The 54,780-nt window shown below is 63.4% G+C and carries 53 protein-coding genes (2 of these 53 only partly in view); 24 read left to right on the forward strand and 29 right to left on the reverse strand.

The features are described from left to right. The 3 genes in view from ACF8MI_RS13715 to ACF8MI_RS13725 are tightly spaced (at most 60 nt apart) and all read left to right on the forward strand, a layout consistent with a single transcriptional unit that may run on beyond the window. Window positions 1-1,481: the 3' portion of a pitrilysin family protein gene (locus ACF8MI_RS13715; RefSeq protein WP_060498071.1), read on the forward strand. The gene continues 10 nt to the left of window position 1, outside the view; the window shows 1,481 of its 1,491 coding nt (coding positions 11-1,491); the start codon falls outside the window, past its left edge; it ends in the stop codon at window positions 1,479-1,481. Further along, complete coding sequence (gene rsmD / locus ACF8MI_RS13720) at window positions 1,481-2,095, forward strand: 16S rRNA (guanine(966)-N(2))-methyltransferase RsmD (RefSeq protein WP_060498072.1); 615 nt, start codon at window positions 1,481-1,483, stop codon at window positions 2,093-2,095. The genes ACF8MI_RS13715 and rsmD overlap by 1 nt, the downstream gene beginning before the upstream one ends. A 60-nt stretch (window positions 2,096-2,155) precedes the next feature. After that, window positions 2,156-3,148 (forward strand): hydrolase, encoded by a 993-nt coding sequence (locus ACF8MI_RS13725; protein ID WP_200928878.1) that lies wholly within the window; start codon window positions 2,156-2,158, stop codon window positions 3,146-3,148. A 12-nt stretch (window positions 3,149-3,160) separates the two neighbouring features. Here ACF8MI_RS13725 and ACF8MI_RS13730 read toward each other — a convergent pair whose 3' ends face one another. Beyond that, on the reverse strand, window positions 3,161-4,015 hold the full coding sequence (locus ACF8MI_RS13730; protein WP_060498074.1) for a sulfurtransferase: 855 nt from the start codon (window positions 4,013-4,015) through the stop codon (window positions 3,161-3,163). A 35-nt stretch (window positions 4,016-4,050) separates the two neighbouring features. Then, window positions 4,051-4,716 carry a TetR/AcrR family transcriptional regulator gene (locus ACF8MI_RS13735; RefSeq protein WP_060498075.1) on the reverse strand — a complete coding sequence of 222 codons (666 nt, stop codon included), beginning with the start codon at window positions 4,714-4,716 and terminating at the stop codon, window positions 4,051-4,053. Window positions 4,717-4,867: 151 nt separating this feature from the next. Here ACF8MI_RS13735 and ACF8MI_RS13740 point away from each other — a divergent pair, with 151 nt between their 5' ends. The 5 genes from ACF8MI_RS13740 (at window position 4,868) to ACF8MI_RS13760 (ending at window position 9,365) form a co-directional block, all read left to right on the forward strand. Further along, window positions 4,868-6,298, forward strand: a complete 1,431-nt coding sequence (locus ACF8MI_RS13740) for a coniferyl aldehyde dehydrogenase (RefSeq protein ID WP_060498076.1) — start codon at window positions 4,868-4,870, stop codon at window positions 6,296-6,298. Window positions 6,299-6,308: 10 nt separating this feature from the next. Continuing rightward, complete coding sequence (locus tag ACF8MI_RS13745; RefSeq protein WP_060498077.1) at window positions 6,309-6,794, forward strand: hypothetical protein; 486 nt, start codon at window positions 6,309-6,311, stop codon at window positions 6,792-6,794. A 20-nt stretch (window positions 6,795-6,814) separates the two neighbouring features. Next, window positions 6,815-8,413 carry a GMC family oxidoreductase gene (locus ACF8MI_RS13750; RefSeq protein ID WP_200928879.1) on the forward strand — a complete coding sequence of 533 codons (1,599 nt, stop codon included), beginning with the start codon at window positions 6,815-6,817 and terminating at the stop codon, window positions 8,411-8,413. A 112-nt stretch (window positions 8,414-8,525) separates the two neighbouring features. Then, entirely contained in the window at window positions 8,526-9,005 is a 480-nt protein-coding gene (coaD, locus tag ACF8MI_RS13755; protein ID WP_014861498.1) for a pantetheine-phosphate adenylyltransferase, read from the forward strand. A gap of 108 nt (window positions 9,006-9,113) precedes the next feature. Continuing rightward, the gene (locus ACF8MI_RS13760) at window positions 9,114-9,365 is read left to right on the forward strand and encodes a YfhL family 4Fe-4S dicluster ferredoxin (protein WP_016489663.1); all 252 of its coding nucleotides are present in this window, start codon (window positions 9,114-9,116) and stop codon (window positions 9,363-9,365) included. Window positions 9,366-9,396: 31 nt separating this feature from the next. Here the strand turns inward: ACF8MI_RS13760 and mutM are convergent, their stop codons facing one another. Both mutM and ACF8MI_RS13770 read right to left on the reverse strand, forming a co-directional pair. After that, window positions 9,397-10,209, reverse strand: coding sequence for a bifunctional DNA-formamidopyrimidine glycosylase/DNA-(apurinic or apyrimidinic site) lyase (gene mutM / locus ACF8MI_RS13765; protein ID WP_025340985.1), 813 nt, complete (start codon window positions 10,207-10,209; stop codon window positions 9,397-9,399). A 3-nt stretch (window positions 10,210-10,212) separates the two neighbouring features. Continuing rightward, on the reverse strand, window positions 10,213-11,031 hold the full coding sequence (locus tag ACF8MI_RS13770) for an HDOD domain-containing protein (protein WP_177337088.1): 819 nt from the start codon (window positions 11,029-11,031) through the stop codon (window positions 10,213-10,215). Window positions 11,032-11,209: 178 nt separating this feature from the next. Between ACF8MI_RS13770 and ACF8MI_RS13775 the strand changes: the two genes are divergently transcribed. Then, complete coding sequence (locus ACF8MI_RS13775; protein ID WP_060498080.1) at window positions 11,210-12,406, forward strand: class I SAM-dependent rRNA methyltransferase; 1,197 nt, start codon at window positions 11,210-11,212, stop codon at window positions 12,404-12,406. Between the two features lie 39 nt (window positions 12,407-12,445). Here ACF8MI_RS13775 and ACF8MI_RS13780 read toward each other — a convergent pair whose 3' ends face one another. Beyond that, a complete protein-coding gene (locus ACF8MI_RS13780; RefSeq protein ID WP_156866842.1) occupies window positions 12,446-13,102 on the reverse strand; it encodes a magnesium transporter in 657 nt (218 codons plus the stop codon). Between the two features lie 477 nt (window positions 13,103-13,579). Between ACF8MI_RS13780 and ilvD the strand changes: the two genes are divergently transcribed. Together ilvD and ACF8MI_RS13790 are read left to right on the forward strand one after the other, a co-directional pair. After that, a complete protein-coding gene (gene ilvD, locus ACF8MI_RS13785; RefSeq protein WP_060544907.1) occupies window positions 13,580-15,421 on the forward strand; it encodes a dihydroxy-acid dehydratase in 1,842 nt (613 codons plus the stop codon). 182 nt (window positions 15,422-15,603) lie between these two features. Further along, window positions 15,604-15,882, forward strand: coding sequence for a hypothetical protein (locus ACF8MI_RS13790; protein WP_060498082.1), 279 nt, complete (start codon window positions 15,604-15,606; stop codon window positions 15,880-15,882). A 2-nt stretch (window positions 15,883-15,884) separates the two neighbouring features. On the opposite strand, the gene ACF8MI_RS13795 is transcribed toward ACF8MI_RS13790, so the two are convergent. Continuing rightward, window positions 15,885-16,940: a phosphorylcholine phosphatase gene (locus ACF8MI_RS13795; protein WP_104833786.1), complete on the reverse strand. Its 1,056-nt coding sequence runs from the start codon at window positions 16,938-16,940 to the stop codon at window positions 15,885-15,887. 244 nt (window positions 16,941-17,184) lie between these two features. On the opposite strand from ACF8MI_RS13795, the gene ACF8MI_RS13800 reads away from it, so the two are divergent. Then, on the forward strand, window positions 17,185-18,576 hold the full coding sequence (locus ACF8MI_RS13800) for an L-cystine transporter (protein WP_060498084.1): 1,392 nt from the start codon (window positions 17,185-17,187) through the stop codon (window positions 18,574-18,576). 133 nt (window positions 18,577-18,709) lie between these two features. Then, the gene (locus tag ACF8MI_RS13805; RefSeq protein ID WP_104833785.1) at window positions 18,710-18,931 is read left to right on the forward strand and encodes a hypothetical protein; all 222 of its coding nucleotides are present in this window, start codon (window positions 18,710-18,712) and stop codon (window positions 18,929-18,931) included. A 60-nt stretch (window positions 18,932-18,991) separates the two neighbouring features. Here the strand turns inward: ACF8MI_RS13805 and ACF8MI_RS13810 are convergent, their stop codons facing one another. Beyond that, complete coding sequence (locus ACF8MI_RS13810) at window positions 18,992-19,507, reverse strand: dihydrofolate reductase (RefSeq protein WP_060498085.1); 516 nt, start codon at window positions 19,505-19,507, stop codon at window positions 18,992-18,994. A gap of 54 nt (window positions 19,508-19,561) precedes the next feature. Here ACF8MI_RS13810 and ACF8MI_RS13815 point away from each other — a divergent pair, with 54 nt between their 5' ends. Both ACF8MI_RS13815 and ACF8MI_RS13820 read left to right on the forward strand, forming a co-directional pair. Continuing rightward, entirely contained in the window at window positions 19,562-20,953 is a 1,392-nt protein-coding gene (locus ACF8MI_RS13815) for a DUF2868 domain-containing protein (RefSeq protein WP_104833784.1), read from the forward strand. Beyond that, complete coding sequence (locus ACF8MI_RS13820) at window positions 20,946-22,310, forward strand: GTPase/DUF3482 domain-containing protein (protein WP_200928881.1); 1,365 nt, start codon at window positions 20,946-20,948, stop codon at window positions 22,308-22,310. Before ACF8MI_RS13815 ends, ACF8MI_RS13820 begins: the two co-directional genes overlap by 8 nt. Before the next feature lie 125 nt (window positions 22,311-22,435). Here ACF8MI_RS13820 and ACF8MI_RS13825 read toward each other — a convergent pair whose 3' ends face one another. From ACF8MI_RS13825 to ACF8MI_RS13845, 5 genes are all read right to left on the reverse strand, one after another. Then, window positions 22,436-23,461 carry a putative 2-aminoethylphosphonate ABC transporter substrate-binding protein gene (locus tag ACF8MI_RS13825; protein WP_060498088.1) on the reverse strand — a complete coding sequence of 342 codons (1,026 nt, stop codon included), beginning with the start codon at window positions 23,459-23,461 and terminating at the stop codon, window positions 22,436-22,438. Window positions 23,462-23,479: 18 nt separating this feature from the next. After that, the gene (locus ACF8MI_RS13830; protein WP_060498089.1) at window positions 23,480-25,204 is read right to left on the reverse strand and encodes a putative 2-aminoethylphosphonate ABC transporter permease subunit; all 1,725 of its coding nucleotides are present in this window, start codon (window positions 25,202-25,204) and stop codon (window positions 23,480-23,482) included. A gap of 1 nt (window position 25,205) precedes the next feature. Then, entirely contained in the window at window positions 25,206-26,264 is a 1,059-nt protein-coding gene (locus ACF8MI_RS13835) for a putative 2-aminoethylphosphonate ABC transporter ATP-binding protein (protein ID WP_200928882.1), read from the reverse strand. A gap of 157 nt (window positions 26,265-26,421) precedes the next feature. Next, a complete protein-coding gene (locus tag ACF8MI_RS13840) occupies window positions 26,422-27,291 on the reverse strand; it encodes a LysR family transcriptional regulator (protein ID WP_060498091.1) in 870 nt (289 codons plus the stop codon). A gap of 9 nt (window positions 27,292-27,300) precedes the next feature. After that, window positions 27,301-29,553 (reverse strand): heavy metal translocating P-type ATPase, encoded by a 2,253-nt coding sequence (locus ACF8MI_RS13845; RefSeq protein ID WP_200928883.1) that lies wholly within the window; start codon window positions 29,551-29,553, stop codon window positions 27,301-27,303. Window positions 29,554-29,636: 83 nt separating this feature from the next. On the opposite strand from ACF8MI_RS13845, the gene cadR reads away from it, so the two are divergent. Next, on the forward strand, window positions 29,637-30,080 hold the full coding sequence (gene cadR / locus ACF8MI_RS13850; protein ID WP_104833780.1) for a cadmium resistance transcriptional regulator CadR: 444 nt from the start codon (window positions 29,637-29,639) through the stop codon (window positions 30,078-30,080). Between the two features lie 119 nt (window positions 30,081-30,199). On the opposite strand, the gene ACF8MI_RS13855 is transcribed toward cadR, so the two are convergent. The 3 genes from ACF8MI_RS13855 to ACF8MI_RS13865 are packed head-to-tail and all read right to left on the reverse strand — an operon-like array spanning window position 30,200 to window position 32,828. Then, on the reverse strand, window positions 30,200-31,171 hold the full coding sequence (locus ACF8MI_RS13855; RefSeq protein WP_200928884.1) for a thymidylate synthase: 972 nt from the start codon (window positions 31,169-31,171) through the stop codon (window positions 30,200-30,202). A gap of 51 nt (window positions 31,172-31,222) precedes the next feature. Continuing rightward, window positions 31,223-32,029: a prolipoprotein diacylglyceryl transferase gene (lgt, locus tag ACF8MI_RS13860; protein ID WP_060498094.1), complete on the reverse strand. Its 807-nt coding sequence runs from the start codon at window positions 32,027-32,029 to the stop codon at window positions 31,223-31,225. Between the two features lie 16 nt (window positions 32,030-32,045). After that, window positions 32,046-32,828: a sulfite exporter TauE/SafE family protein gene (locus ACF8MI_RS13865; RefSeq protein WP_104833779.1), complete on the reverse strand. Its 783-nt coding sequence runs from the start codon at window positions 32,826-32,828 to the stop codon at window positions 32,046-32,048. A gap of 129 nt (window positions 32,829-32,957) precedes the next feature. On the opposite strand from ACF8MI_RS13865, the gene ACF8MI_RS13870 reads away from it, so the two are divergent. Beyond that, window positions 32,958-33,704 (forward strand): NRDE family protein, encoded by a 747-nt coding sequence (locus ACF8MI_RS13870; RefSeq protein ID WP_060498099.1) that lies wholly within the window; start codon window positions 32,958-32,960, stop codon window positions 33,702-33,704. A gap of 72 nt (window positions 33,705-33,776) precedes the next feature. Here ACF8MI_RS13870 and ptsP read toward each other — a convergent pair whose 3' ends face one another. After that, window positions 33,777-36,056, reverse strand: a complete 2,280-nt coding sequence (gene ptsP / locus ACF8MI_RS13875; protein WP_200928885.1) for a phosphoenolpyruvate--protein phosphotransferase — start codon at window positions 36,054-36,056, stop codon at window positions 33,777-33,779. A gap of 22 nt (window positions 36,057-36,078) precedes the next feature. Then, complete coding sequence (locus ACF8MI_RS13880) at window positions 36,079-36,558, reverse strand: RNA pyrophosphohydrolase (protein ID WP_003249017.1); 480 nt, start codon at window positions 36,556-36,558, stop codon at window positions 36,079-36,081. 141 nt (window positions 36,559-36,699) lie between these two features. Here ACF8MI_RS13880 and ACF8MI_RS13885 point away from each other — a divergent pair, with 141 nt between their 5' ends. Beyond that, the gene (locus ACF8MI_RS13885; RefSeq protein WP_060498101.1) at window positions 36,700-37,356 is read left to right on the forward strand and encodes an HAD family phosphatase; all 657 of its coding nucleotides are present in this window, start codon (window positions 36,700-36,702) and stop codon (window positions 37,354-37,356) included. A gap of 66 nt (window positions 37,357-37,422) precedes the next feature. Here ACF8MI_RS13885 and ACF8MI_RS13890 read toward each other — a convergent pair whose 3' ends face one another. Continuing rightward, window positions 37,423-37,848: a DUF2269 domain-containing protein gene (locus ACF8MI_RS13890; protein ID WP_060498102.1), complete on the reverse strand. Its 426-nt coding sequence runs from the start codon at window positions 37,846-37,848 to the stop codon at window positions 37,423-37,425. Between the two features lie 38 nt (window positions 37,849-37,886). Then, window positions 37,887-39,401, reverse strand: a complete 1,515-nt coding sequence (gene ilvA / locus ACF8MI_RS13895; RefSeq protein WP_016712558.1) for a threonine ammonia-lyase, biosynthetic — start codon at window positions 39,399-39,401, stop codon at window positions 37,887-37,889. Window positions 39,402-39,536: 135 nt separating this feature from the next. Here ilvA and rpiA point away from each other — a divergent pair, with 135 nt between their 5' ends. Next, a complete protein-coding gene (gene rpiA / locus ACF8MI_RS13900) occupies window positions 39,537-40,211 on the forward strand; it encodes a ribose-5-phosphate isomerase RpiA (RefSeq protein WP_060498103.1) in 675 nt (224 codons plus the stop codon). A gap of 104 nt (window positions 40,212-40,315) precedes the next feature. Here the strand turns inward: rpiA and ACF8MI_RS13905 are convergent, their stop codons facing one another. The 4 genes from ACF8MI_RS13905 to ACF8MI_RS13920 all read right to left on the reverse strand — a co-directional run bounded on the left by ACF8MI_RS13905 (window position 40,316) and on the right by ACF8MI_RS13920 (window position 44,496). Beyond that, window positions 40,316-41,218, reverse strand: coding sequence for an SdiA-regulated domain-containing protein (locus ACF8MI_RS13905; protein ID WP_200928886.1), 903 nt, complete (start codon window positions 41,216-41,218; stop codon window positions 40,316-40,318). A gap of 89 nt (window positions 41,219-41,307) precedes the next feature. After that, window positions 41,308-42,225, reverse strand: coding sequence for an SdiA-regulated domain-containing protein (locus ACF8MI_RS13910; RefSeq protein WP_164525184.1), 918 nt, complete (start codon window positions 42,223-42,225; stop codon window positions 41,308-41,310). A gap of 182 nt (window positions 42,226-42,407) precedes the next feature. Next, window positions 42,408-43,073, reverse strand: a complete 666-nt coding sequence (locus ACF8MI_RS13915; RefSeq protein ID WP_060498106.1) for a fumarylacetoacetate hydrolase family protein — start codon at window positions 43,071-43,073, stop codon at window positions 42,408-42,410. Window positions 43,074-43,098: 25 nt separating this feature from the next. Next, on the reverse strand, window positions 43,099-44,496 hold the full coding sequence (locus tag ACF8MI_RS13920) for an FAD-binding oxidoreductase (RefSeq protein ID WP_104833775.1): 1,398 nt from the start codon (window positions 44,494-44,496) through the stop codon (window positions 43,099-43,101). Window positions 44,497-44,667: 171 nt separating this feature from the next. Between ACF8MI_RS13920 and serA the strand changes: the two genes are divergently transcribed. Then, entirely contained in the window at window positions 44,668-45,897 is a 1,230-nt protein-coding gene (serA, locus tag ACF8MI_RS13925) for a phosphoglycerate dehydrogenase (RefSeq protein ID WP_016712564.1), read from the forward strand. A 43-nt stretch (window positions 45,898-45,940) separates the two neighbouring features. On the opposite strand, the gene ACF8MI_RS13930 is transcribed toward serA, so the two are convergent. Beyond that, window positions 45,941-46,417: a DUF4399 domain-containing protein gene (locus ACF8MI_RS13930; protein WP_200928887.1), complete on the reverse strand. Its 477-nt coding sequence runs from the start codon at window positions 46,415-46,417 to the stop codon at window positions 45,941-45,943. A 223-nt stretch (window positions 46,418-46,640) separates the two neighbouring features. On the opposite strand from ACF8MI_RS13930, the gene ACF8MI_RS13935 reads away from it, so the two are divergent. Beyond that, window positions 46,641-47,129: a transporter substrate-binding domain-containing protein gene (locus ACF8MI_RS13935; protein ID WP_060498109.1), complete on the forward strand. Its 489-nt coding sequence runs from the start codon at window positions 46,641-46,643 to the stop codon at window positions 47,127-47,129. 61 nt (window positions 47,130-47,190) lie between these two features. On the opposite strand, the gene ACF8MI_RS13940 is transcribed toward ACF8MI_RS13935, so the two are convergent. Both ACF8MI_RS13940 and ACF8MI_RS13945 read right to left on the reverse strand, forming a co-directional pair. Next, entirely contained in the window at window positions 47,191-47,694 is a 504-nt protein-coding gene (locus ACF8MI_RS13940; RefSeq protein ID WP_060498110.1) for a DUF523 domain-containing protein, read from the reverse strand. Next, entirely contained in the window at window positions 47,681-48,313 is a 633-nt protein-coding gene (locus ACF8MI_RS13945; RefSeq protein ID WP_060498125.1) for a 2OG-Fe(II) oxygenase, read from the reverse strand. The genes ACF8MI_RS13940 and ACF8MI_RS13945 overlap by 14 nt, the downstream gene beginning before the upstream one ends. 113 nt (window positions 48,314-48,426) lie before the next feature. Between ACF8MI_RS13945 and ACF8MI_RS13950 the strand changes: the two genes are divergently transcribed. Then, the gene (locus ACF8MI_RS13950; protein WP_060498111.1) at window positions 48,427-49,179 is read left to right on the forward strand and encodes a DUF2059 domain-containing protein; all 753 of its coding nucleotides are present in this window, start codon (window positions 48,427-48,429) and stop codon (window positions 49,177-49,179) included. Here the strand turns inward: ACF8MI_RS13950 and ACF8MI_RS13955 are convergent, their stop codons facing one another. Further along, on the reverse strand, window positions 49,180-50,106 hold the full coding sequence (locus tag ACF8MI_RS13955) for an alpha/beta hydrolase (RefSeq protein ID WP_060498112.1): 927 nt from the start codon (window positions 50,104-50,106) through the stop codon (window positions 49,180-49,182). A gap of 250 nt (window positions 50,107-50,356) precedes the next feature. Here ACF8MI_RS13955 and ACF8MI_RS13960 point away from each other — a divergent pair, with 250 nt between their 5' ends. Next, window positions 50,357-50,926 carry a DUF6436 domain-containing protein gene (locus tag ACF8MI_RS13960; RefSeq protein ID WP_060498113.1) on the forward strand — a complete coding sequence of 190 codons (570 nt, stop codon included), beginning with the start codon at window positions 50,357-50,359 and terminating at the stop codon, window positions 50,924-50,926. Here ACF8MI_RS13960 and ACF8MI_RS13965 read toward each other — a convergent pair. After that, window positions 50,905-51,471 carry a sugar O-acetyltransferase gene (locus tag ACF8MI_RS13965; RefSeq protein WP_060498114.1) on the reverse strand — a complete coding sequence of 189 codons (567 nt, stop codon included), beginning with the start codon at window positions 51,469-51,471 and terminating at the stop codon, window positions 50,905-50,907. The two genes, ACF8MI_RS13960 and ACF8MI_RS13965, sit on opposite strands and share 22 nt — an antisense overlap. Before the next feature lie 86 nt (window positions 51,472-51,557). Between ACF8MI_RS13965 and ACF8MI_RS13970 the strand changes: the two genes are divergently transcribed. After that, window positions 51,558-53,984: a penicillin acylase family protein gene (locus ACF8MI_RS13970; RefSeq protein WP_233458201.1), complete on the forward strand. Its 2,427-nt coding sequence runs from the start codon at window positions 51,558-51,560 to the stop codon at window positions 53,982-53,984. 112 nt (window positions 53,985-54,096) lie between these two features. On the opposite strand, the gene ACF8MI_RS13975 is transcribed toward ACF8MI_RS13970, so the two are convergent. After that, window positions 54,097-54,780 carry the 3' portion of a MetQ/NlpA family ABC transporter substrate-binding protein gene (locus tag ACF8MI_RS13975; RefSeq protein ID WP_060498115.1) on the reverse strand. The gene runs 102 nt beyond the window's last position, so only the last 684 of its 786 coding nucleotides appear in the window; its start codon lies off the right edge, out of view; the stop codon is at window positions 54,097-54,099.

Consider the following 54,780-nt stretch of genomic DNA (forward strand, 5'->3'; position numbering starts at 1 on the left):
GCCGCGCACCACGCCCAACCCTGCTGGCCACGGGCATCCGCGCCCTGGCGCTGGCGACCGTGCTGGCCGCCCCGGCCATGGCCGACAACGCCGCCAAGGCCGACAGCAGCGCCGCTCGCCCAGCCAACACCTTGCAATCCTTGGCCGAACTGGATGGCAAGGCACCGAGCCGGCGCCAGTTGAACATTCAGCACTGGAACACCGCCGAAGGCGCCCGTGTGCTGTTCGTAGAAGCCCGCGAACTGCCCATGTTCGACCTGCGCGTCACCTTCGCCGCCGGCAGCAGCCAGGACGGCGTTACGCCAGGTGTGGCCGCGCTGACCAACGCCATGCTCAACGAGGGCGTGGCCGGAAAAGACGTGACCGCCATCGCCGAAGGTTTCGAGGGCCTGGGGGCGGACTTTGGCAACGGCTCCTACCGCGACATGGCGGTGGCCTCGCTGCGCAGCCTCAGCGCCAAGGACAAGCGCGAACCGGCCCTCAAGCTGTTTACCGAGGTGGCCGGCAAGCCGACCTTCCCCGAAGACGCCCTCAAGCGCATCAAGAACCAGATGTTGGCCGGCTTCGAATACGAAAAGCAGAACCCCGGCAAGATCGCGGGCAAGGCGCTGTTCGGCAAGCTTTACGGCGACCACCCTTACGCCCACCCCAGCGACGGTACCGCCGAAAGCATCGAGGGCATCACCCTGGCACAGCTGCGCGCCTTCCATGCCAAAGCCTATACCGGCGGCAACGCGGTCATCGCGCTGGTCGGCGACCTGAGCCGCGCCGAAGCCGAAGCCATTGCGGCCCAGGTATCTGCCGGCCTGCCGAAGGGCCCGGCACTGGCCGCGCCAGCCCAGCCCACTGACGCCAAGGCTGGCCTGACTCACATCGACTTCCCCTCCAAGCAAACCCACCTGATGCTGGCCGAACTGGGCATCGACCGCCAGGACCCAGACTGGCCAGCCCTGTCGCTGGGCAACCAGATCCTCGGCGGCGGTGCGTTCGGCACCCGCCTGATGAGCGAGGTACGTGAAAAGCGCGGCCTGACCTACGGCGTGTACTCGGTGTTCAGCCCGATGCAGGTGCGCGGCCCCTTCATGATCAACCTGCAAACCCGCGCCGAGCAGAGCGAAGGCACGTTGAAGCTGGTGCAGGACATTCTTGCCGACTACCTCAAACAGGGCCCTACCCAGCAAGAGCTGGACGATGCCAAGCGTGAACTGGCCGGCAGCTTCCCGCTGTCCAATGCCAGCAACGCCAGCATCGTCGGCCAACTGGGCGCCATCGGCTTCTACAACCTGCCGCTGACCTGGCTGGAGGACTTCATGCAGCAGTCCCAGGCCCTCACCGTCGAACAGGTCAAGGCGGCCATGAACAAACACCTGTCAGCCGATAAACTGGTGATCGTCACCGTTGGCCCGAAAGTGCCACAAAAACCGCTGCCAGCCCCCACTGACAAGCCCTCCGAGCAGCCGCTCGGGGTACCGGAGCACTAATGCCAAGATCCACCCCTCCCGCCCGCCCGCAATCGGGCCAAAGCAAGGGCCAGGGCCACCTGCGCATCATCGCCGGCGAATGGCGCAGCCGCCGACTGGCGGTGCCGGAAGGCGAAGGCCTGCGGCCAACGCCCGACCGCGTGCGGGAAACCGTGTTCAACTGGCTGGCACCTTACATCGAGGGCGCCCGCGTGCTGGACGCCTTCACCGGTAGCGGCGCCCTGGTGCTCGAAGCCCTGTCGCGCGGGGCCGAAGACGCCGTGGCGCTGGACAGCAACCCGGCGGCCATCGCTAACCTGAAAAACAACCTCGAAATCCTGCGCTGCCCACGTGGGCAGATCCTGCAAACTGATGCCCTGCGCTACCTGCAAGGCCCGGCCAAGCAGCAGTTCGATGTGGTGTTCCTCGACCCGCCATTCCACCAGGACCTGCTGGCCAACACCTGCAACCTGCTGGAGCAGAACCAGTGGCTGCGCGAACAGGCATGGGTCTACACCGAAAGCGAAGCCGCGCCTTCAACCTTGCAATTGCCAGGCAACTGGCGCCTGCACCGCGAGAAGAAAACCGGTCAAGTGCACTACGCGCTCTGGCAAAGGGCCACAACCGACCAATAGCGCAGGTACTGTGGCGCTTTTTCGTGGCAATCTAGGCAGGCACATCACGAGTCGCCCAGTATGCCCAGCCAAAGCGCCACATTTCGCCCGGCCACCGGCCTTTCCAACCCCCACCTGCAAACCCTGTGGGGGCCCCTGTGGCGCAAGCTGCCTGAACTGCAGCGCAACCGCGAGCGGCTGTGGCTGGCCGACGGCGACTTCATCGACCTCGACTGGCATGGCCCCCATGAACCCCATGCGCCACTGGTGCTTGTGCTGCATGGGCTGACCGGCTCGTCGCATTCACCCTATGTGAAAGGCTTGCAGCAAGCGCTGCAAGGGCGCGGTTGGGCCAGCGTGGCAGCGAACTGGCGCGGTTGCTCGGGCGAACCCAACCTGTTACCACGCAGCTACCACTCCGGCGCCAGTGAAGACCTGGCAGAAATTGTCAGCCACCTGCGCGCCCAACGCCCCTTGGCGCCACTGTATGCAGTGGGTTACTCGCTGGGTGGCAATGTACTGTTGAAATACCTGGGCGAAAGCGGGGTTGCCAGCCAACTGGAAGCAGCGGTTGCAGTGTCGGTGCCCTTTCGTCTGGACCACTGTGCCGACCGTATCGGCCAAGGGTTCTCCAAGGTGTATCAGGCGCACTTCATGCGCGAAATGCTGGCGTATGTGCAGCTCAAACAGCAGCACTTCCACGCGCAGGGTCAGCATGATCGGCTGGCGGCGCTGGAGCGACTGGGGCAACTGACCAACTTGCGCACCTTCTGGGACTTCGACGGCAAAGTCACAGCACCGCTTAACGGTTTTCGCGATGCGCACGACTACTATCGCCGCTCATCCAGCCACTTCTTCCTCGGCCAGAACCGCACGCCAACGCTGATCATCCATTCCAGCGATGACCCGTTCGTGTCCGGCCATAGCCTGCCAGCGGCCCGTGAGCTGGCGCCACACACCCGCTTCGAACTGCACAGCCGCGGTGGTCATGTGGGCTTTGTCGATGGCAGCCTGCGAAATCCGGGGTACTACCTGGAGCGGCGGATTCCGCAGTGGCTGGTGGACGGTCAATAAAGCGTTTACCGATTACTCGCCTGTGGCTACGCCATGCTCCGGGTCATTGATCCACTCGCTCCAGGACCCGGCATACAGCTTGCCCAACGGGTACCCCGCCAGCGCCAGCGCAAACAGGTTGTGGCAAGCCGTCACCCCAGACCCACAGTAAGACACGAGCTGCTCCGGCGCGCGCCCGGCTAGCTTTTCGGCAAAGCGCTGCTTGAGCTGGTCCGCCGGCAAAAAGCGCCCATCAGCCCCCATGTTGTCGGTAAACGCTGCGCACTGGGCCCCGGGAATATGCCCCGCCACCGGATCGATCGGCTCCACTTCACCGCGAAAACGCGGCAAGGCACGCGCATCGATCAAGGTCAGGTCACTGCTACCCAGGCGCTTGCCCAGGTGGTCGGCATCGATCAGCAGCCTGGCGTCCGGCTCACCCTTGAAGTTGCCCTCGCGTTTGGGCGGTGGGTCCAGGCTCAGCGGCAGGTGCGCGGCATGCCAGGCCTTCAGGCCACCGTCGAGAATCGCCACACCGCTGCGCTTGCCCAGCCAGACCAACAGCCACCAGGCACGGGCGGCAAAGGCACCGGGGCCGTCGTCGTACAACACCACCTCACTGTCGTTGTCCAGGCCCCACTCACGCAGGCGCGCGACCAGCCGCTGCGCATCGGGCAATGGGTGGCGCCCGGTGCGCCCCTTGCTCACCGGCCCACTGAGGTCGCGGTCAAGGTCGGCAAAATGCGCCCCGGCGATATGCCCCTGGGCATAACTGCGTTGGCCATAGTCCACATCCTCAAGGGCAAAGCGGCAGTCGAGAATCACCAGCTTGGGCGCGTCCAGGCGCTCGGCCAACTGCTGCGGGGTGATCAATTGCGCAAGGGGCATGACAATCTCCTGATCAATGGCACTTGGGCCCTGGGCTAAAGCTCCAGGGCCTGGTTGAACGGTACATGGAATTCCTGGCACAAGGCGTCCACGGCAGCGCGGGCGTTGTCGGTCACGTAGCCGAGCTCCAGCACCAGCACCTGATAGACGCCGCGCTTGAACGCTTCTTCACCCAAATGCGCGGAATGTTCACGTGTGGTACTGAGAAAGCGCACCCACGATGTCAGCACGATCCAGGCATTGATGGTCAGCGATTCGATCTGTGCCGGCGCCATGGCCAGAATGCCCGCCTCGACAAAGCCACGGTAGATCGCCTGGCCCTGGCGCAGGCAGCGCTCGGAAAAACGCCGATAACGGGCGGCCAGTTCGGCATCGCTGTCCAGCAGGTGCTCCAGGTCGCGGTGCAGGAAGCGGTAGTTCCACATGGCAGCCAGCAAGGCCTTGAGGTAGAAGCGTTTGTCCTCCACGGTGGCCGTGCGGCCTTGTGGCGGGCGCAGGAAGCTGTCCACCAACTCTTCATACTGGCTGAACAACAGGGCGATGATCGCCTGCTTGTTGGGGAAGTGGTAATACAGGTTGCCGGGCGAGATTTCCATGTGCGCGGCAATGTGGTTGGTACTGACGCTGCGTTCGCCCTGCTGGTTGAACAGCTCCAGGCTGTTCTGCACGATGCGCTCTCGGGTCTTCATGCGCGGGGCCATGCTCAGCTCCCAGTCTGCGGGCCTACTTCAAAGGGCCATCTTACGGCGTATTGCAGGTGGAATGCACCGTTCGAATGTGTGGAAAAATTCGCACCATCGTGCAAATTAGAGTATAGGCTCTAGAGATTCCCTGCCCGGACTCGACACCGCCATGAACTCGCCCAGTGCCTTGCCCCCTGTGCAATCCGACCTCGACCTTGCGGCGATGTTCGCTGCCCAGCGCCAGGCCTTTGCCGGCAACCCCCTGCCACCGGCTGCCCAGCGGCTGCAATGGCTGAAAAGCCTGCGCGAAGCCTTGCAGGCCCACCAGGCTGGGTTGATCGAGGCCATCAGCGAGGACTTTTCCGGGCGTAGCGCCGACGAGACTTTGTTGGCCGAGTTGCTGCCCTCGATACAGGGCCTGCGCCACGCCGAAAAACACCTGCAACGCTGGATGCGCGCCAGCCGGCGACGCGTTGGCCTGGCCTTCCAGCCAGCCAGCGCGCAGGTGCGATACCAACCGCTGGGGGTGGTCGGCATCATCGTGCCGTGGAACTACCCGCTGTTCCTCGCCATCGGCCCGCTGACGTGCGCACTGGCTGCCGGTAACCGGGTCATGCTCAAGCTCAGCGAAGCCACACCCGCCAGTGGCCAGGCTTTGAAGCAAGTCCTGGAACGGGTATTCCCCTGCGACCTGGTCAGCGTGGTACTCGGCGAGGTCGAGGTGGGCCAGGCCTTCGCCCGCCTGCCCTTCGACCACCTGCTGTTCACCGGCGCCACCAGCGTGGGCCGCCAGGTGATGCTGGCTGCGGCGCAGAACCTGACGCCGGTCACCCTGGAACTGGGCGGCAAGTCGCCCGCCATCGTGTCGGCCGACGTGCCCCTGGACACCGCCGCCGAGCGCATCGCCTTTGGCAAAACCCTCAACGCCGGCCAGACCTGCGTCGCCCCCGACTATGTGCTGGTGCCACGTGATCGCCTGGCGGCCTTCAGCGACGCCTACCAGCGCGCCGTTCAGCGCCTGTACCCGCGCGTCGCCGACAACCCTGACTACACCGCCATCATCAACCCGCGCCAGCTGCAGCGCTTGCAGCACCTGCTGGAGGATGCCCGCGCAAAAGGTGCGCAAGTGCTCGACCTGTACCCTGGCGAGCCCCGCCAAGGCCGACGCCTGCCACCACACCTGCTGCTGGAGGTGAGTGACGACATGCAGGTGATGCAGGACGAAATCTTCGGCCCGCTGCTGCCGCTGGTGCCCTACGACAGCCTCGACCAGGCGCTGGCCTACATCAACCAACGCCCGCGCCCGCTGGCGCTTTACTACTTCGGGTATGACCGGGCCGGGCAGGAACGCGTGCTGCGCCACACCCACTCCGGCGGCGTGTGCCTGAACGACACCCTGCTGCATGTGGCCCAGGACGACCTGCCCTTCGGCGGCATCGGCCCCTCGGGCATGGGCCACTACCATGGCCACGACGGTTTCCTGACCTTCAGCAAGGCCAAAGCCGTGCTGGTCAAGCAACGTTTCAACGCCGCGCGGCTGATCTACCCGCCTTATGGCAAAGCCTTGCAGCGCCTGGTCTACAAGCTGTTCATCCGCTAAGGGGCAGCCTATGCACCGTCGTGATCTGCTGCGTTTCAGCCTTGGCGCCAGCATCTTTCTGAGTGCAACCGGCCTGGTCGGCTGCACCGCGCAAACCAGCGCACAGGGTTTCCAACTACTGCGCGACGACGACCTGCCACTGCTGCGTGCGCTGATCCCGGTGGTGCTGGCCGGCACGCAGGCCGCCGAGACGTGGGTACTGCACAGCCTCGACCACAAGCTGGCGGCCTTGTCGCCGGAAATGCTCAAGCTCACCCGGCAACTGTTCGACGTGCTCAGCCTGCCGCTTACCCGTGGCCCGCTGACCGGCGTCTGGGGCGCCTGGGAACAGGCCAGCCCCACCCAAGTCACAGCCTTCCTGCAACGTTGGCAGGACAGCTCACTGAACCTGCTGCGCATGGGTCACGCGTCATTGCTGCAGTTGCTGCAAATGGCCTGGTACGAACGCCCCGAGTCCTGGGCCGCCTGCGGTTACCCGGGCCCACCGAAAATCTGAAAACAACAAGAGCATCGCCAATGCCTGTAGCCGACCCGTTTCGCCAAGGCCTCGAACGCGGCTGGATCACCCATGACGCGTCACGCCTGGAGCACGACCTTTTGCTGGAAGCCGATATTGCCGTGATTGGCAGCGGTGCCGGCGGTGCCACCAGCGCACAAATGCTCAGCGCCGCCGGTTTCAAGGTGCTGTTGATCGAAGAAGGCCCGCTCAAGACCAGCAGCGACTTCCACCTGCTGGAGAGCGAAGCCTACGCCAGCCTGTACCAGGAGGGCCTGGGGCGCATGAGCAAGGATGGCGCCATCACCATTCTCCAGGGCCGTGCCGTAGGCGGCACCACGCTGGTGAACTGGACATCAAGCTTTCGTACCCCGCCGCAGACGCTGGCGCACTGGGCCTCGGCCCACAACGTGAGCGGCCTGGGTGAAGGTGACCTGCGCCCCTGGTTCGAACGCGTGGAACAAGAGCTGGGCATTACACCCTGGGCCATGCCGCCCAATGCCAACAACGACGTGCTGCGCCGGGGCTGCGAACAACTGGGTTACCGCTGGGCGGTGATCCCGCGCAACGTGCGCGGCTGCTGGAACCTGGGGTACTGCGGCATGGGCTGCCCGGTGAATGCCAAGCAATCGATGTTGGTAACCCGTATTCCCGCCACCCTCGACCATGGCGGCGCACTGCTGTACCTGGCCCGGGCCGAGCGCTTCACCCACAACGGCGAGCGCATCCAGAGCCTCACATGCCAGGCCCTGGATGCCCGAGGCATACACCCCACCGGCAGGCAGGTCAGCGTCCGCGCGCGCCATTACCTGCTCGCTGGCGGCGGGATCAACAGCCCGGCCCTGCTGCTGCGTTCCGACGCACCGGACCCCCATGGTCGCCTGGGCAAGCGCACCTTCCTGCACCTGGTGAACTTCAGCGCTGCGCGCTTCAAGGACCGTATCGACCCCTTCTATGGCGCCCCGCAGTCCATCTACAGCGACCACTTCCAGTGGCAAGGCGGCACGGATGGCCCGGTCGGCTACAAACTGGAAGTGCCGCCGTTGCACCCGGCCTTGGCCAGCACCCTGCTGGGTGGTCACGGACAAGAAAACGCCCAGCGTATGGCCGAGTTGCCGCACACCCATGTGATGTTGGCGCTGCTGCGCGATGGCTTCCACCCCGAGAGCCAGGGCGGTGCCGTGGAGCTGCGTGGCGATGGCTCACCGGTGCTCGATTACCCGGTCACCGACTACCTGCGCGACGGTTTGCGTCGTGCCTACCGCAGCATGGCGCAGATCCAGTTTGCCGCCGGCGCTACCCAGGTCACCCCCGTGCACAGCGATGCCAGCGCCACGTCCAGCCTGGAACAGGCCTTGGCCATGATCGACACGTTGCGCCTGGAACCCTTCCGCACACGCCTGGGCAGTGCCCATGTGATGGGGGGCTGTGCGCTGGGCGAAGACCCGCGTCAAGCGGTGTGTGACAGCCTGGGCCGTCACCACCAGCTGGAAAACCTGTCCGTCCACGACGGTTCGCTGTTCCCCACCAGCATCGGCGCCAACCCGCAACTTTCGGTGTTTGCCATCAGCGCCAGGCTCACCGAAGCACTGGTCGCCCGCCTGGCACGCAACGCATGACAACGAATACGCCCCCTGTCTATAGTGCCATCAGCCGGCCGCATGACTTGGCCGGGGCGCCGTCGCTGCGCTACCATCCGACTCCCCAACGCACTCCAGCCAGGATGACGCGATGAACCGAGTGTTGTACCCGGGTACTTTCGACCCCATTACCAAAGGCCATGGCGACTTGGTCGAGCGCGCTTCGCGGCTGTTCGACCATGTGATCATCGCAGTGGCGGCCAGCCCGAAGAAAAACCCCCTGTTCCCGCTGGAACAACGGGTGGAGCTCGCCCGTGAGGTCACCAAGCACCTGCCCAATGTCGAAGTCATCGGCTTCTCTTCCCTGTTGGCGCATTTCGCCAAGGAACAGGGCGCCAACGTCTTCCTGCGTGGCCTGCGTGCCGTGTCCGACTTTGAGTACGAGTTCCAGCTGGCCAACATGAACCGGCAGCTGGCCCCCGATGTCGAGAGCCTGTTCCTCACGCCTTCGGAACGTTATTCGTTCATTTCCTCGACGTTGGTCCGGGAAATTGCCGCACTGGGTGGGGATATCAGCAAATTCGTCCATCCGGTGGTGGCCGAGGCGCTGACCGAACGCTTCAAGAAGTAAGCCTGATCGCCTGATTGTCGCGCCCGCGTGCACTGCGGGCGCGAATGCGGCACAATTGTGCCCATTGCGTTGAACATGCCCGGGCGGTGAGCCCCGGCCGGAGTCCCCATGTCCCTGATCATCACCGACGATTGCATCAACTGCGACGTCTGCGAACCCGAGTGCCCGAACGAGGCCATCTCCCAAGGCGAAGAGATCTACGTGATCGACCCTAACCTGTGCACGCAGTGCGTGGGCCACTACGACGAGCCGCAGTGCCAGCAGGTCTGCCCGGTCGACTGCATCCCGCTGGATGAAGCCCACCCGGAAACCGAAGAGCAGCTGATGGCCAAGTACCGCCGCATTACTGGCAAGGACTGACCATCACCAGGCAAGGGCCTCCGCCCTTGCCTCAGCGCTGGCAACGCGGGCAGTACACGCTCGCCCGCTGCCCCAGCTTCACCTCGCGCAACTCCGTGCCACACACCTTGCACGGCTGCCCGCCGCGACCATAGACGAACAATTCCTGCTGGAAGTACCCCGGCTGCCCATCGCCCCCGATAAAATCGCGCAGGGTGGTGCCCCCTTGCTCGATCGCCGCCGCCAGCACCCGCTTGATCTCGATCGCCAGCTTCAGGTAACGCGCCCGGGAAATCCCGCCCGCCTCCCGGCGTGGGTCGATGCCTGCGGCAAACAGTGCCTCGGTGGCGTAGATGTTGCCCACCCCCACCACCACTGCGTTATCCATGATGAAGGGCTTGACCGCCATCGACCGCCCGCGCGACAGCTGGAACAAGCGCTCGCCGTCAAACAGGTCGGTCAACGGCTCTGGCCCAAGGCGTAGCAGCAGTTCGTGTTTCAGCGGGTCCAGGCTCCACAGCATGGCACCAAAGCGGCGCGGGTCGGTGTAGCGCAGCATCAGCCCCGATTCCAGCTCGATATCGACATGTTCATGCTTGGCCGCCGGTAAACCCAGCTCGACCAGCCGCAGGTTGCCAGACATGCCAAGGTGGCTTATCAACGTGCCGACTTCAGCATTGATCAACAGGTACTTGGCACGCCGCTCAACGCTGACAATGCGCTGCCCCGACAGCCGTACATCCAGGTCTTCCGGGATGGGCCAGCGCAGGCGCCGGTCGCGTACCACCACACGGCTGACGCGTTGGCCTTCCAGGTGCGGCGCAATACCGCGCCGGGTGGTTTCTACTTCTGGCAATTCCGGCATGTGTCAGTGCCCGCCCAGCTCGCGAATGTTCTGCTTGAGGTTTTCGAAATCGTATTCCGACAACCCAATGTAATCGAGCACCAACGGGCCCACCACATTCCACTCATGGTCCACCGCCTGGTTGCCCAGCACCCGGTAGGACGCGCAAATGTGCTCGGCCATCTTCAACACCGCCAGCAGGTTTTTCAGCTGGCTCTGGGTATTGCGCGAACTCTCGTCGCGGAACACGGCCAGGGCGTTATGGTGGTTGGCGATGGCCGCGCTCAGGTGCTCGGGTAGGCGCCAGGACTTGGCAGTGAAATAGCCGACCACAGAATGGTTGGTGTTGAACGTATGGTTTTCAGTATCGACCACGCGCGTATCTTCGCCGGCCTTGGCGTAGGCCTCCTCCAGCACCTCCATGTAGTTGGGGAAGCGCTTGAGCATCAACGGCACGCCGCAGTCATGGAACAGGCCCAGTGTGTACGCCTCGTCCGCTGCCTGGATACCGGTGCGCTTGGCCAGGGTCAGGCAAGTGTTCGCCACGTCCTGCGCGGTATCCCAGAAGCGGTTGAGGGTAACGATGGTCTCGTCGCTCATCTCGCCCTTGATCGACTGGGCGTTGATCAGGTTGATGATCGAACGGCTGCCCAGCAGGTTCACCGCGCGCTGGATCGAGCCGATCTTGTTGGACAGGCCGAAGTGCGGCGAGTTGACCAGTTTGAGCAAGGCGCCGGAGAGGCCCGGGTCCTGGGAAATCAGCTTGGCGATGGTTTCCAGGTCCGGGTCAGGCATGTACTGCTCGAACTGCAGGTCAACCATGATCTGCGGTTGCGGCGGGATGGTGATGCCTTGCAAGGCTTGCTGGATCTGTTCGGCGCTGAGTTCTTGGGACATACGTGCACACTCGTTTAGGACGGGGGATTCTAACCCAGTTGAGTGCGCAAGCGCTTTGTCGCGCCTCGAACAGAAGTGCGGGCCAACAGGTTATACTCCCGCTCTTTTTTCCCGGAGCGACGTCATGTCCCTGCCCAGCCTTCGCCTCAAAGCCAATGCCGACCGCCGTCTGCGCGCCGGCCACCTGTGGGTCTACAGCAACGAAGTCGACGTCAGCGCGACCCCGCTGCAAGGCTTCCAGGCCGGTCAGCAGGCTGTTCTCGAGGCAGCCAATGGCAAGCCTCTGGGGATTGTTGCACTCAGCCCGAACAACCTGATCTGCGCCCGCTTGCTGTCGCGCGACATCAAGCTGCCGCTGGACAAGTCGCTGCTGGTTCACCGCCTGAACGTCGCCCTGTCGCTGCGCGAGCGTCTGTTCGACCAGCCGTGCTACCGCCTGGTCTATGGCGACTCCGACCTGCTGCCGGGCCTGGTAGTCGACCGCTTCTTCGACATCCTCGTGGTGCAGCTGGCCTCGGCCACCATGGAGGCGCACAAGGACGACGTGATCGCCGCCCTGGTTCAGGTGCTCAAGCCAAGCGGCATCCTGTTCAAGAACGACTCCGCCGCGCGTGATGCCGAAGGCTTGCAGCGCTATGTCGAAACCGTCTACGGCGAAGTACCGGACTGGGTGCCGCTGGAAGAGAACGGCGTCAAGTTCGAAGCCCCGGTGCGTGAAGGCCAGAAGACCGGCTGGTTCTACGACCACCGCATGAACCGTGCACGCCTGGCCCCCTATGTAAAAGGCAAGCGTGTACTCGACCTGTTCAGCTACATCGGTGGCTGGGGCGTGCAAGCGGGTGCCTTCGGCGCCAGCGAAGTGTTCTGTGTGGATGCTTCGGGCTTTGCCCTGGATGGCGTGGAGCGCAACGCGGCACTCAACGGCATCAGCGAGAAACTGACCTGCATCGAAGGCGACGTGTTCGAGGCCCTGCGCGAACTGAAGGCCGCCGAAGAGCGCTTCGACGTGATCATTGCCGACCCACCCGCCTTCATCAAGCGCAAGAAAGACCTGAAAAACGGTGAAGCGGCCTACCGCCGCCTCAACGAACAGGCCATGCGCATGCTGAGCAAGGACGGCATCCTGGTCAGCGCCTCGTGCTCGATGCACCTGCCCGAGGACGACCTGCACAACATCCTGTTGACCAGCGCCCGTCACCTGGACCGCAACATGCAGCTGCTCGAGCGCGGCGGCCAAGGCCCGGACCACCCGGTGCACCCGGCCATTGCCGAGACCCGCTACATCAAGAGCATCACCTGCCGGTTGCTGCCTAACAGCTGATTGCGATCGACCGGGGGGCCTTACGCCCCCCGGCACGCTTCAAATGTCCAGAACGTGCGTTGCAATCCCGAAGTACACCAGCACCCCCGCGGCATCGGCAATCGATGTGATCAGTGGCCCGCTGGCTGTCGCTGGGTCGAGCCTGAAGCGACTCAGCAGAAATGGCAGGCTCATGCCGATCAGGCTTCCGACCAGCACGATGATCACCATGCTGCTGGCTACGATCAGGGCAATTTGCAGCCCGCCGCGCAATACCCCCAAGGACGCCACGGCAACAGCCATGGTGCAGCCTAGAGCCAAGGCAACCCCGAACTCCCGGCCCAGCATGCGCCACCAGTCACGCATGGCCACTTCGCCCGTCGCCAGGCCTCGTACCATCAGCGTTGCAGACTGGGCGCCAGCGTTTCCGCCGCTGTCCACCAGCAATGGCAGGAAGAATACCAAGGCGATGTGTGCTGCGATGGTTTCCTCGAAAGCGGCGATACCCGCCCCAGAAAACAGATTGCCAAATACCAGCAACACCAGCCATAGCACGCGCTTGCGGTAGAGCAGCCCCAAGGTCGCATCCCGCAGGTTGCCAACGTGATTGGTGATCGAGGCGCCCTTGTGGAAGTCCTCGGTCGCCTCACGACGCATCGCGTCCAAGGCCTCTTGGCTCACAGGCTGCCGGGTATTCTTGTCGTTTTGATAGTGCATGAAGTTGTCCAGGCGCCCAACCAGGCGCCCACAGACCTCAGCCTTTAAGACTCAAGCCTTCGACAGCCCTGGCGACGGCGCGCTCAGTGCCAGATAGCAGGTTCGTATGGAACCGGTAACTGGGAAGGTCCATTGAGGGGTATCTCGTGAAGCCGCACATGCGGCGGCCGGATAATAGTTATTCATGGTGGCCAGGTCAGCCCCTTGGGTCATGTTTAGGAAGCGTCCTACAAACGCCGGCCGTTAGGCCAAAATCACCGCCTGCACACATCTTCATTCCCTCGCCGCGCCAGCGGTGTAGAATCGGCCTATTCATCGCCAGTCATCCCCGGCGGGTTTATGAGCTCTGGCCAAGCACGCGGCGATCCCGCGCGGTCTTCGGCCTCATCCGTGCCAGTGGCAACCGGCCTGCGGCGCAAAGGACAAGAGAAGCTCACTCCCCTTTTTGTGACCTGATTAAGCCGCCAGGAGTGTTTCATGCCTGATTATCGTTCCAAGACTTCCACCCAAGGCCGCAACATGGCCGGCGCCCGTGCCCTGTGGCGCGCCACCGGGATGAAGGACGAAGACTTCAAGAAACCGATCATCGCCATCGCCAACTCGTTCACCCAGTTCGTCCCGGGCCACGTGCACCTGAAGGACCTGGGCCAGCTGGTTGCCCGCGAGATCGAACGCGCCGGTGGCGTGGCCAAGGAATTCAACACCATCGCGGTCGATGACGGCATCGCCATGGGCCACGACGGCATGCTGTACTCGCTGCCAAGCCGCGAGATCATTGCCGACGCCGTGGAATACATGGTCAACGCCCACTGCGCCGACGCCATCGTGTGCATTTCCAACTGCGACAAGATCACGCCCGGCATGCTGATGGCCGCCCTGCGCCTGAACATCCCGGTGATCTTCGTTTCCGGCGGCCCGATGGAAGCCGGCAAGACCAAACTGGCCAGCCACGGCCTGGACCTGGTCGATGCCATGGTCATCGCCGCCGACTCCACGGCCTCCGACGAGAAAGTCGCCGAATACGAGCGCAGCGCCTGCCCGACCTGCGGTTCGTGCTCCGGCATGTTCACCGCCAACTCGATGAACTGCCTGACCGAAGCACTGGGCCTGGCCCTGCCGGGCAACGGTTCGACCCTGGCCACCCACGCCGACCGCGAGCAGCTGTTCCTCACCGCCGGCCGCACCATCGTCGAGCTGTGCAAGCGCTACTACGGCGAGAACGATGAGTCGGTACTGCCGCGCAGCATCGCCAACTTCAAGGCGTTCGAAAACGCCATGATGCTCGACATCGCCATGGGCGGTTCGACCAACACCATCCTGCACCTGCTGGCCGCCGCCCAGGAAGGCGAGGTGGCATTCGACCTGCGCGACATCGACCGCCTGTCGCGCAAAGTGCCGCAGCTGTGCAAAGTGGCGCCGAACATCCAGAAGTACCACATGGAAGACGTGCACCGCGCCGGCGGCATCTTCAGCATCCTCGGTTCGCTGGCCCGTGGCGGCCTGCTGCACACCGACCTGCCGACCGTGCACAGCCGCAGCATGGAAGAAGCCATCGCCAAATGGGACATCACCCAGACCGATGACGAAGCCGTGCACACCTTCTTCAAGGCCGGTCCTGCCGGGATCCCGACCCAGACCGCGTTCAGCCAGTCGACCCGTTGGGAAACCCTGGATGACGACCGCGAAAACGGCTGCATCCGCAGCTTCGAGCACGCTTATTCGCAAGAAGGCGGCCTGGCCGTGCTGTACGGCAACATCGCCCTCGACGGTTGCGTGGTGAAAACCGCGGGTGTCGACGAGTCGATCCACGTGTTCGAAGGCACCGCGAAAATCTTCGAAAGCCAGGACAGCGCCGTACGCGGCATCCTCGCTGACGAAGTGAAGGCCGGCGACATCGTGATCATCCGTTACGAAGGCCCGAAAGGCGGCCCGGGCATGCAGGAAATGCTGTACCCGACCTCGTACCTGAAGTCCAAAGGCCTGGGCAAGGCTTGCGCCCTGCTCACCGACGGCCGCTTCTCGGGTGGCACTTCGGGCCTGTCGATCGGCCACGCCTCGCCAGAAGCTGCTGCGGGTGGCGCCATCGGCCTGGTGCGTGACGGCGACAAGGTGCTGATCGACATCCCTAACCGTTCGATCAACCTGCTGGTCAGCGACGAAGAGCTGGCCGAACGCCGCGTCGAACAGGACAAGAAGGGCTGGAAGCCTGCCGAAGTACGCCCACGCAAGGTGACCACTGCGCTGAAGGCCTATGCCCTGCTGGCGACCAGTGCCGACAAGGGTGCCGTGCGCAACAAGGCTATGTTGGAAGGCCTGTAAGAAGCGTCTGAAAACACCAACCGGCGCCCCGTGCGCCGGTTTTTTTGCTTTTCCGCTCCCATACTGCCTAAAAGCAGCCTTAGGGGGCAATGGCAGCCATGACTTGGAAAAGCCTGCTGTACAGCGTGACCATAGGGTACGTATGCCTGGTACCCACCTCTACCCAAGGTCAGGAGCGCGCAATGACCGGAGCCATCAGTTTCAGGGGCTCGGTACATGTACCTGGTTGTCGCCATGCCTGGGACGCCGAACAAGGGCGTTTGGTGCTTACTGATTGCCCCAGCGCCATCCCCCCATCAGACGCACCTCCTGCCCACTTGCAAGCCAAGAACATTTTCTCTGGCGAGTATGCCACGGTCATTCATCAAGAGACCCAGGCCGGTCACACGTTCGCCATCCACGACCGCTACGGCAAACGTGTTTCCAGCGGCAGTTATCGAATCACGGTACACGTACCATGAGCCTACTGAATCTGCTCCGGCGTCACGATCACCCAGTTCTTGTCCGCCGTCACCGGCAACCCTTCCTTGGCCTGAGCGGCGGCATTTCTGGCAATCATGCCATTGAGCTGGTCCATGTATTTGGCCTTGCGGTTTATCCACAGGTGGATGCCGCCCTTGCCCACATCCACCCCATGAAACTGCATGTAGCCATCACTGGTTGGCGTGTCGCCGCCCACCAGCACCGGCTTCTTCCATTCATCGATATAGGTGAGGATCGCCGCCTGCTTACCCGCCATCCAGGTGGCCGGGGTCCACAGGTACGGGGTCAGTTCCAGCCCTTCGTTGGCCTTGGCGTCATAGTGCCCGGCGCTGATCTGCTTGCGTGCCGTGGTCAGCTGGCCATTGGCGCGGTCCTTGAGCAGCAGGCTCACGCCAATCACGTTTTGCGGCTTCACGTTGTAGCCGTACTTGGGGTCTGACGCGACCATGCGCACCAGCTCTTCCGAAGCCGCCGAGATCACGTACACCTCGATGCCGTTCTCCATCAGCTTGTTGTAAAGCTCGGCCTGGCCCTTGAAGACCTTGGGTGGCTGTACCTCAATAGTCTTGACTTGGTCGCCTTCGTAGTAGGTGCTGGGGATCGGCTTGGTAGAAGCCATCAGCTCATCCACCTGCACCTTCAGCTCCTTCAGGGTAAAGCCCGAGAACACCTGGGCCACCCACGGATAGCAGACCATGTCGTCAACTTCGCACAACCGGTAGTAGTAGCTGAACAGGCTTTCCTTGTGCTCGGCGGTGTCCTTGAACGGCATCAGCTTCAACGACGGGTCGAGCTTGTCGCGGCTCAGCAGGCCCTTGTTCTCCATGAATGGCAGCAGGGCCTCTTCAAGGTCATAGCGGTAACTGGTGTTGTCCATGTCGAACACCGCGTAATTACCTTTGTTGGCATTCGCGGCAATCATGCCGTCGAGCTGCTTGGCTGCTTCTGCAGGCCAATGCTTGAGCTCGGTGGCGAAGGTTTCGATACTGAACAGCAGGGACAGGCCGAGGGCCACGGCTTTAGGGGCGCGCTTCATTTACGAATCTCCTGAAATGACCCGGAAACGCTAGTGCAACATTCCCCGCCAACGGCCCTCGATAACGACCTCCATGCAGCTGCAAACGCCGTGTTCATTGCAACCTGCGACACGCCGTTATTCCATGAACGACTATACACATTCCATTTGGATATAAATTCGTTTGTTTTCAGCCTGTTAGCATTTCCGTTCGCAATCGCTCACAGAGGCGATGCTTCCTTTGCTTTTTTCCGCTGGAGCTTCAATGAACCTGCCGCTGTCTCTTAACCTGCTGGCGTTCCTGGCCCTGTTGCTGGGCCTGGCACAAACCCGCCGAACCGACTGGAGCCTGGCCAAGAAGGTGCTGCTGGGCCTGGTGCTGGGTGTGCTCTTCGGCCTTGCCCTGCACACGGTCTACGGCGCTGGCCACCCGGCGCTCAAGGCCACCATCGCCTGGCTCGACCTGGTCGGCAACGGCTATGTCGGCCTGTTGCAGATGATCGTCATGCCGCTGATCTTCGCCTCGATCCTCAGCGCCGTGGCACGCCTGCACAATGCCTCTTCGCTGGGCCGCATCAGCGTGCTGAGCATCGGCACCCTGCTGCTGACCACCGCCATTGCCGCGCTGATCGGCATCGTGCTGACCAACCTGTTCGGCCTCAGCGCCGAAGGCCTGGTGGCCGGCGCCCAGGAAAGCGCGCGTATGCAGGTTATCCACAGCGACTATGCCGGCAAGGTCGCCGACCTCAACATCCCGCAGCTGCTGCTGTCGTTCATCCCCAGCAACCCGGTGGGTGACCTGGCGCGTGCCAAGCCGACTTCGATCATCAGCGTGGTGATCTTTGCCGTGTTCATCGGCCTGGCGGCCTTGCAGCTGATCAAGGACGATGCCGAGAAAGGCGAACGTGCCCTGTCGGCCATCGACACCCTGCAAGCCTGGGTGATGCGCCTGGTGCGCGTGGTGATGAAACTGACCCCGTATGGCGTGCTGGCGTTGATGACCAAGGTCGTGGCCAGCTCGAACATGGAAGACATCCTCAAGCTGGGTAGCTTCGTGGTGGTGTCGTACCTGGGCCTGGCGCTGATGTTCGTGGTGCACGGCATCATCCTCGCCGCCACTGGCGTGAGCCCGCTGCGCTTCTTCCGCAAGGTGTGGCCGGTGCTGACCTTCGCCTTCACCAGCCGCTCCAGCGCTGCCAGCATTCCGCTGAACATCGAGGCGCAAACCCGTCGCCTGGGCGTGCCGCAATCCATCGCCAGCTTCAGCGCCTCGTTCGGCACCACCATTGGCCAGAACGGTTGCGCCGGCCTCTACCCCGCCATGCTGGCGGTGATGGTGGCGCCGGCGGTAGGCATCGATACCTTCGACCCGCTGTGGATCGCCACCCTGGTGGCCATCGTCACCCTGAGTTCGGCAGGCGTTGCCGGCGTGGGCGGCGGGGCCACCTTTGCTGCATTGATCGTGCTGCCGGCCATGGGCTTGCCGGTGGAGCTGGTGGCGTTGCTGATTTCGGTAGAGCCGCTGATCGACATGGGCCGCACGGCGTTGAACGTGAACGGTTCGATGACGGCGGGCGTGGTCACCAGCCAACTGCTGAAAGAGACCGACAAGTCTGTGCTGGCGGGCGATGAGCATGCCGAGTTGAGCCATACCTGACGGATCACCCGGGGCTGCCATACAGCCCCAATATCCCGTAACGCAATGGCATGGGAAGCGGGCAACAGGCGGCTGGCAGCATCGCTATACTGCTAGCTCGCCTTAGCGAACACTCCAAGGGAAAGGCAACACCATGCCCCAGTACGACATGACCCAGGCCGAAGCCGAAAAGCTCCGCATTGAGGTGGCCAAGATCCGCGTCGAAGTCGACAAACTGATGGCCGAGACACGCAAGCTGAATGCCGAGGCCGTCAAGATGACCCGCGAAACCTTCTGGTACCCGGTTGCCATCGCCGTCGGTTTCGTCACCACCGTGGCGACTGTCACCGCACTGATCATCAAGCTGCTCACCTGAGCATCACCGCTCACCTTGCGCTGCTTGCCGGCGATGGGCTGCACAGCAGCCCCGGTAATATCAAACCTTGTCCCAGACCTCGAAGTGATAGGCAGGTTTACCTTCTTCAGCCTGCGCCTCACTCGACGCCAGCTTCCACTGCCCCTCATCAAACGCAGGGAACCAGGCATCCCCTTCCGGCGCCATTTCCACCCGCGTCAGGTACATGCGGCTGACCAGCCCTTTCTCCAGCGCCTGCCCATACAGCTGCGCCCCGCCAATCAGCATCAGCTCATCAACGCCTTGCTCGCGCGCCCACTGTTCAGCCCGCACCAGCGCCTCCTCCAGCGACGCGAACACCTCGGCGCCTGCCAGCTCAAGCCCCGGCTGGCGGCTGACGACGATGTTCAACCGCCCGGGCAGTGGCCGCCCCAGCGAGTCCCAGGTCTTGCGCCCCATGACGATCGGCTTGCCCAGGGTGGTGGCCTTGAAGTATTTGAAATCCCCTGGCAAATGCCAGGGCATGGAGTTGTCGATGCCGATCACGCGGTTTTCAGCGTATGCCGCGATCAGGCTGAGGGGGAGTGATGTATTCATGCCGGCGAGGATAGCACCGGGCGTGTGGGTTATGCTTCTGCCCTGACCTGTGCAATGGAAGACCTTGTGACTGCACCCACTTCACTGGACAAGCGCTGGCTCACCGAAGCGGTACGCCTGCGTGAAGAACATGCCGGCCCTCTGGAAGACCAGGAGGCCAACCGCCGCGCCCGCCAACTGGGCGGCGACCTGGCGGCCCGTATCGAAACCCGTGCGCTGTGCCTGGCCGAACGCGACGGCATGACTGTCGCCTTGCACCACTGGAAACAGGGTGCGCGCCTGGCGCTGCTGCCCTTGTTGCTGCTGGCCGTGCTCAGCGGCGCAGGCATGGCGCTGGCCGCCCTGGGCGATGGGCAACGGCCGGTCAACGTATTCTGGGCCTTGGGCAGCCTGCTCGGGCTGAACCTGCTGATGCTGCTGGGCTGGGCCGTCGGCTTTGCCATCAGTGGAAACCACGGCACGGGGCTGGGCCGCCTGTGGTTATGGCTTAGCGAACGCTTTGCCCGCGATGCCAAGGCCGCGCACTTGGCACCTGCGCTGCTGGTGCTGCTGCAACGCCAGCGCCTCAACCGCTGGTTGCTCGGCCTGCTGGTACACGGCCTGTGGCTGCTGGCGATGCTCACCGCCCTGGGCATGCTCCTGGCCTTGCTGGCTACCCGGCGTTATGGCTTTGTCTGGGAAACCACGCTGCTTGCCGCCGACCCGTTCATCCACCTGACCCAAGCCCTGGGCGCCCTGCCCTCGCTGCTGGGCTTTGCCATACCCGACGAGGCCATGATCCGCGCCAGCGGCGACACCTTGCCCGCGCTGGATCTGGCCCGCCAGGCCTGGGCCAGCTGGCTACTCGGCGTAGTGCTGGTGTATGGCCTGCTGCCGCGCTTGCTGCTGGCCGCGTTGTGCCTGTGGCGCTGGCGCCAGGGCCGCGAGCGCCTGACGCTGGACCTCAGCCTGCCCGGCTACGCGCACCTGCGAGATGCGCTGATGCCCCGCAGCGAGCGCATCGGCGTGCAGGACGCAGCCCCCGAGGCTTTGCCACAGTTTGCTGCCGGCCAGCTGGAAAGCGGCAGCAGCGGTGCCCTGCTGGTCGGCCTGGAACTGGACGACCAGCGCCCCTGGCCGCCCGCCCTGCCCAAAAACGTGACCGATGCCGGTGTGCTCGACAGCCGTGAATCGCGCAACCGCCTGCTTGAACAACTTAGCCGCTTCCCGCCTGCTCGCCTGGCCATCGCCTGCGACCCACGGCGCTCACCCGACCGCGGCAGCCTGGCGCTACTCGCCGAACTGGCGCGCAATGCCGGTGCGACCCGAATCTGGCTATTACAGGCCGCGCCTGGTCAGGCTCTCGATGCCCAGCGCCTGGGTGACTGGCACGAAGCCCTCGACCGCCTTGGCCTGGCACACGCCGACACCTCGCCCTTGACCTGGCTGGAGCATGGCCATGACTGAGCCGCTGAAACTGGCCGTGGTCGGCCACACCAACGTCGGCAAGACCTCGCTGCTGCGTACCCTCACCCGTGACGTCGGCTTTGGCGAAGTCTCCCACCGCCCCAGCACCACCCGCCATGTGGAAGGTGCGCGCCTGTCGGTGGACGGCGAACCCTTGCTGGAGCTGTACGACACACCGGGCCTGGAAGATGCCATCGCCTTGCTCGACTACCTCGAACGCCTGGAGCGCCCGGGCGAGCGCCTGGACGGCCCGGCCCGCCTGGAGCGCTTCCTGCAGGGCAGCGAGGCACGCCAGCGTTTCGAGCAGGAGGCCAAGGTGCTACGCCAGCTGCTGGCCAGCAATGCCGGCCTGTACGTGATCGATGCGCGTGAGCCGGTGTTGGCCAAATACCGCGACGAGTTGGAAGTGCTGGCCAGCTGCGGCAAGCCGTTGCTGCCAGTGCTCAACTTCGTCGCCAGCCACCAGCACCGCGAGCCGCAATGGCGTGAAGCCCTTGCCCGGCTTGGGCTTCACGCGTTGGTGCGGTTCGACAGCGTGGCCCCGCCTGAGGATGGCGAGCGGCGTTTGTACGAGAGCCTGGCCCTGTTGCTGGAAGACGCTCGCCCTGCCCTGCAGCGGCTGATCGACGACCAGCAGGCGCAGCGCCTGGCGCGCCAGCACAGCGGCAAGCGCCTGATCGCCGAGCTGCTGCTGGACTGCGCCGCCTGCCGGCGCAGCGTCGAGGCAGAACCGGCTGCCGAGGCCAGGGCCATCGAAGCATTGCGCCAGGACGTGCGCCAGCGGGAACAGCGCTGCGTCGAGGCGTTGCTCAAGCTGTATGCCTTCCGCCGCGAAGATGCCCATGCCAGCGACCTGCCTTTGCTGGATGGCCGCTGGGGTGACGACCTGTTCAACCCCGAAACCCTGAAGCTGCTGGGCGTGCGCCTGGGCAGTGGTGTGGCGGCCGGGGCGGCCGCCGGTGCCGGGGTTGATTTGCTGGTTGGCGGCCTTACCCTCGGTGCAGCGGCCTTGGCAGGTGCAATTGCCGGTGGCGCGCTGCAGACCGCGCGCAACTATGGGTCGCGGTTGATGGGCAAGCTTAAGGGCAAGCGCGAGCTGACCGTGGACGACACGGTATTGCGCTTGCTGGCCTTGCGTCAGCAGCAGCTGATGATTGCGCTGGACAACCGTGGGCATGCGGCGCAGGACAGCATTCGGCTGGGAGAGCTGGATGAGAAGACGTGGCGTGAAGGCAAGTTGCCAGAGGCGCTGGTCAAGGCGCGGGCACATCCGCAGTGGTCCACCCTTAATCCAGGGGCGAAGCTGAATCAGGCTGAACGGCAGGAACAGCTAGAGGCGTTGGTTTCTAAGTTTTGAGTAAACAGGTCTGGCCTCTTCGCGGGTAAACCCGCTCCCACAGGGATAGCGCAAAGCCCAGTTCCTGCGCAGTACTTGTGGGAGCGGGTTTACCCGCGAAGAGGCCAGACCTGCAAAGTGAAGTGCTACTGCTGGGCCACCTTCTCCGACTTACCGTCATAGCGCTTGCGCCATTCAGCCAGAATCTGGTCGCGATTCTTCGAGGCCCAGGCAAAGTCGTTCTTGATCAGGCGCTGCTCATAGTCCGCAGGCAACTCGGTCTGCGGTTTGGCAATGCCCGGCGCCGCCAGCACCGCGAAGTTCTCCTTGTACAGCTCCATGGCTGCGGGGCTTGCCGAAAAATCGGCCAGACGCTTGGCCGCATTCGCCTTGGGCGAGCCCTTGATCACCGCAGTCGCCTCGATCTCCCAACCCAGGCCTTCCTTCGGCAGCACGATGTCCAGCGGCGCGCCCTGGCGCTTGAGCTGCACGGCCGGGTATTCGAACGAGATACCGATCGGGAACTCGCCCGCTGCCGCCAGCTTGCATGGCTTGGAGCCAGAGTGAACGTACTGCCCGATGTTCTGGTGCAGCGCGTCCATGTAGGCCCAGCCCTGTGGCTCACCGAAGGTCTGCAACCAGGCGCTCACGTCGAGGAAGCCGGTGCCGGACGAGGCCGGGTTGGGCATGACGATCTTGCCCTTGTACTCCGGCTTGGTCAGGTCCTGCCAGCTCACCGGTTTGCTCAGGCCCTGCTTCTCGGCCTCGACGGTATTGAAGCAGATGGTCGCGGCCCACACGTCCATGCCCACCCAGGCCGGTGGGTTGGCGGCATCGCGGTAGTTGGCTGCGATCTTGCCCAGGTCTTTTGGCGCGTAGGCTTCAAGCATGCCGTTCTGGTCGAGAACGGCCAGGCTGGACGCCGCCAGGCCCCACACGGCGTCAGCTTGCGGGCGGTCTTTCTCGGCCAGCAGCTTGGCGGTGATGATGCCGGTGGAGTCGCGTACCCACTTGATCTCGATGTCCGGGTTGGCCTTTTCGAAGGCCTGCTTGTAGCTCTTCAGTTGTTCTGCTTCCAGGGCGGTGTAGACCGTCAACTGGGTACCGGCGGCCGAAGCCTGTAGGCTGAACACGGCAGAAACGGCAGCGGCAAGTGCAAGGTGCTTGTACATGGGTAGGTTCCTTACAGGTCAGACGGTCGCGGCGCGTTGGCGCCAGGCTTGGGAGCGGCGCAGCAGGCCGCGTGAGGCTGCGGCCAGCAGCAGTGAAGCGCCGGCACTGGTCAGCAAAATCAGGGTGGACATGGCAGCAGCACCGCCCACGTTACCGGCGTCGTCCATGTTCAGCACGGCGACGGCAGCCAGAATGGTGTCGGGGCTGTACAGGAAGATCGCCGCCGACACGGTGGTCATGGCCGACACGAACAGGTAGCGGATGATGTCCAGCAGTGCCGGCAGGCAAATCGGCACGGTCACCCGCACGAAGTGCTTGTACAGCGGTGCCTTCAGCGACAGCGCGGCGGCCTCGAACTCGCCGTCGAGCTGCCGCAGTGCCGTGGTTGCGGTCATCTGCGCGGTGGTCAGGTAGTGCGCAATGGTGCACACCACCAGCAGCCCCATGCCGCCATACAGCACATGCAGCGGGTTGCCGTTCAGGTTGAAGAAGAAGACGTAGCCCAGACCCAGCACCAGGCCAGGTACAGCCATGGGGATGAAACTGAGCAGGCGCAGCATCTGGTTGAGCAGGCGCTGACCTTGGGTTTTCTCCATCAGGTAAGCACCGGTGAAGATCACGATGCTGCCGATCAGCGCGGTGCCAATGGCCATGGTCACGCTGTTGCGATAAGCCAGCCAGCCGCCACCTGCGGTATCTTCGAACATGTAATGGCGCAGCGACAACGACAGGTTGTACGGCCAGAAGGTGACCAGCGAGGAATACACCGCCATGCCGATCACCAGCAGCAACGCCGCGCACACCAGCAGCACGATGGCCAGGAAGCAGGCATCTCGGCTGCGCGATGGCTTGGGCTCGAACACCTGGGCACGACCGCTCATGGCTTCGCCCTGGCGCCGACGCAGCCAGGCATCGACCGTGAAGCTGAACAGCGCCGGGAGCAGCAGGACCATGCCAATCAACGCGCCACGGCCGAACTGTTGCTGGCCCACCACCGCCTTGTAGGCCTCCAGCGCCAGTACCTGATAGTCACCACCGACCACGACCGGAACACCGAAGTCGGTGATGGTCAGGGTGAACACCAGGCAGAACGCCGCGAATACCGCTTGCCGCGTGGCTGGCCAGGTGATGCTGGTAAATGCCCGGCACGGGCCGGCCCCCATGCTGGAGGCCGCATCGAACAACCGGGCATCGGCCAACGACAGCGCCGACAGCAGGATCATCAGCGCATGCGGGAAGGTGTAGATCGCCTCGCCCAGCACGATGCCCCAGAAGCCATAGATGTTGTCGCTGAGCAACCCGCGCAGCAGCCCCTGGTTACCAAACAGGTAGACCAGCGCGATGGCCGGCAGCATCGACGGCGCCAGCAGCGGCAGCAGGGAAATCCCCCGCCACACGCCCTTGGCCGGAATCCGCGTGCGTTGCAGCGCATAGGCGAACAGGTACGCCAGCGGCACCACGATGGCCGCCACGGTGAACGCCACCGACAGGCTGTTGCCCAGCAACCAGTGGAAATTGTCGCTGGCGAACAGTTCGTGGGCTGCCAGCAGGCCGCCACCCTGGTCCGCGTCAGCGCTGAAGCCACGCCAGAAGATCGCCAGCAGTGGCATCAGCACAGCCAGCACCAGAAGGATCAGCAGCAGGCTCTTGCCGCCGACCACGAACAACCGGTCACCCAGGGCGACGCCAGCACGTGGCGCGGCGTTGGCCTGGCTCAGCGGCAGGGACATTGGCGCGGCCATCTCAGGCAAACACCTGCAGCCTCTGCGGCGGCAGGGCCACCCAGATGTCCTGCGAGCCCAGGCGCGGTATGGCCTCGGGGGCCAGTTCAGCCAGCAGGGCATGGCCAGGCAGGGCTTTGAGTTCGAAGCTCATGCGGCAGCGGTTACCCAGGAACGTAATCTCGCGGACCATGGCCGGGAACAGGTTTTCCTCGTGCACCACCGGGTTGACCGTGATTGCCTCCGGGCGGCAGAACAACCGGCCGCTGCTGGCCTGTGCCGAACCCGGCGCCAGACGCATGCTCATGACGCCGACCTGGGCATGGCTGTCATCGTTGCGCTGGAACGGCAGCCAGTTGCCCTGGCCAACGAACTCGGCGACGAACGGTGTGGCCGGCTGGTCGTAGATTTCCTGTGGGGTGGCGTACTGCTCAACCTGGCCGTTGTTCATCACCGCAATACGGTCAGCCATCAGCATGGCCTCGTCCTGATTGTGGGTGACCATCAAGGTGGTAATGCCCAGTTGGCGTTGCAGCTGACGCAGTTCGGTGCACAAGTGCTCGCGCACCCGTGCGTCCAGCGCCGACATGGGCTCATCGAGCAGCAACAGCGAGGGGGACGGTGCCAGCGCACGGGCCAGGGCCACGCGTTGCTGCTGGCCACCGGAAAGCTGGCCGGGGTACTTCTTCTCGCTGCCAGAAAGGCCCACCAGTTCAAGCATTTCAGCCACCCGCTGACGGGCCTGCTCGCGGCCACTGCCAGTCAGGCCGTAGGCAATGTTGGCCTCGACGGTGAGGTTGGGGAACAGCGCATAGGACTGGAACAGGATGCCGTAATCACGGGCCTGGGGCGGCAGTTCGGAGATATCGCGCTCGCCGATGTACAGCGTGCCGCGGTCCTGGCGCTCCAGGCCGGCGATGCAGCGCAGCAGCGTGGTCTTGCCACAGCCGGACGGGCCGAGCAGGCACACCAGCTCGCCGGCGGCGATGTCCAGCGAGACATCGTTGAGCGCCGTAAAGGCACCGAAGCGCTTGTGGATGTTGCGCACTTTCATTTGTGCGCCGGGGGTGGCGTGGTTCATGGCAGGGCCTCATCGAAGAGATGGGGGCCATGCTAGGCAGGCTGTGCGAAGGTTCTGTGGCTTTAAGGCAAAAGCAAGTGATAGTGGTATTGGCAGATTTTGTATTGGCCCTCAAAGGCCTCTTCGCGGGTAAACCCGCGAAGAAGCCCACACCGATCTAGAAATGCGAACCAGCCACTTCCTGCGCCACGCCCAGGAATGCAGCTGGCAACCGGGCCTGGCGCCGCTCCTTCAGGCAATACAAATACTCATGCATCACCGGCGCATCCTCCAGCGCCAGCACCCGTAATTCAGGGTTATGCGGCACCTCATGCCGGGCAATCACGCTGATACCGATATTGCGCAGCACCGCCTCGCGGATCGACTCACGGCTGCCGATTTCCAGCAAAGCCCCGGCCTTCACCCCGGCCTCCTGCAGCATCTGCTCGGTCAGCTTGCGCGTGGTCGAGCCCTTCTCGCGCATCAGCAGGCAATGCCCGGCCAAGACGTCGATGGACACCGCCTGGCGGTGGGCCAACGGGTGGTTGCGGTGCACCGCCACAACCAATGGATCCGTGCCCAGGACCCGCCGCACCAACCGGGCATCCTCCACGAGCTGCGACGAAGCGGCGATGTCCACCCGGTAGTCTTCAAGCATTTCCAGCACTTGCTGCGAGTTGCCGATCTCCACCGCCACTTCCACCTGCGGAAGCCGTTCGCGGTAGATCTTCACCAGGTCGAGGATGTAGTAAGGCGCCGTGGCGGCAATGCGCAGGGTGCCTTGGGCCTGGCCGCTGTTGCGCAGTTCGAACTCGATGTCCGCCTCTTGCTGCAACAGCGCCTTGACCATCGGCAGCAGGCGCACGCCCTCTTCACTCAACACCAGGCGCCGCCCGCCACGGTAGAACAGCTCGACCGCGTACTGGCTTTCCAGGTTGCGGATCTGCGTGGTCACCGTGGGCTGGCTGAGCCCGAGCTTCTTCGCCGCCAGGGTGATGCTGCCCAGGCGGGCCACCATGTAGAAGGCTTTCAGCTCCGAACTCAGCATGCACGTCCTCTATTTGCGCAGCAGGCGCAAGCCGTTGAACACCACCAGCAGGCTCACGCCCATGTCAGCGAACACCGCCATCCACATGGTGGCCATGCCAGCGAAGGTGATCGCCAGGAATATTGCCTTGATGCCCAACGCCAGAACGATGTTCTGCATGAGGATCGCCGCACTTTGGCGCGACAGCCTGACGAAGGCCGGGATTTTGCGCAAGTCGTCGTCCATCAACGCTACATCGGCAGTCTCGATGGCGGTGTCGGTGCCAGCCGCCGCCATTGCAAAGCCGATTTCGGCACGGGCCAGGGCCGGGGCGTCGTTGATGCCGTCACCCACCATACCCACCCGATGGCCTTGGGCGTAAAGGGCTTCGATGGTTTTCAGCTTGTCGGCCGGCAGCAGGTTACCCTCGGCGCGGTCGATACCCACCACGCCGGCGATGGCCTGCGCGGTATGCGGATTGTCGCCGGTCAGCATGACAGTCTTGATACCCAGCTCATGCAGTTCGGCGATGGCCTGGCGGCTGCTGTCCTTGACCGTATCGGCCACCGCGAACAGCGCCAGCGGGCCAGAGCGGTCGAGCAGTAAAACCACTGTTTTGCCCTGGCGCTCCAGCGCATCCAGCTGGGCTTCCAGCGCGGGCGAGCACAGCCCCAGTTCTTCGACCAGGCGGTGATTGCCCAAGTGGTAAACCTCACCGGCAATGGTGCCACGCACGCCGCGACCGGCTAGGGCAGCGAAGTCATCCACTTCGCTCAAAGCCAGGCCTTGCGCCTTGCCGAACTGGGCAATGGCGCGGGACACCGGGTGATCCGAGCGCTCACCCAGGCTGGCGGCCAGGGCTTGTGCGCGGCCTCCGAACAGCGGCTCCAGCACCTTGGCGTCGGTCTGCACAGGCTTGCCGTGGGTAATGGTGCCGGTCTTGTCCAGAGCCAGGAAGTCCAGGTGGCGACCGCCCTCCAGGTAAACACCGCCCTTGATCAGGATGCCTTTGCGCGCCGCAGCGGCCAGGCCGCTGACGATGGTCACTGGGGTCGAGATCACCAGGGCGCACGGGCACGCGACCACCAGCAGCACCAAGGCGCGGTAGATCCAGTCGAACCACGCACCGGCCATGAACAGCGGCGGAATCACCGCCACGGCCAGGGCGATGGCGAATACCACCGGGGTGTAGATGCGCGAGAACCGGTCGACGAAGCGCTGGGTCGGCGCCCGCGCGCCTTGCGCTTCCTCCACGGCCTTGATGATTCGCGCCAGGGTCGATTGCCCGGCGGCGGCAGTAACGCGAAACTCCAGCGCCCCCGCCTGGTTGATGGTACCGGCGAACAGCTTGTCGCCCACCGCTTTCTCTACAGGCAGGCTTTCGCCGGTGATCGGCGCCTGATCGACGCTGGATTGGCCGCTGGTCACTTCACCATCCAGGCCAATGCGCTCACCAGGGCGTACCCGCACCAAGGCGCCGAGGGCCACTTCACGCACCTCTACCTCGCGCCACTGGCCGTCGGCCTGCTGCACCGTGGCCATGTCCGGGGTCAGCTGCATCAGCCCGCCGATGGCATTGCGTGCGCGGTCCAGCGAGCGCGCTTCGATCAGCTCGGCGACGGTGAACAGCACCATCACCATGGCCGCTTCCGGCCACTGGCCGATCAGCACGGCGCCGGTCACGGCGATGCTCATCAGCGCATTGATGTTGAGGTTGCGGTTCTTCAGGGCGATCCAGCCCTTTTTATAGGTACCCAAGCCGCAGCCAGCAATGGCCGCCAGCGCCAATGCCGCCACCACCCATTCAGGCGCCAACGCACCAAAGTGCACGACTTCGGCGGCGATCGCGGCAATGCCCGACAAGGCCAGCGGCCACCAGCGGGTCTTGGCCGGTTGCGGTGCAGCGGCTGTGCCGTCATCTTCGGCACCAAGCGGCTCGGCCTTCATCCCCAGGCTGTCGATGGCCCGTTCGATATCGCCGGTGCCGCTCAAGGTATGGCGCACGCCAAGCACGCGGTTGATCAGGTTGAATTCCAGTTGCTCGATCCCGGCCAGCTTGCCCAGCTTGTCCTGGATCAGGGTCTGCTCGGTGGGGCAGTCCATGGCCTCGATACGGAAACGACTGAGCTGCGCCTGAGCACTGGCCGTTTCGGTCAGTTGCACCCGAGACGGCGCGGCTTTGGAAGCGCAGCAGCTGTGCCCGTGGGCGGCATGGCCATGGTCGTCATCGCCATGGGCGTGATCGTGCGGGTGCTTGTGTTCGTGGCTGACAGGCTGGTTCATGGGGTCATCCTTAAATTGAGCCTGTTGCCAAGTGAACACCCTGTAGCCACTATAGGGTCAAGCCATTTGCTGGAGATTTCGTGATGAAGATCGGAGAACTGGCCAAAGCCACAGACTGCGCGGTGGAAACCATCCGCTACTACGAGCGTGAAAACCTTTTGCCCGAGCCTGCGCGCACCGAAGGCAACTACCGGCTGTATACCCAGGCCCACGTCGAGCGGCTGACCTTCATCCGCAACTGCCGCACCCTGGACATGACCCTGGACGAAATCCGCAGCCTGTTGCGGCTGCGCGACAGCCCGGATGACTCATGCGGCAGCGTCAATGCGCTGATCGACGAGCATATCGAGCATGTGCAGGCGCGGATCGATGGCTTGGTGGCGTTGCAGGAGCAGCTGGTGGAGCTGCGGCGGCGCTGCAATGCGCAGGGGAGTGAGTGCGCGATCTTGCAGCAACTGGAGACGAACGGGGCGGTATCGGTGCCGGAAACCGAGCATTCGCATGTAGGGCGAAGCCACGGGCATTGACCTGAAAGCATTCGCGGGCAAGACCGCTCCCACAGGTACAGCGCAGCCTTCAACTGCGGCGCGGTCCCTGTGGGAGCGGTCTTGCCCGCGAAGAGGCCAGTTCAGGCAGTAAAGATCTTTCAGACCGCCATCGGCGCCGTCATCGGCGCATGGTGCTCATACCCGTCAAGCCAGAAATCACTCGGCTCGATCTTTTCCAGCCACTCCGGCTCATACTTGCCGGTCTCGGCAAACGCCGGCACGCGATCACTGATCACCAGCTTCGGCGCCTCCAGCGGCTCGCGCTTGAGTTGCTCGTTCAGCATGTCCAGGTGGTTTTCATACACATGGGCATCGCCGATGAAGTAGGTGAACCAGCGCGGGGTATACCCGGTCAGGCGGCCGAACAGCGACAGCAGCGCCGCGCCTTCGGTGAGGTTGAACGGCGTGCCCAGGCCCAGGTCGTTGGAGCGGATGTAAAGGGTCAGGGAGATTTCCCTGGTCTCTACATTCGGGTGGAACTGGTACAGCAGGTGGCACGGCGGCAGGGCCATTTCGTCCAGCTGCGCGCAGTTCCAGCCGTGGAACAGGATGCGGCGGCTGCCTGGGTCGTTGGCGATGGTGTCCAAGCACTGGCGCACCTGGTCGATGGCCTTGTACAGGATGACGAACGCGACGCCGTCCTCTTCGTCCTGAGCAATGCGACGGAAGCCTGCCTTTTCGGCCATTTCGATGGCCGCCGGGTTGCTCAGCGGGATGCGTTTGTAGCCCGGCCACTGGCGCCATTGCACGCCGTAGATCTCGCCCAGGTCGTCATGGCCCTGGCGGAACGGGTTGGCCAGCCACTGGGCGTTCTCGTTGGCGTTCTGGTCCCACACCTTGCAGCCCAGCTCGCGGAATTCACCGGCGTTCTTCACGCCACGCAGGAAACCGACCATTTCGCCAATCGCCGACTTGAAAGCAAGCTTGCGCGTGGTGATGGCCGGAAAGCCCTTCTGCAGGTCGAAGCGCAGCATCGCGCCCGGCAGGCTGATGGTGCGGATGCCGGTGCGGTTTTCCTGCAGCGTGCCGTTGTCGATAACGTCGCGGACCAGGTCCAGATACTGTTTCATGGCTTACCTGTAGCAAAAACGGCAGGGGGATCGCCCCTGCCGTGGGATTAATCAGGCGGGTTTCGCCGTGGGCTTGCGATTATAAGCCCACCAGATCAGGCCGAGGCCAGCCAGGATCATCGGCACGCACAGAATCTGACCCATGGTCAGCCAGCCCCAGGCAATGTAACCCAGCTGGGCATCCGGTACGCGGACGAATTCGACGATGAAGCGGAAGATGCCGTAGAACAACGCGAACATGCCCGATACCGCCATGGTCGGCCGTGGCTTGCGCGAGAACAGCCAGAGGATGACGAACAGCGCCACACCCTCAAGGGCGAACTGGTAGAGCTGCGACGGGTGGCGCGGCAACTGCGCCGGGTCGCTGAACGGCGGGAAAATCATCGCCCATGGCACGTCGGTAGGCTTGCCCCACAGTTCGGCGTTGATGAAGTTACCGATACGCCCGGCGCCCAGGCCGATCGGCACCAGTGGGGCGACGAAATCCATCAGTTCGAAGAACGACTTGTTGTTGCGCTTGCCAAACCACAAGGCCGCCAGCATTACGCCAATGAAGCCGCCATGGAACGACATGCCGCCCTTCCACACCTCGAAGATCAGCGTCGGGTTGGCCAGGTACTGGTGCAGGTCATAGAACAGCACATAGCCCAATCGCCCGCCGACAATTACCCCCATCGACAGCCAGAACACCAGGTCGGACAGCTTCTCACGCGACCAGGTAGGGTCAAAGCGGTTCAGCCGGCGCGAGGCCAGCAGCCAGGCGCCGCCGATGCCGATCAGGTACATCAGGCCGTACCAGTGGATTTTCAGCGGCCCGAGGGCCACGGCCACGGGGTCTATCTGCGGGTAAGGCAGCATGGAACTTCCTCTCGATTCAAATCAAAAAGCTGAGGCCGACACAGAACAGCAGTGCTGCGAACAGGCGCTTCAACAAACGGGGCGACAGCTTGTGCGCCAGGCGCGCGCCAAAGCGGGCGAAAAACATGCTGGTCACGGCAATGCCGACCAGCGCCGGCAGGTACACGTAGCCCAGGCTATGGGGTGGCAGGTGCTCTTCGTGCCAGCCCAGTAGCATGAAGCTCAAGGCACTGGCCACGGCAATCGGCAGGCCACAGGCCGAGGACGTGGCCACTGCCTGCTGCATGGGCAGGCTGCGCCAAGTCAGGAACGGCACGGTCAGCGAACCGCCGCCAATGCCGAAAATGGCCGAGGCCCAGCCAATCACCCCGCCCGCGCCGATCAACGCGGGCTTGCCGGGGATGCCACGGCTGGCCTTGGGCTTGAGGTCCAGGGCCATCTGCGCGGCGATGACCAGGGCGAACACGCCGATGATCTTCTGCAGCAGCGGGCCCTGGATCAGCGAGGCCGTCTTGGCACCGATGCCGGCGCCAATGAGGATGCCGAGGGTCATCCAGGCGAAGATCGGCCATTGCACGGCACCTTTGCGCTGGTGCTCGAGCACGGCGTTGATCGAGGTAAAGACGATGGTGGCCAGCGACGTGCCGACGGCCAGGTGGGTCAGCACCGAGGCATCGAAGCCCTGCAAGGTGAAGCTGAACACCAGCACCGGCACGATGATGATGCCGCCGCCCACGCCAAACAGCCCGGCCAGCACACCGGCACAGGCGCCCAACAGCAGATAGAGCACGAATTCCATTCGGCTTCCCCAGCAAAACAATCCGGCATGGTAACGGAAGCCGGGCTCAGGGCTCTAGTGAACTCTGTGACAGGATGGATCCGCCCCGCCGCTGTGGGTACAGTGGCATAAAACACAGAGGCCCGACCAATGTGCCTGATCGTATTCGCCTGGCGGCCGGGGCATGCCCTGCCGCTGATCGTCGCGGCCAACCGCGACGAGTTCTATGCCCGCCCCACCCAGGCCTTGGCGGCCTGGGAGGATGCCCTCGGCGTGCATGCCGGCCGCGACCTGGAAGCCGGTGGCACCTGGCTGGGCGTGGGGCCGCAGGGGCGCTTTGCCGCGTTGACCAATATCCGTGACCCGGGTCAGGCGGTGGGGCCGCGCTCACGGGGCGAGCTGGTGGCGGCGTATCTGAAAGGCGACTTGGGGGTCGAGGCTTACCTGGACCAGGTGGCCAGCCGCAATGGGCAGTATTCGGGGTTCAACCTGTTGGTGGGCGATGGGCAGCAGCTGGGTTACCTGCATGCCCGGGATGCCACGCCGCGCCTGCTGGAGGCGGGGGTTTACGGGCTTTCCAATGCCGGGCTGGACACGCCGTGGCCGAAGTTGGTGAAGGCGCGCCGTGGGCTGGAAGGATTGCTGGAAATGCCGGAACCGCACCGGTTGCTGGCGTTGCTGGCAGATAACGAGCCTGCGGCGGATGGTGATCTACCTGAGACAGGCGTTGGGGTAGCGACCGAGAAGTTGCTGTCGAGTGTGTTTATTGCCAGCCAGAATTATGGGACGCGGGCCAGTACGGTGCTGATTGTGGATGATCAGGGACGAAGGCAGCTGGTTGAGCGCAGCTTCGGACCATTTGGTGGGCACTTGGGGGAAGTTGAGGTGTTTGTCTGATTATTTGATGCTGCCTGTGCGGGCCTCTTCGCGGGTTTACCCGCGAAAGGGTCGGAACAGGCAACCTCACATTCAAAGTGTTTTATTGACCCCAGGCCCAATCATCCGCGCCAACCCAAGGTTCTTCAGCGCCAGCTGCAGCGAGCTGTGGATAACCTGCGGGTTGTCATGGCTCAAGGCTTCAGCCAACAGCTCCTTGGCCTTACCCATGTTCACCTGGCGCAGCATCCACTTCACTTTCGGCAGGTTGGTGGCGTTCATCGACAAGCTGTCGAAACCCATGGCCATCAACAGGATCGCCGCCGCCGGGTCACCGGCCATCTCACCGCAGATGCTCACCGGCTTGCCTTCGCCATGGGCGTCGCGCACTACCGTGTTCAACGCTTGCAGCACCGCCGGGTGCAGGTAGTCGTAAAGGTCGGCAACCCGTGGGTTGTTGCGGTCCACCGCCAGCAGGTACTGGGTCAGGTCGTTGGACCCCACCGACAGGAAGTCCACCTGCCGCGCCAGTTCCTTGGTCTGGTACACCGCCGCTGGAATTTCCACCATCACGCCCACCGGCGGCATCGGCACATCGGTGCCTTCGTCACGCACCTCACCCCAGGCGCGGTGGATCAGGTGCAGGGCTTCTTCCAGCTCGTGGATGCCGGAGATCATCGGCAGCAGAATGCGCAGGTTGTTCAGGCCCTCGCTGGCCTTGAGCATGGCGCGGGTCTGCACCAGGAAGATTTCCGGGTGGTCGAGGGTGACGCGGATGCCGCGCCAGCCGAGGAAGGGGTTTTCTTCCTTGATCGGGAAGTACGAGAGTGCCTTGTCACCGCCAATGTCCAGGGTGCGCATGGTCACCGGCAGCGGGTGGAAGGCCGCCAGCTGCTCGCGGTAGATGGCCAGCTGCTCCTTCTCGCTGGGGAAGCGCTGGTTGATCATGAACGGCACTTCGGTACGGTACAAACCAACCCCTTCGGCGCCACGCTGCTGGGCACGGGCCACGTCGGCCAGCAAGCCGGTGTTGACCCACAGCGGCATGCGGTGGCCGTCCGGGGTGACGCAGGGCAGTTCGCGCAGGGCGTCCAGGCCCTGGGCCAGCTGGCGTTCTTCCTCGACCACGTCGCTGTACTGCTTACGCAGCACTTCGCTCGGGTTGGTAAAGACTTCCCCCTTGTAGCCATCGACAATCAGCTCGATGCCGTCGACCTTGGAATACGGCAGGTCGACCAGGCCCATCACCGTGGGGATGCCCATGGCGCGAGCCAGGATAGCAACGTGCGAGTTGCCCGAGCCCAGCACCGAGACCAGGCCAGCCAGCTTGCCTTCCGGCACTTCGCCGAGCATGGCCGGGGTCAGCTCCTCACTGACCAGGATGGTGTTGTCGGCGTACACCAGCGACTGCGAGCGGGCTTCCTGCAGGTAAGCCAACAGGCGCCGGCCCAAGTCCTTGACGTCGGAAGCGCGCTCGCGCAGGTAGTCATCGTCCATCAGCTCGAAGCGGTTGACGTGCTCGCCGACCACCTGACGTAGCGCGCCCTGGGCCCACTGGCCGGTCTTGATGACCTCGGTCACCTCACCGCCCAGGGCCGCGTCTTCGAGCATCATCAGGTACACATCGAACAACGCGCGCTCTTCCGGGCGCAGCTGAGTGGCCAGCTTGGCCGACAGCTTGCGCATGTCGTCGCGCACGCCTTCAAGGGCGTTCTGGAACAGCTTGAGTTCGGCGTCGATGTCATCGACGGTCTTGTCCGGCACCACTTCCAGGTCGGCAGGTGGCAGCATCACCACCGCGCGGCCCACGGCGGCACCAGGCGAGCCTGGCACACCGACGAAGCGGGCTTCCTGGATGCCTTTACCCTGGCGGCCCAGGCCACGGATCGAACCGGTGGCCTCGGCGTGGGCGATAACCCCGGCAAGCTGGGCGCTCATGGTGACCAAGAAGGCTTCTTCGCCCTCGTCGAACTGGCGGCGCTCCTTCTGCTGGATGACCAACACCCCGACCACGCGGCGGTGGTGGATGATCGGCGCACCGAGGAAGGAGGCGAATTTTTCTTCACCGGTTTCGGCAAAGTAGCGGTAACGCGGGTGGTCGGCGGCGTTTTCCAGGTTCAGCGGCTCTTCCCGGGTACCGACCAGGCCGACCAGGCCTTCGTTGGGGGCCATGCTGACCTTGCCGATTGAGCGCTTGTTCAGGCCTTCGGTGGCCATCAGCACGAAGCGGTTGGTTTCCGGATCGAGCAGATAGACCGAGCAGACCTGGCTGCCCATGGCCTCCTTGACGCGCAAGACAATGATCCCCAACGCCGACTTGAGATCTTTGGCGGAGTTTACTTCCTGGACGATCTTGCGCAGCGTATTGAGCATGGCTCGGGGTCGAACTCCGTCGTCAGTCGCGCGTCAGCAGACGCGGTGCTAGCTCTTTCAGGGCGCGCCGGTACACCTCGCGCTTGAATGTCACAACCTGGCCCAGCGGGTACCAATAGCTCACCCAGCGCCAGCCGTCGAATTCCGGCTTGCCGGTCAGGTCCATCCGCACCCGCTGTTCGTTGCTGACCAGGCGCAGCAGGAACCACTTCTGCTTCTGGCCGATGCACAGCGGCTGGCTGTGGGTTCGGACCAGTCGCTGGGGTAAACGATAACGCAACCAGCCGCGGGTGCAGGCAAGAATTTCCACATCATCGCGTTCAAGGCCAACTTCTTCGTTCAGCTCGCGGTACAGGGCATCTTCCGGCGTCTCGTCAGGGTTTATACCACCCTGGGGGAACTGCCAGGCATCCTGGTTGATCCGTCGAGCCCATAGCACCTGCCCGGCATCATTCGTGAGAATGATCCCGACATTGGGGCGAAAACCATCCGGGTCGATCACGGCAGCAACCTCGCAAACGCATGTCACCGCATTGTTCCACAAAGCTTGCGAGCGCAGCAACGCGCCCGCCAAGCTTATGTGCAGCAGCGTGAAAACTCCGTATTCTGCTGGCCTACCCTGAGGCTGATACGAGTGACCGCAATGCCCCTGGCTTTATTCGACCTGGACAATACCCTCCTCGGTGGCGACAGCGACCATGCCTGGGGTGACTACCTGTGCCAGCGCGGCATCCTTGACCCGGTTGCCTACAAGCAGCGCAACGATGGCTTCTACCAGGACTACCTCAACGGCACCCTGGACCTGCAGGCCTACCTGGCCTTCTCCATGGAGATCCTGGCAGCAACGCCCAAAGCCCAGCTGGACGCATGGCACCGCGACTTCATGCGCGACTGCATCGAGCCAATCATCCTGCCCAAGGCCCTCGCCTTGCTGCAGCAACACCGTGAAGCCGGCGACCAGCTGGTGATCATTACCGCTACCAACCGCTTCGTTACCGCACCGATTGCCCGGCGCCTTGGGGTGAAGGTGTTGTTGGCGACTGAATGCGAAATGGGTGACGGTCGCTATACCGGGCGCAGTACCGATATACCGTGTTTCCGTGAAGGGAAGGTGACGCGGCTGGAGCGCTGGATGCTGGAGAACGGCTTTGATCTTGAGGACAGCTATTTCTATAGCGACTCGATGAATGATTTGCCGCTGTTGCAGCGGGTGACGCATGCGGTGGCGGTGGACCCGGACCCGAATCTTCGGGCCGAGGCTGAGGAGCGTGGGTGGCCGGTGGTTTCGCTCAGGGACTGAGTATTCCTGTTCCGGCCTCTTCGCGGGCATGCCCGCGAAGAGGCCGGAACATACAGCACAGGGTTATCAGACTGGCTTTGCGCCCATCAACCCGGCAATGGACAGGAGACAAACCCCGCTGAACACCGCCAGCGCCAGGGTAAACCTCAACCCCACCACCTCGGCCTTGCGCAGCCGGTTCAGCCGCACCAACAGCCACCACACGGCAAACGCGCCAACGGTATAGATGATGCTGGACGCCAGCACCCAGGTCTGCCCCAGCGGCCAGCCCACGAGGTGCACCAGCCACCAGCCGGTAAATGGCATGCTCACCAGGCACAGGCCCATGACCAGCCAGACAAACACCAGCGGTCGACGCAGCAGCTTGGCATAGGCCTCGGCATCGCCTTGCCTGCGGGCGCGCACGGTCCAGATCGCCAGGCCCAGAGCCCCCAGAAGCAGCAGGGCGGTGGCAATCATGTGCAAGGTCTTGAGGGTGGTCAGGTGTTCCATGTCTTCACATCCTTGAGCAATAAGCCAAGCTTAGCCGCTCAACCCAGGAACAGCTTGTACGCCGGGTTCTCGGTCTCATCCCAGTAGGGATAACCGATCTTGGCCAACGCCGCCGGCACCAGGTGGCGCTCGTCCTCCGGCACCTGCAACCCCGCCACCACACGCCCGTCAGCCGCGCCATGGTTGCGGTAATGGAACATCGAGATGTTCCAGCGCCCGCCCAGCTTGTTGAGGAAGTTGAACAGCGCCCCCGGCCGCTCGGGGAACTCGAAGCGCAGCACCATCTCATCGCTGGCACCGGCCGAATGGCCGCCGACCATGTGGCGAATGTGCAGCTTGGCCAGTTCGTTGTCGGTCAAGTCGGTAACCGGGAAGCCCTGCTCGGTCAGGTGCTGCACCAGCGCCGCTCGCGGGTCGTTTTCCGGGTGGGTCTGCACGCCGACGAAGATGTGCGCCTCGTCAGAGGTGTGCTTGCGGTAGTTGAACTCGGTGATCTGGCGCTTGCCGATGGCCTCACAGAACGCCTTGAAGCTGCCCGGGCGCTCGGGGATGGTCACGGCGATGATCGCCTCGCGCTTTTCACCCAGCTCGGCACGCTCGGCCACATGGCGCAGGCGGTCGAAGTTGACGTTGGCCCCGGAATCGATAGCCACTAGAGTCTGCCCGGTCACGCCGTACAGCTCGACATACTTCTTGATGCCCGCCACGCCCAGAGCGCCGGCAGGTTCGGTGATCGAGCGGGTATCGTCGTAGATATCCTTGATTGCCGCACAGATTTCATCAGTGCTGACCGTCACCACCTCATCCACATGGTGACGGCAGATATCGAAGGTGTGCTGGCCGATCTGGGCCACCGCCACGCCGTCGGCGAACAACCCGACCTGTGGCAACACTACGCGCTCGCCGGCCGCCATGGCCGCCTGCAGGCAGTTGGAGTCGTCCGGCTCCACGCCGATCACCTTGATTTCGGGGCGCAGGTACTTCACGTACGCAGCAATGCCGGCGATCAAGCCGCCGCCCCCCACAGGCACGAAGATCGCGTCCAGCTGGCCAGGGTGCTGGCGCAGGATTTCCATGGCCACGGTGCCCTGCCCAGCAATGGTGTGCGGGTCATCGTAGGGGTGGACGTAGACAAAGCCCTTTTCATCCACCAGCTTCAGCGAATAGGCCAGCGCCTCAGGGAACGAGTCGCCATGCAGCACCACCTTGCCACCGCGCGAACGCACACCTTCGACCTTGATCTCAGGAGTCGTCTTGGGCATCACGATGGTGGCCTTGATGCCCATCTCGCGCGCGGCCAGGGCCAGGCCTTGGGCGTGGTTGCCCGCCGAGGCGGTAACCACGCCACGGGCCAGCTCCTCCGGGCTCAGCTGGGCCAGCTTGTTGTACGCCCCACGGATCTTGAACGAGAACACCGGCTGCAGGTCTTCACGCTTGAGCAGAATCTGGTTGCCCAGGCGCTTGCTCAGCTGCCCGGCGCTCTGCAGCGGGGTTTCGACGGCAACGTCATAGACGCGCGAGGTGAGGATCTTCTTGACGTACTGTTCGAGCATCGGGAAAGCATCACTGGGCCGCGGGACGAGGGCTGGGAGTCTACCCCAGCGCTACGTCGGGCGACCACAGCAAAGCCGCCCAAGCCGTTATACTAGGCAACTTTGAAAACCGCCCTGCCCCTTTTCGGAGCCCGCATGACCCAGGACCAACTCAAACAGGCCGTCGCCCAGGCCGCTGTCGACTTCATTCTGCCCAAGCTGGATGAAAAGAGCGTTGTCGGCGTCGGTACCGGTTCGACCGCCAACTTCTTCATCGACGCCCTGGCTCAGCACAAGACCGCCTTCGACGGCGCAGTCGCCAGCTCCGAAGCCACCGCGCAGCGCCTGAAAGGCCATGGTATCCCGGTCTACGAGCTGAACAGCGTCAGCGAGCTGGAGTTCTACGTGGACGGCGCCGACGAAAGCGACGCGCACCTGAACCTGATCAAAGGCGGTGGCGCGGCCCTGACCCGTGAGAAGATCGTCGCGGCCGTGGCCAAGACCTTCATCTGCATCGCCGACGGCAGCAAGCTGGTACCGGTGCTGGGCGCCTTCCCGCTGCCGGTCGAAGTGATCCCGATGGCCCGCAGCCATGTAGCTCGCCAACTGGTGAAGCTGGGCGGCGACCCGGTGTATCGCGAGGGTGTGGTGACCGACAACGGCAACGTGATCCTCGACGTGCACAACCTGCAGATCACCAACCCGGTGGAGCTTGAAGCGCAGATCAACGCCATCGTTGGCGTGGTGACCAACGGCCTGTTCGCAGCGCGGCCGGCGGATTTGCTGCTACTGGGTACCGCTGAAGGCGTGAAAGCCCTCAAGGCCGAGTAACCTTCTTCGCGGGCAAGCCCGCTCCTACAGGAATTGCGCAGGTTTCAAACCCTGTGAAGTATCTCTGGGAGCGGGCTTGCCCGCGAATAGGCCAGCACAGGCAATCAATCAGCCGGTTGTTTGAACACATAAAACAGATTCGGCTCACTGACCAGGTAGATGGTCCCCGCCTCATCCATTGCAATCCCCTCTGCCTGCGGCACCGTCGCCTGCAACCCCTGGAAGCCCTTGCGCAACGACAAGGTGCTCAGCGGCCTGCCTTCAACATCCAGCTCCAGCACCAGGCGCGATTCGTCCGAAAGCGCCAGCAAGTGCCCGCTGCGCTCATCGAACTGCAAACTCGACAAATCCCGCACAAATAGCCGCGCATCGCGTTCGCGGTCTTGCACCACATGCACCGCGTAAGGCTTTTCCGGGTTGTCATGCGGGAAGCCGTGCACCTCGTAGATCAGCATCGGATCACGCTCCTTGGCCACGAACAAGCGCTTACCCGCCGAATCGTAGGCCAGCCCCTCGAAACCCTTGTTGCCGTTCAGGCCAATGCCCAGGCTAAGCTGCTCGGCGTCACCGGCATCAAGGAACATCGTGTCGTCTTCCAGCCGTACGCGAATCAGCCGCTGTTGGCGCTCGTCGGTGATTACATAGCTGTTGGGCCCCACGTACTCCACGGCTTCCGGGTCGCCAAACCCGGTCAATGGCACGCGGCGCAGGATGCGGCCATCCAGCGACAGCTCGATCAGCTCCGAACGGGCATTGGTAACGGTGAACAGGGTCTTACGGTCGGGGTCGTAGGTCAGCGCCGAGATGTCATCATCCAGGCCTTCGACCAGCTTGGCCTCCACCACCACCCGGTAGCGGTTCAGGCCAATGCTCTGCTCGGCGGGCTGCCACCAGGTTTTTAGGTTGAACCAGCCACGCTCGAACAGGCGAAACTCCTGCCCGGCCCAGCCAAGCAGGAGTAGGCCGAGGGCGATAAGAATCAGAAACAGGCGAACAAAACGGCGCATAAGGCAGACTCGACACAGGGGTGGCGAATCTAACCATTAACGGCTGAAGCAAAGCTTAATGCCAGCGTCAGGCAAGTCCGAAGATGCTGTCAGTTTTTCTTGAAGCGATAGAACAGCGCTGGCTCACTGACCATATACAGGTTGCCCTTGTCGTCCATGGCCACGCCCTCAGCACGCGGGATGGTGCCTTCAAGCCCGTTGAAGCCGCCAAGCAAGGTCATGAAACTGACCTGCTGACCCTGTTCGTCCAGCTCCAGCAGCATGTTGGAGTCGGCCGAGAGCACCAGCAGGTGGCCGGTACGCGGGTCGACACCCAGCGCCGAGAGGTTGCGCAGGTCGAGTTCATCGCTGGGCAAAGGCTGCTTCTCACCCTTGAGCGGGCTGCGGCCATCGGTGTTCCAGGTGTACAGCTTGGGCGGGCGCTCTTCGCCGATGATCAGGCGCTGGCGCATCGGGTCCCAGGCCACGGCCTCGAAGCCCTTGTTGCTTTTCACCGACGGGCCCAGGTCGTAGCTCTGGAAGTCGTCATGGTTCAACGCCGTGGTCTGTGCATCCACCTTGACCACGGTCAGATCACGCAGGCGCTCGTCGGTGATGGCCAGGTAGCCGTCTTCCAGCACGGCAACGCCTTCCGGGTTGTTCCAGCCATTGAGCGGGATCTTGCGCAGTACATCACCCTCCAGGCTCAGCTCGACCAGGATCGGGTTCTTGCCCATGACCGCGAACAAGGTACGGGTATGTGGGTTGAAGGCCAGGTCCGAGGCTTCGTCATCGTCCATGCCTGGCAGCGGCTTGGCATCGATGTCTACCTGGTAGTCCGGCAACCACACGCTTTCGCTGCGCTCGGCGGTGCTTTCGAAGCTTTCTTTTACCCACAACGCACCGCGGTCATCCCAGTGCATGGCCACGGCCACGCCATAAGCGATCACCGCTGCCACGGCCAGGCCGAAGGGCCAGCGCAGGTAGAAGCGACGCTTGGGGGTTGCCGGGGCGGAGGGTGATGGCATGCGCGGGTCCTGGGGAAATGGGCGTAGGTCCGCGCATTATCCGGATCAAGTGTGAAAAATCGGTAAACAGGACCTGCCTCTTCGCGGGCAAGCCCGCTCCCACAGGAACTGCGCAACGCTCAAGGGCGGCGCTGTAGCTGTGGGAACGGGCGTGCCCGCGAAGAAGGCGACGCGGTTCTCGCTCAGAGCACCCGGCTTTCGAAGCGGCTTACACCCGGCAGTTCAAGCACCAGCTCATCACCCACACTGAACGGCCCCACGCCCGCCGGGGTGCCGGTGAGAATCACATCCCCCGCCTGCAACGAAAAATGCGCCGCCATGTACTGGATCATCGGCACGATCGGGTTCAGCATCATCGCGCTGTTGCCGTCCTGGCGTACTTCGCCGTTGACCGTCAGGCGCACCGGGATGTCGGTCACGTCCTCGAAGCTGCCAGCCGAGACGAACGGCGGCAGCACACAGGCGCCGTCGAAGCACTTGGCCAGCTCCCACGGCAGGCCCTTCTCTTTCAGCTTGGCCTGTACATCGCGCAGGGTCAGGTCCAGCGCCGGGGCGTAACCGGAAATGGCGTCCAGCACCTCTTCCTCGCTCGGGTGAGTCGACAGTGGCTTGCCCAGCAGCACGGCAATTTCCGCCTCATAGTGCACCGAGCCACGCTCGGCCGGGATCTTGAAGCCGCCTTCGGCCGGCACCACGCAGCTGCCTGGCTTGATGAACAGCAGCGGCTCGGTAGGGATCGGGTTGTCCAGTTCCTTGGCATGCTCGGCATAGTTACGGCCGATGCACACCACCTTGCCCAGCGGGAAGTGAATGCGTGTGCCGTCTACGTACTGGTGCTGGTAACTCATGGCCGACTCCTCTGGATACTGCTTTTTATTCAGGTGCGAAGATCTTACCCGGATTCATGATGCCGTTAGGGTCGAATACGGCCTTGATCGCCTTCATGCAGGCGATTTCTTCGGGCGATCGGCTGTAGCCCAGGTAGTCGCGCTTGGTCATGCCCACGCCGTGCTCGGCCGAGATCGAGCCGTTGTAGCGCTTGACGATGTCGAACACCCACTTGTTGACCTTGGTACACGAGGCAAAGAAGTCATCCTTGCTCATGTGCTCGGGCTTGAGGATGTTCAGGTGCAGGTTGCCATCGCCGATGTGGCCGTACCACACCACTTCGTAGTCGGGGTAATGCTCTGCGACGATAGCGTCGATATCACGCAGGAACGCCGGCACTTTCGATACAGTGACGGAAATGTCGTTTTTGTATGGGGTCCAGTGCGAGATGGTTTCCGACAGGTACTCACGCAGCTTCCACAGGTTTTTAAGCTGCGTATCGCTCTGGCTCATCACCCCATCCAGCACCCAGCCTTGCTCGACGCAGTGCTCGAAGGTAGCCAACGCTTCATTGGCCACCTCCTCGGTGCTGGCCTCGAACTCCAGCAACGCATAGAACGGGCAGTCGGTCTCGAACGGCGCTGGCACGTCGCCGCGCGCCAGGATCTTGGCCAGCCCCTTGTCGGAGAAGAACTCGAAAGCAGTCAGGTCCAGCTTGCCCTGAAAGGCATGCAGCACCGGCATGATCGAGTCGAAGTCCGGCGTGCCCAGTACCATCGCCGTGAGGTTGCGCGGTGCCCGGTCCAGCCGCATGGTGGCCTCGACCACGAAGCCCAGCGTGCCTTCGGCACCAATGAACAACTGGCGCAGATCGTAGCCGGTGGCGTTCTTGATAAGGTCCTTGTTCAACTCCAGCAGCTCGCCCTTGCCGGTGACCACTTTCAACCCGGCCACCCAGTTGCGGGTCATGCCATAGCGAATTACCTTGATCCCGCCGGCATTGGTACCGATATTGCCGCCAACCTGGCTAGATCCGCTGGAAGCGAAGTCCACTGGGTAATAAAGGCCCTGTTCTTCGGCGTAGGCCTGCAACTGACGCGTGATCACCCCCGGCTGGCAGACCACGGTGCGGTCGAAGGCATTGAAGTCGAGAATCTGGTTCATGTAGTCGAAAGAAACGACCACCTCGCCATTGGCCGCCACGGCGCCGGCCGAAAGCCCGGTACGCCCGCCAGAAGGCACCAGCGCCACCTTGTGCGCATTGGCCCAGCACACAATCGCCTGCACCTGTTCTACCGTCTTGGGGAAGACAATGGCGCTGGGCGCCGGCGGGTAATGCTTGGTCCAGTCCTTGCCATAGGCTTCGAGGGAAGCCGCGTCGGTCAGGACCTTGCCAGGGTCGACAAGGGTCATCAGTTCTTCAATTACAGCGGGGTGGGTCATCGCTGGAACTCTCGACTTATTCATAGTCACCCTGAGCACTCTTCACCTGTCGGGATAAGCTCAGATTGTGTCGCGTATGCTAGCATAGCCCTCCCGCTGTTCATGCTAAGGCTGCCCTCGCGCCTGGCATCACCCCTCGCCATTTTTTCTCCGGGATACAGGTTTACGCAGATGAGCAAGACTTCTCTCGACAAGAGCAAGATCCGGTTCCTTCTTCTTGAAGGTGTGCACCAGAACGCAGTCGATACCCTCAAGGCTGCCGGCTACACCAACATCGAATACCTCACTGGTTCGTTGCCGGAAGCCGAGCTGAAGGAAAAGATCGCCGACGCCCACTTCATCGGCATCCGTTCACGCACCCAGCTCACCGAAGAGATCTTCGACTGCGCCAAGAAACTGGTCGCTGTTGGCTGCTTCTGCATCGGCACCAACCAGGTAGACCTGGAAGCGGCCCGCGAGCGCGGTATCGCCGTGTTCAACGCGCCGTACTCCAACACCCGTTCGGTGGCCGAGCTGGTGCTGGCCGAAGCCATCCTGCTGCTGCGCGGCATCCCTGAGAAAAACGCCTCCTGCCACCGTGGCGGCTGGATCAAGAGCGCGGCCAACTCGTTCGAGATCCGTGGTAAGAAGCTGGGCATCGTCGGCTACGGCTCGATCGGTACCCAACTGTCGGTCCTTGCCGAGAACCTGGGTATGCAGGTGTACTTCTTCGACCCGCTGACCAAGCTGCCACTGGGCAACGCCGTGCAGGTCACCAGCCTGAACGAGCTGCTGGGCCTGGCCGACATCGTTTCGCTGCACGTGCCTGAGCTGCCGTCCACCCAGTGGATGATCGGCGAGAAAGAAATCCGCTCGATGAAGAAGGGCGCGATCCTGATCAACGCCGCCCGTGGCACCGTGGTCGAGCTGGACCATCTGGCCGCCGCCATCAAGGACAAGCACCTGATCGGCGCCGCCATCGACGTATTCCCGGTCGAGCCACGCTCCAACGACGAAGAGTTCGAAAGCCCGCTGCGCGGCCTGGACAACGTGATCCTGACCCCGCACATCGGCGGTTCCACCGCCGAAGCCCAGGCCAACATCGGCCTGGAAGTGGCCGAGAAGCTGGTCAAGTACAGCGACAACGGTACCTCGGTGTCCTCGGTCAACTTCCCGGAAGTGGCCCTGCCGGCGCACCCAGGCAAGCACCGCCTGCTGCACATCCACGAAAACATCCCGGGCGTGCTCAGCGAGATCAACAAGGTGTTCGCCGAGAACGGCATCAACATCTCCGGTCAGTTCCTGCAGACCAACGAGAAAGTCGGTTACGTGGTAATCGACGTTGACGCCGAGTACTCCGACCTGGCGCAAGAGAAACTGCAACAGGTCAAGGGCACCATCCGCTCCCGCGTCCTGTTCTAAGCTTGCTGCATGAAAAAGGGAGGCCCTGGTGGCCTCCCTTTTTTTATTTCACTTCAACCGTGATCTTCGTCGACTCGACGCTCGGCTTGAACGGCACGTGATACTGGTCACCCAGAATCAATTGCAGGGTGTGCTTGCCCGGTGTCAGGGTAATGCTGGTCTCGGTCTGCGCCTTGCCGAAGTGCAGCACCTGCGGGCCCGCCGGCAGCGCGGTGCCGGCTTCCGGCATCAAGCTGGTTGGCAGCGGCATGTCAGCCACGGGTTCTTTATCCACATCCACCAGCAAGTGGTGGTGCCCAGTGTGCGGGGTCTGGTCACCCGCTGGCTTGAGTGCCATGCCCTCGATGCCGAACTTGACGGTGAAGGTCTTGTCGACCGTGGCACCATCGGCGGGGGAAACGATGAAGACCTTGGCCTCCTTGGGCGGCTCCTGGCTCTTCAGGGCGTCTGCGGCACTGGCGAACACCGACGCTCCCATCAGCAGACCGGCAACGGCAGCACGCGAAAATAGGCTGTTCATTCACTTCTCCTGTGATTCACTTATTGACCGCAGCCTGGGATCCAACGGCAGCGGTAGTTCACCTTAGTTGAAATATTCGCCAAGGTGTTCACATTGCCTGACAGAAATATTTCCGTCAGGGTTAAACAATGCCGAGGCTTCAAGGTCATAGGCTGCGCTCGATCACGGCGAGGAAGAAAGCCGTGGCGAAAGTTATTCATCTGCTGAAAGAAAAGGGGCATTCATGCGTTCGACCATAGGGGTACTGCTGGCAGTACTGATCAGTCCATTGGCCCAGGCGGAGCTGATAGACGAAGTCGCCGACCGGGGCGAACTGCGCATTGCGGTACAGGCCGACAACTCACCGTACGCCTTCAAGCAAGACGACCACCTGACGGGGTTCGACATCGAATTTGGCCAGGACCTGGCCCGGGAGCTGGACTTGCGCGCCGAATTCGTCGAAGCCCCGGCCGCCGAAGTGCTGAGCGGTGTCGAGAGTGGCAAATATGACGTTGCGCTCACCCCATCGACCGATGCGCCAAAGGGCGACGGCCCACTCGATGTGAGCCTGCCGATTGGCGAAAAGAAGCTGGTGATTCCGTTCCAGAAGGACAACCCGGCTTTCGAAAGTGCCGTAAACAATGCACTGCAACGCTTGAAGGACAGTGGCCGCACTGCCGAGCTTGAACAGAAGTGGTTCACGGGTGTGCAGGAGACTGCGGCCGGGCAGTGAGGTTTTTTACCGCCTGCACTGGCCTCTTCGCGGGCTTGCCCGCGAAGAGGCCGGGACTGGCTTACACCGAAAGCTCAGCCAAAGCCCGTTCCGCCTCATACAGCTCCAGCTCACTGAACACCCGCACCCCCGCCCGCCGCAGCAACGCCGTGGTCACCCCTTCACCCGCCACCTTCACACCGCTGAACGTGCCGTCATAGGTCAACCGGTTGCCACACGAAGGGCTACCAGACTTGAGCACCGCCACGCGGATGCCATGTCGCCGCACCAGCTCCAGCGCCAACTGCGCCCCGGTCAGAAACGCGCCACTGACATCTTCGCCCGTCACCGTCAGCACCTGCGCGCTGCCATCAAGCACTGCACCACCCTGCCCGCCCGGAATCTCTGCTGGCGGGCGCGGCGTCGGCAAGCCACCTGCCACCTCCGGGCACAACGGCACCACGCGCCCTTCGGCCTGCCACTGCTGCAACAGGTTTGGGTGCCCGCTGGCCCGGCCGTCATAGCGCACCGGTTGCCCCAGCAGGCAAGCGCTGACCAGCACCTTGGGCAAATCAGAACAGGTCATTGCCACGGCGCCGGAACCAACCGGTCAACGACAGCCGCTCGCGCCCGGCTGGCAGCACCTCATGGGGCACTTCACCCGAAAGGAATACCACCAGGCAACCCGCCACAGGCTCAACGTCGTGCTCGATGCCATCGGCCAGGAACATGCGCAACTGGCCGCCGTCCTCAGGCTGCCAGCCTTCATTCAGGTACAGCACGGCCGACACCATGCGCCGGTCATCGTCGCGGAAGCGGTCCAGGTGCCGGCGATAGAAGGCCCCCGGCGGATACAAGGCAAAATGGCATTCGAAATCTTCCAGGCCCAGGAACAGCCCCTGGTTGATGACCAGGCGCAACTGGTCCATGGCCGCCAGGTACTGGTCGCAGGCCTCGGCCTGCCCAGGGTCGATCCACTGGATATGGTCGCCACGGATGGCCTCGCGCACCTCTTGGGCAACCCCGCGTCCAACCCCTGCGGGGTTAAGCTCCCCTTCGGCATCACGGCGCCGGCATTCGGCCGCCAGCGCGCGCACCAGGTCGGCAGGCAAAAACAGCGCCTGCTGGGACCAGCCATGGGTGGCCAGATCGTCGACGACGGCCGCAAGCATCGGGTGTTCGGGGGAGTTGTGCATGGCGCGCATCATATCCATTCGCCATGCCGGCGCACAGCGCCACTTGGCCGAGAAACACGCGGATATCTCGACAAACCGCCGCCCGGCCAAGGACAATAGCCACCTGCCGACAGGAGTCCTGAATGCGCCGTCTGTTTTCCCTGATTCTGCTAATGATCTGCACCATGCCTGTCTGGGCAGACAACCTGGATCAACTGTACAAGGCCGCCGGCTGGCCCGACCAGCGCGCCCACTTCAACGATGCCCTCACCGCCGCCCAGGCGCGCTACCGCAACAGTTTGCCCCCCGCCGTGTACCAGGCGCTGGTCAACAACAGCAACCAGCGCTTCCAGGCCCAGGCGGTGGACCGTCGCGCCCAGGCGCAGCTGCGCGCCACACTGGCCAATCCGGCACCGGCCCTGGCCTTTTTCCAGTCGCCGCTGGGGCGCAAGGTGGTGGCCGCCGAGCTGAAGGCCACCCGCAAGGACGAACTGGCCAAGAATGCCAAAGGCCTACCCAAGATCCAGGCCAGCGACGACCGCCTGCTGGTCATCGGCCACCTGGCCCAGGCCCTGCCTGCGCGTGAAGCCGGTGCCGAAGTCAGCCTGGCCATTGCTGGCGTGGCGGCTGACAGCCTCAGCTCGATGATCCCCGGCCTGTTCGGCGGCGGCCAGGCACAGGGCCTGCTCGACGGCCAGCGCCAGCGCCTGATGAACCAGATCGGCGAAGACCTCAACAACACCTTGCTGTATGTCTACCGCGACCTGTCCGATGCCGAGCTGGAAGCGTTCGCCACCTTTGCCGAATCAGCCGACGGCAAAGCCTACTACCAGGCAGCGCTGGCGGCTGTGCGTGCGGGCCTGGCGGTTGGCCAGAGCAGCAACGACCTGAGGTGATCAGCCCAGGCGCTGGTCGATGAAGTCGAAGTACCGCTGGCGAATGCCCGGCAGCTCGTTGGCCAGGTGGTGACGGGCCTCGGGCAGCATCAATATCTGTGGGTCGGCAAACTTGGCCTTGAGCACTTCGAGGTTGTAGGGCCAATCCACCGTGCCATCGGCCTCCCCCTGCACGATCAACGGCCGCCGCGGACTATGCGGCGCGGCTTCGATGCGCTTGACCCAGGCGATCAGCGCGCCCACCCAGGCGGTGGGCAGGCGACGCGGTTGTAGCGGGTCGGCCTCAAGGAACGGCAGGAAGGCCGGGTCATTGGTGTTTTCGCTGAAGCGCCGTTCGATGCCGTTCACAAAGTGACGCAGCACGCGATAGCTCAACTTCGACCAACGCCAGGAACAAGGCCGCACCAGCGGTGCCAACAGGATCACCTGGCCATCAATGGGGCTGCGCGCCCCCTGATGCAGCAGGTGGTCAACGGCGATGGCGCCACCGGTGCTTTGCCCGCACAGGTGCCAGGGGCGCGGCAGCTGCAGCGTGCGCGCCTGTTCGAACAACGCCTCCAGCACCTGCTGATACACCGAAAAATCACTGATGCTGGCCCGCTCGCCACTGGACAGGCCGTGGCCGGGCAGGTCGCAGCTGATCACGGCAAAACCCTGCGTGAGCGCCCAGTCGATCACATGCCGATACAGGCCCATGTGATCGTAGTAGCCGTGCAGCAGAAACAACGTCGCGGTCGGCTGCTCGGGTAGCCACACCTGCCCGACCAGGTCGAACCCCGCCGCCTGAAAGCCGCCCAGCCAGCTCTGGGCTGACACGTTCAGGCCATAGAAGCGCTGGTAGTCCTGCGCCTGCACGGACAACGGCTGGCGAGCGCTCAACGGCGCAAGGCTGGTGCGCAAGTGATCGGGGTGAAAAGCAACAGGCATCGGGTACATCCACGGCGGAGCAAGTATTGATCTGGGATATTCAGCTCTGGCCGGCGTCGTGGCAAGCTTGCTCACCTCGAACAACCAGCACCGATGTGATTGTCGGATCAACTGTCTTGCTCAAAATCTAAAAAATTGCGCGCTCACTGTGGGAGCGGGCTTGCCCGCGAACACGGGCATAGCCCGTGCCATCCACCGCGCAGTCTGCTTCGCGGGCAAGCCCGCTCCCACAAAGGGCCACCGACGCTTCATGAGTAGCCGAATCATCAAACCGTTGTGCACGGCGCTTGCTCTGACGATAGGCGCCGCCATTTTCTGGCAGGCCTACACCACCTTCCAGGCACGCTATCTGCGCCCATTCGACAACCAGACCACACTGTTCGACGGCAGCCAACTGCAACTACCTGCCGAGTTGGCCGGCCCTGGCCCGATCCGCGTGGTGCACTTCTGGGACCCGGCCTGCCCCTGCAACGTCGGCAACCAGCAACACCTGGGCGACCTGGTCAGCCAGTTCGCAGCCCAAGGCGTGACCTTCCATGTGCTGCAAAAGCCCGGTAGCCATAACCAGCTGCCCGCCAACCTCTCCGCCCTCAAGCCCATCACCAGCCTGCCCGGTAGCGAGCACCTGCCCGCCTCCCCGGCCGTGGCCATCTGGGACCGGCAAGGCCAACTGGCCTACTTCGGCCCCTACAGTGAAGGTGCGGTGTGCAACGCCAGCAACAGCTTCGTCGAGCCCATCCTCAAGGCACTGCTCGACGGCCGCCAGGTGACCGCGTCCAACACACTGGCGGTGGGCTGCTACTGCCCTTGGGCTGGCTGACGTATCCGCGCCGGGTTACCCACCACCGTCGCTCCAGCTGGCACATTTCGGGTTACCACGCTACCCGCGCCGACCACGGCGTTATCGCCAATCGTCACCCCTGGCAGGATGATCGCCGCACCGCCAATCCACACGTTGTTGCCAATGGTCACCGCCCGCCCACTCTCCAGCCCGCTGCGCCGCAGGTCAGGGTCGAGCGGGTGGTCGGCGGTGTAGATCTGCACATTGGGGCCGATCTGGCAGTCATCACCGATGCGCACCGGCATCACGTCGAGGATCACGCAGTTGAAGTTCATGAAGGTATTGCGGCCAACACTGATGTTGTAACCGTAGTCGCAATAGAACGGCGGGCGGATCACCGCGCCTTCGCCAACCTCGCCGAAATGCTCCAGCAACAGCCCATGGCGTACGTCGTTGAGCAGTTCGACGCTGCTGTTGTAGCGGTGCATCCAGTGCTTGTTGGCGATCTGCTCGGCCTGCAGTTCGGGGCAGCCAGCGTGGTAGAGCTGGCCTTTAAGCATCTTCTGTTTTTCGCTGAGTGACATGGAATCTCCTTCCCGGGGCTATGCTCTGTTCGCGAATCCGCCGATGATCGGACCACATTTTCTGCTTTGACGCACAAGGAGCTTGCATGAAGCGCAGCCTGACCCTGTTGGCCGTGGTGGTTACCGTGGCTGCCGGCGCCGGTTACTGGTACGTGCAGGGCAAGCTGCCGCAGCGCGAGGGCGAGTTGCCCCTGGCTGGCTTGCAGGCGCCGGTCAGCGTGCGCTACGACGCTCGCGGCGTGCCGCACCTGCAGGCGCAAAACGAGGCAGACCTGTACCGCGCCCTGGGCTACGTGCATGCCCAGGACCGGTTGTTCCAGATGGAAATCCTACGTCGCCTGGCCCGAGGCGAACTGGCCGAGGTGCTGGGCGACAAGCTGCTGCCCACCGATACCTTGTTCCGCAGCCTGCGCATTCGCGAACAGGCCGCACGGATGGCCAAGCGTCAGGACCGCCAGTCACCTGCCTGGCAGGCCCTGCAAGCCTACCTCGATGGGGTCAACGGCTGGCAAGCCAGCCATCCCAAGCCCGTGGAGTTCGACCTGCTGGGTATCACCCCTCGCCCGTTTACCGCCGAAGATACCCTGAGCATTGCCGGTTACCTCGCTTACAGTTTCGCCGCTGCGTTTCGCACCGAGCCCGCACTGACCTACATCCGCGACCAGCTTGGCCCCGATTACCTGAACATCTTCGACCTCGGCTGGAAACCCGAGGGGGCCCTGGGCACGCCACTGGCCGCTGCGGACTGGCAAAGCCTGGAAGCCCTCGCCCGCCTCAGCCACCAGGCGCTGGGTGACGCGGGCATCCCGCAGTTTGAAGGGAGCAACGCCTGGGCGGTGGCCGGCAGCCGTACCCGCAGCGGCAAACCGTTGCTGGCAGGCGACCCGCACATCGGTTTTGCAGTGCCGGCGGTGTGGTACGAGGCCGAACTGTCGGCACCCGGTTTCAACCTGTATGGCTACTTCCAGGCGCTCAACCCCTTTGCCCTGCTTGGCCACAACCGCGATTTCGGCTGGAGCCTGACCATGTTCCAGAACGATGACGTCGACCTGATCGCCGAGCGCACCAACCCGGCCGACGCCAATCAGGTGATGGTCGATGGCAAATGGCAGGCGCTGGAAAAAACCGAGCAACAGATCGCCGTCAAAGGCGAAGCGCCGGTCACGCTTAGCCTGCGCCGTTCGCCCCATGGTCCGATCGTCAACGACGTGCTAGGCGCTACTGCCGGGCCTACACCCATCGCCATGTGGTGGGCGTTTCTGGAAACCGAAAACCCGATTCTCGAAGGGTTCTATCAGCTCAACCGTGCCGACACGCTGGGCAAAATGCGCGAAGCTGCGGCCAAGGTTCATGCGCCGGGGCTGAACTTTGTCTGGGCCAATGCCCAAGGTGACATCGGCTGGTGGGCCGCTGCGCAGCTACCCATCCGCCCCGATGGTGTCGACCCGGCGTTCATCCTCGATGGCGCCAGCACGCAAGCCGACAAGCTCGGGTTCTACCCCTTCAGCGTCAACCCGCAGCAAGAGAACCCGGCGCGCGGCTATATCGTCTCGGCCAACTTCCAGCCGCCAGCAGGGGTGCCGATACCGGGTTACTACAACCTGCCCGACCGAGGCCGCCAGCTCGACCGCCACCTGGCCAACCCTGAGCTGAAATGGGACACCCAGAACAGCCAAGCCCTGCAGCTGGACACCGCCAGTGACCACGGCCCGCGCACCCTTGCACCGCTGCTGGCAACCCTGCGCGCAGTGGCCGAAGGTGACGAGGAGAAGGAACTGGTCGAACAGCTGGCCGCCTGGCGTGGCGACTACCCGCTGGATTCGACCAGCGCCACGCTGTTCAACCAGTTCCTCTACGAACTGGCCTTCGCGGCCCTGCACGACGAACTGGGCGACACCTGGTTCCCGGTACTGATCAGCACCCGCGCCATCGACGCTGCCTTGCCACGCCTGGCGGCGGACGCCGACTCCCCTTGGTGGAACACCCGAGGTGGCAACCAGCGTACCGACCGTACCGCCATCGTACGCCTGGCCTGGCAGCACAGCCTGAAGCACCTGCGCGACACCTTGGGTAGCGACCCGGCCAGCTGGCAATGGGACAAGGCCCATACCCTGACCCACAACCACCCGCTTGGCGTGAAAAAGCCGCTGAACCTGCTGTTCAACGTTGGGCCGTTCGCCGCGCCCGGTACCCATGAGGTGCCGAACAACCTTTCTGCGAAGATCGGCCCGGCGCCATGGCCGGTGACCTACGGGCCTTCGACGCGGCGGCTGATCGATTTTGCCGATGCCGGCCAGGCGCTGACCAGCAACCCGGTCGGGCAGAGTGGCGTGCCGTTTGACCAACACTATGCGGACCAGGCTAAAGGTTATGTGGAGGGGCAGTACAAAAAGGCACAGATGGGGGTAATCCCGGCGCAGAGCACCTTGCGATTAGTGCCCGGAGACTCAAGTGGCGCAGCTGTACAGCCACATGTGGGAGCGGGCGTGCCCGCGAAGGAGGCGACACGGTAGATGGCACCGGCTACGCCGGTGTTCGCGGGCACGCCCGCTCCCACAGGTAACCGTGCCCAGAAACAAAAATGCCGACGCAAGTGCGTCGGCATTTTCTATCACTACGAGTGCATCAGAACGCCGGCAGCACAGCACCTTGATACTTCTTGGCGATGAATGCCTTCACCTCAGGGCTGGTCAGGGCCTTGGCCAGTTTCTGGATGGACTCGCTGTCCTTGTTGTCCGGGCGGGCAACCAGGAAGTTCACGTACGGCGAGTCGGCACCTTCGATCACCAGTGCGTCCTTGGCCGGATTCAGGCCGGCTTCCAGGGCGTAGTTGGTGTTGATCATGTCCAGGTCGACCTGGTCCAGCACGCGCGGCAACATGGCCGATTCAAGCTCGCGGAACTTCAGCTTCTTCGGGTTCTCGGCGATGTCCTTAGGCGTGGCCAGGGCATTCTTAGGGTCTTTCAGGGTGATCAGGCCAGCCTTCTGCAGCAGGATCAGGGCGCGGCCGCTGTTGCTGCCTTCGTTAGGGATGGCAACGGTTGCGCCTTCCTTCAGCTCGGACAGGTTCTTGATCTTCTTGGAATAGCCACCGAACGGCTCGACGTGCACGCCAATCACGGTTTCCAGGTGGGTGCCCTTGCCTTCGTTGAAGCTCTTCAGGTACGGCAAGGTCTGGAAGTAGTTGGCGTCCAGGCGCTTCTGGTCAACCTGCACGTTTGGCTGCACATAGTCGGTGAAGACCTTGATCTGCAGGTCCACGCCTTCTTTGGCCAGGGTCGGCTTGATCAGCTCGAGGATTTCGGCGTG

Source organism: Pseudomonas sp. yb_9 (genome assembly GCF_043103635.1).
In the GTDB taxonomy this organism is placed as follows: Bacteria; Pseudomonadota; Gammaproteobacteria; order Pseudomonadales; family Pseudomonadaceae; genus Aquipseudomonas; species Aquipseudomonas monteilii.

What these genes read in the sequence shown, in the direction of transcription:
- rsmD (WP_060498072.1), top strand. Translation starts at nt 1,481, where the DNA reads ATGCCAAGATCCACCCCTCCCGCCCGCCCGCAATCGGGCCAAAGCAAG.
- ACF8MI_RS13725 (WP_200928878.1), top strand. Translation starts at nt 2,156, where the DNA reads ATGCCCAGCCAAAGCGCCACATTTCGCCCGGCCACCGGCCTTTCCAAC.
- ACF8MI_RS13730 (WP_060498074.1), bottom strand. Translation starts at nt 4,015, where the DNA reads ATGCCCCTTGCGCAATTGATCACCCCGCAGCAGTTGGCCGAGCGCCTG.
- ACF8MI_RS13735 (WP_060498075.1), bottom strand. Translation starts at nt 4,716, where the DNA reads ATGGCCCCGCGCATGAAGACCCGAGAGCGCATCGTGCAGAACAGCCTG.
- ACF8MI_RS13740 (WP_060498076.1), top strand. Translation starts at nt 4,868, where the DNA reads ATGAACTCGCCCAGTGCCTTGCCCCCTGTGCAATCCGACCTCGACCTT.
- ACF8MI_RS13745 (WP_060498077.1), top strand. Translation starts at nt 6,309, where the DNA reads ATGCACCGTCGTGATCTGCTGCGTTTCAGCCTTGGCGCCAGCATCTTT.
- ACF8MI_RS13750 (WP_200928879.1), top strand. Translation starts at nt 6,815, where the DNA reads ATGCCTGTAGCCGACCCGTTTCGCCAAGGCCTCGAACGCGGCTGGATC.
- coaD (WP_014861498.1), top strand. Translation starts at nt 8,526, where the DNA reads ATGAACCGAGTGTTGTACCCGGGTACTTTCGACCCCATTACCAAAGGC.
- ACF8MI_RS13760 (WP_016489663.1), top strand. Translation starts at nt 9,114, where the DNA reads ATGTCCCTGATCATCACCGACGATTGCATCAACTGCGACGTCTGCGAA.
- mutM (WP_025340985.1), bottom strand. Translation starts at nt 10,209, where the DNA reads ATGCCGGAATTGCCAGAAGTAGAAACCACCCGGCGCGGTATTGCGCCG.
- ACF8MI_RS13775 (WP_060498080.1), top strand. Translation starts at nt 11,210, where the DNA reads ATGTCCCTGCCCAGCCTTCGCCTCAAAGCCAATGCCGACCGCCGTCTG.
- ACF8MI_RS13780 (WP_156866842.1), bottom strand. Translation starts at nt 13,102, where the DNA reads ATGCACTATCAAAACGACAAGAATACCCGGCAGCCTGTGAGCCAAGAG.
- ilvD (WP_060544907.1), top strand. Translation starts at nt 13,580, where the DNA reads ATGCCTGATTATCGTTCCAAGACTTCCACCCAAGGCCGCAACATGGCC.
- ACF8MI_RS13790 (WP_060498082.1), top strand. Translation starts at nt 15,604, where the DNA reads ATGACCGGAGCCATCAGTTTCAGGGGCTCGGTACATGTACCTGGTTGT.
- ACF8MI_RS13795 (WP_104833786.1), bottom strand. Translation starts at nt 16,940, where the DNA reads ATGAAGCGCGCCCCTAAAGCCGTGGCCCTCGGCCTGTCCCTGCTGTTC.
- ACF8MI_RS13800 (WP_060498084.1), top strand. Translation starts at nt 17,185, where the DNA reads ATGAACCTGCCGCTGTCTCTTAACCTGCTGGCGTTCCTGGCCCTGTTG.
- ACF8MI_RS13805 (WP_104833785.1), top strand. Translation starts at nt 18,710, where the DNA reads ATGCCCCAGTACGACATGACCCAGGCCGAAGCCGAAAAGCTCCGCATT.
- ACF8MI_RS13810 (WP_060498085.1), bottom strand. Translation starts at nt 19,507, where the DNA reads ATGAATACATCACTCCCCCTCAGCCTGATCGCGGCATACGCTGAAAAC.
- ACF8MI_RS13815 (WP_104833784.1), top strand. Translation starts at nt 19,562, where the DNA reads ATGGAAGACCTTGTGACTGCACCCACTTCACTGGACAAGCGCTGGCTC.
- ACF8MI_RS13820 (WP_200928881.1), top strand. Translation starts at nt 20,946, where the DNA reads ATGACTGAGCCGCTGAAACTGGCCGTGGTCGGCCACACCAACGTCGGC.
- ACF8MI_RS13825 (WP_060498088.1), bottom strand. Translation starts at nt 23,461, where the DNA reads ATGTACAAGCACCTTGCACTTGCCGCTGCCGTTTCTGCCGTGTTCAGC.
- ACF8MI_RS13830 (WP_060498089.1), bottom strand. Translation starts at nt 25,204, where the DNA reads ATGGCCGCGCCAATGTCCCTGCCGCTGAGCCAGGCCAACGCCGCGCCA.
- ACF8MI_RS13835 (WP_200928882.1), bottom strand. Translation starts at nt 26,264, where the DNA reads ATGAACCACGCCACCCCCGGCGCACAAATGAAAGTGCGCAACATCCAC.
- ACF8MI_RS13840 (WP_060498091.1), bottom strand. Translation starts at nt 27,291, where the DNA reads ATGCTGAGTTCGGAGCTGAAAGCCTTCTACATGGTGGCCCGCCTGGGC.
- ACF8MI_RS13845 (WP_200928883.1), bottom strand. Translation starts at nt 29,553, where the DNA reads ATGAACCAGCCTGTCAGCCACGAACACAAGCACCCGCACGATCACGCC.
- cadR (WP_104833780.1), top strand. Translation starts at nt 29,637, where the DNA reads ATGAAGATCGGAGAACTGGCCAAAGCCACAGACTGCGCGGTGGAAACC.
- ACF8MI_RS13855 (WP_200928884.1), bottom strand. Translation starts at nt 31,171, where the DNA reads ATGAAACAGTATCTGGACCTGGTCCGCGACGTTATCGACAACGGCACG.
- lgt (WP_060498094.1), bottom strand. Translation starts at nt 32,029, where the DNA reads ATGCTGCCTTACCCGCAGATAGACCCCGTGGCCGTGGCCCTCGGGCCG.
- ACF8MI_RS13865 (WP_104833779.1), bottom strand. Translation starts at nt 32,828, where the DNA reads ATGGAATTCGTGCTCTATCTGCTGTTGGGCGCCTGTGCCGGTGTGCTG.
- ACF8MI_RS13870 (WP_060498099.1), top strand. Translation starts at nt 32,958, where the DNA reads ATGTGCCTGATCGTATTCGCCTGGCGGCCGGGGCATGCCCTGCCGCTG.
- ptsP (WP_200928885.1), bottom strand. Translation starts at nt 36,056, where the DNA reads ATGCTCAATACGCTGCGCAAGATCGTCCAGGAAGTAAACTCCGCCAAA.
- ACF8MI_RS13885 (WP_060498101.1), top strand. Translation starts at nt 36,700, where the DNA reads ATGCCCCTGGCTTTATTCGACCTGGACAATACCCTCCTCGGTGGCGAC.
- ACF8MI_RS13890 (WP_060498102.1), bottom strand. Translation starts at nt 37,848, where the DNA reads ATGGAACACCTGACCACCCTCAAGACCTTGCACATGATTGCCACCGCC.
- ilvA (WP_016712558.1), bottom strand. Translation starts at nt 39,401, where the DNA reads ATGCTCGAACAGTACGTCAAGAAGATCCTCACCTCGCGCGTCTATGAC.
- rpiA (WP_060498103.1), top strand. Translation starts at nt 39,537, where the DNA reads ATGACCCAGGACCAACTCAAACAGGCCGTCGCCCAGGCCGCTGTCGAC.
- ACF8MI_RS13905 (WP_200928886.1), bottom strand. Translation starts at nt 41,218, where the DNA reads ATGCGCCGTTTTGTTCGCCTGTTTCTGATTCTTATCGCCCTCGGCCTA.
- ACF8MI_RS13910 (WP_164525184.1), bottom strand. Translation starts at nt 42,225, where the DNA reads ATGCCATCACCCTCCGCCCCGGCAACCCCCAAGCGTCGCTTCTACCTG.
- ACF8MI_RS13915 (WP_060498106.1), bottom strand. Translation starts at nt 43,073, where the DNA reads ATGAGTTACCAGCACCAGTACGTAGACGGCACACGCATTCACTTCCCG.
- ACF8MI_RS13920 (WP_104833775.1), bottom strand. Translation starts at nt 44,496, where the DNA reads ATGACCCACCCCGCTGTAATTGAAGAACTGATGACCCTTGTCGACCCT.
- serA (WP_016712564.1), top strand. Translation starts at nt 44,668, where the DNA reads ATGAGCAAGACTTCTCTCGACAAGAGCAAGATCCGGTTCCTTCTTCTT.
- ACF8MI_RS13930 (WP_200928887.1), bottom strand. Translation starts at nt 46,417, where the DNA reads ATGAACAGCCTATTTTCGCGTGCTGCCGTTGCCGGTCTGCTGATGGGA.
- ACF8MI_RS13935 (WP_060498109.1), top strand. Translation starts at nt 46,641, where the DNA reads ATGCGTTCGACCATAGGGGTACTGCTGGCAGTACTGATCAGTCCATTG.
- ACF8MI_RS13940 (WP_060498110.1), bottom strand. Translation starts at nt 47,694, where the DNA reads ATGACCTGTTCTGATTTGCCCAAGGTGCTGGTCAGCGCTTGCCTGCTG.
- ACF8MI_RS13945 (WP_060498125.1), bottom strand. Translation starts at nt 48,313, where the DNA reads ATGCGCGCCATGCACAACTCCCCCGAACACCCGATGCTTGCGGCCGTC.
- ACF8MI_RS13950 (WP_060498111.1), top strand. Translation starts at nt 48,427, where the DNA reads ATGCGCCGTCTGTTTTCCCTGATTCTGCTAATGATCTGCACCATGCCT.
- ACF8MI_RS13955 (WP_060498112.1), bottom strand. Translation starts at nt 50,106, where the DNA reads ATGCCTGTTGCTTTTCACCCCGATCACTTGCGCACCAGCCTTGCGCCG.
- ACF8MI_RS13960 (WP_060498113.1), top strand. Translation starts at nt 50,357, where the DNA reads ATGAGTAGCCGAATCATCAAACCGTTGTGCACGGCGCTTGCTCTGACG.
- ACF8MI_RS13965 (WP_060498114.1), bottom strand. Translation starts at nt 51,471, where the DNA reads ATGTCACTCAGCGAAAAACAGAAGATGCTTAAAGGCCAGCTCTACCAC.
- ACF8MI_RS13970 (WP_233458201.1), top strand. Translation starts at nt 51,558, where the DNA reads ATGAAGCGCAGCCTGACCCTGTTGGCCGTGGTGGTTACCGTGGCTGCC.